The 55,343-nt window shown below is 70.4% G+C and carries 56 protein-coding genes (1 of these 56 running past the window's edge); 30 read left to right on the top strand and 26 right to left on the bottom strand.

Annotation, left to right across the window (positions count from 1 at the left end):
• Positions 1-508: the 3' portion of a DMT family transporter gene (locus H9622_RS07100; protein ID WP_191765711.1), read on the top strand. The gene continues 452 nt to the left of window position 1, outside the view; the window shows 508 of its 960 coding nt (coding positions 453-960); its start codon lies off the left edge, out of view; the stop codon is at positions 506-508.
• A gap of 47 nt (positions 509-555) precedes the next feature.
• On the opposite strand, the gene H9622_RS07095 is transcribed toward H9622_RS07100, so the two are convergent.
• Together H9622_RS07095 and msrB are read right to left on the bottom strand one after the other, a co-directional pair.
• On the bottom strand, positions 556-1,113 hold the full coding sequence (locus H9622_RS07095) for a nitroreductase family protein (RefSeq protein ID WP_191766117.1): 558 nt from the start codon (positions 1,111-1,113) through the stop codon (positions 556-558).
• Positions 1,114-1,115: 2 nt separating this feature from the next.
• The gene (msrB, locus tag H9622_RS07090; RefSeq protein ID WP_191765710.1) at positions 1,116-1,526 is read right to left on the bottom strand and encodes a peptide-methionine (R)-S-oxide reductase MsrB; all 411 of its coding nucleotides are present in this window, start codon (positions 1,524-1,526) and stop codon (positions 1,116-1,118) included.
• Between the two features lie 98 nt (positions 1,527-1,624).
• Here msrB and H9622_RS07085 point away from each other — a divergent pair, with 98 nt between their 5' ends.
• The 5 genes from H9622_RS07085 to groL all read left to right on the top strand — a co-directional run bounded on the left by H9622_RS07085 (position 1,625) and on the right by groL (position 5,639).
• Entirely contained in the window at positions 1,625-2,614 is a 990-nt protein-coding gene (locus H9622_RS07085; RefSeq protein ID WP_191765709.1) for a DUF2332 family protein, read from the top strand.
• A gap of 9 nt (positions 2,615-2,623) precedes the next feature.
• Positions 2,624-2,875: a DUF3263 domain-containing protein gene (locus tag H9622_RS07080; protein ID WP_191765708.1), complete on the top strand. Its 252-nt coding sequence runs from the start codon at positions 2,624-2,626 to the stop codon at positions 2,873-2,875.
• Positions 2,876-2,932: 57 nt separating this feature from the next.
• A complete protein-coding gene (locus H9622_RS07075) occupies positions 2,933-3,502 on the top strand; it encodes a LytR C-terminal domain-containing protein (RefSeq protein ID WP_191765707.1) in 570 nt (189 codons plus the stop codon).
• Between the two features lie 147 nt (positions 3,503-3,649).
• Positions 3,650-3,847, top strand: a complete 198-nt coding sequence (locus tag H9622_RS07070; RefSeq protein ID WP_191765706.1) for a cold-shock protein — start codon at positions 3,650-3,652, stop codon at positions 3,845-3,847.
• A gap of 172 nt (positions 3,848-4,019) precedes the next feature.
• A complete protein-coding gene (gene groL / locus H9622_RS07065) occupies positions 4,020-5,639 on the top strand; it encodes a chaperonin GroEL (RefSeq protein ID WP_191765705.1) in 1,620 nt (539 codons plus the stop codon).
• Between the two features lie 65 nt (positions 5,640-5,704).
• Here groL and H9622_RS07060 read toward each other — a convergent pair whose 3' ends face one another.
• The 4 genes from H9622_RS07060 to H9622_RS07045 form a co-directional block, all read right to left on the bottom strand.
• Positions 5,705-5,992 (bottom strand): WXG100 family type VII secretion target, encoded by a 288-nt coding sequence (locus H9622_RS07060; RefSeq protein WP_191765704.1) that lies wholly within the window; start codon positions 5,990-5,992, stop codon positions 5,705-5,707.
• Between the two features lie 140 nt (positions 5,993-6,132).
• Entirely contained in the window at positions 6,133-7,812 is a 1,680-nt protein-coding gene (locus H9622_RS07055; RefSeq protein WP_318247055.1) for a sensor histidine kinase, read from the bottom strand.
• A gap of 93 nt (positions 7,813-7,905) precedes the next feature.
• Entirely contained in the window at positions 7,906-8,598 is a 693-nt protein-coding gene (locus H9622_RS07050) for a response regulator transcription factor (protein WP_191765703.1), read from the bottom strand.
• A gap of 64 nt (positions 8,599-8,662) precedes the next feature.
• Positions 8,663-9,319 carry a helix-turn-helix transcriptional regulator gene (locus H9622_RS07045; RefSeq protein ID WP_191765702.1) on the bottom strand — a complete coding sequence of 219 codons (657 nt, stop codon included), beginning with the start codon at positions 9,317-9,319 and terminating at the stop codon, positions 8,663-8,665.
• A gap of 104 nt (positions 9,320-9,423) precedes the next feature.
• On the opposite strand from H9622_RS07045, the gene folE reads away from it, so the two are divergent.
• From folE to H9622_RS07025, 4 genes are read left to right on the top strand one after another with little or no spacing between them, the layout of a single operon-like run.
• Complete coding sequence (folE, locus tag H9622_RS07040; protein ID WP_191765701.1) at positions 9,424-10,023, top strand: GTP cyclohydrolase I; 600 nt, start codon at positions 9,424-9,426, stop codon at positions 10,021-10,023.
• A 27-nt stretch (positions 10,024-10,050) separates the two neighbouring features.
• Positions 10,051-11,271, top strand: a complete 1,221-nt coding sequence (locus tag H9622_RS07035) for an NAD(P)/FAD-dependent oxidoreductase (RefSeq protein WP_191765700.1) — start codon at positions 10,051-10,053, stop codon at positions 11,269-11,271.
• Positions 11,268-12,182, top strand: coding sequence for a dihydropteroate synthase (folP, locus tag H9622_RS07030; protein WP_191765699.1), 915 nt, complete (start codon positions 11,268-11,270; stop codon positions 12,180-12,182). The genes H9622_RS07035 and folP overlap by 4 nt, the downstream gene beginning before the upstream one ends.
• The gene (locus H9622_RS07025) at positions 12,182-12,901 is read left to right on the top strand and encodes a pyrimidine reductase family protein (protein WP_191765698.1); all 720 of its coding nucleotides are present in this window, start codon (positions 12,182-12,184) and stop codon (positions 12,899-12,901) included. The genes folP and H9622_RS07025 overlap by 1 nt, the downstream gene beginning before the upstream one ends.
• Positions 12,902-12,961: 60 nt before the next feature.
• Here H9622_RS07025 and H9622_RS07020 read toward each other — a convergent pair whose 3' ends face one another.
• Positions 12,962-13,513 (bottom strand): TetR/AcrR family transcriptional regulator, encoded by a 552-nt coding sequence (locus tag H9622_RS07020; RefSeq protein ID WP_191765697.1) that lies wholly within the window; start codon positions 13,511-13,513, stop codon positions 12,962-12,964.
• A 72-nt stretch (positions 13,514-13,585) separates the two neighbouring features.
• Between H9622_RS07020 and H9622_RS07015 the strand changes: the two genes are divergently transcribed.
• Together H9622_RS07015 and H9622_RS07010 are read left to right on the top strand one after the other, a co-directional pair.
• The gene (locus tag H9622_RS07015) at positions 13,586-14,458 is read left to right on the top strand and encodes an alpha/beta fold hydrolase (protein WP_191765696.1); all 873 of its coding nucleotides are present in this window, start codon (positions 13,586-13,588) and stop codon (positions 14,456-14,458) included.
• Positions 14,459-14,515: 57 nt separating this feature from the next.
• Positions 14,516-15,001, top strand: coding sequence for an SRPBCC family protein (locus H9622_RS07010; protein WP_191765695.1), 486 nt, complete (start codon positions 14,516-14,518; stop codon positions 14,999-15,001).
• A gap of 89 nt (positions 15,002-15,090) precedes the next feature.
• Here the strand turns inward: H9622_RS07010 and H9622_RS07005 are convergent, their stop codons facing one another.
• The 3 genes from H9622_RS07005 to H9622_RS06995 all read right to left on the bottom strand — a co-directional run bounded on the left by H9622_RS07005 (position 15,091) and on the right by H9622_RS06995 (position 18,810).
• Positions 15,091-16,749: a DNA repair helicase XPB gene (locus H9622_RS07005; RefSeq protein WP_191765694.1), complete on the bottom strand. Its 1,659-nt coding sequence runs from the start codon at positions 16,747-16,749 to the stop codon at positions 15,091-15,093.
• Positions 16,750-16,830: 81 nt separating this feature from the next.
• Positions 16,831-18,543, bottom strand: coding sequence for a helicase-associated domain-containing protein (locus H9622_RS07000; RefSeq protein WP_191765693.1), 1,713 nt, complete (start codon positions 18,541-18,543; stop codon positions 16,831-16,833).
• Positions 18,544-18,810 (bottom strand): multidrug ABC transporter ATPase, encoded by a 267-nt coding sequence (locus tag H9622_RS06995; RefSeq protein WP_191765692.1) that lies wholly within the window; start codon positions 18,808-18,810, stop codon positions 18,544-18,546.
• 135 nt (positions 18,811-18,945) lie between these two features.
• On the opposite strand from H9622_RS06995, the gene H9622_RS06990 reads away from it, so the two are divergent.
• Both H9622_RS06990 and H9622_RS06985 read left to right on the top strand, forming a co-directional pair.
• The gene (locus tag H9622_RS06990) at positions 18,946-19,329 is read left to right on the top strand and encodes a cold-shock protein (protein ID WP_191765691.1); all 384 of its coding nucleotides are present in this window, start codon (positions 18,946-18,948) and stop codon (positions 19,327-19,329) included.
• Positions 19,313-20,194, top strand: a complete 882-nt coding sequence (locus tag H9622_RS06985; protein ID WP_191765690.1) for a DUF3027 domain-containing protein — start codon at positions 19,313-19,315, stop codon at positions 20,192-20,194. The genes H9622_RS06990 and H9622_RS06985 overlap by 17 nt, the downstream gene beginning before the upstream one ends.
• A gap of 25 nt (positions 20,195-20,219) precedes the next feature.
• Here the strand turns inward: H9622_RS06985 and H9622_RS06980 are convergent, their stop codons facing one another.
• The 6 genes from H9622_RS06980 to H9622_RS06955 all read right to left on the bottom strand — a co-directional run bounded on the left by H9622_RS06980 (position 20,220) and on the right by H9622_RS06955 (position 28,095).
• The gene (locus tag H9622_RS06980) at positions 20,220-22,520 is read right to left on the bottom strand and encodes an exo-beta-d-1,3/1,6-glucosidase (protein ID WP_318247054.1); all 2,301 of its coding nucleotides are present in this window, start codon (positions 22,518-22,520) and stop codon (positions 20,220-20,222) included.
• Positions 22,517-23,584 (bottom strand): ABC transporter permease, encoded by a 1,068-nt coding sequence (locus tag H9622_RS06975; protein ID WP_191765689.1) that lies wholly within the window; start codon positions 23,582-23,584, stop codon positions 22,517-22,519. The genes H9622_RS06980 and H9622_RS06975 overlap by 4 nt, the downstream gene beginning before the upstream one ends.
• A 2-nt stretch (positions 23,585-23,586) precedes the next feature.
• Positions 23,587-24,666, bottom strand: coding sequence for an ABC transporter permease (locus H9622_RS06970; RefSeq protein WP_191765688.1), 1,080 nt, complete (start codon positions 24,664-24,666; stop codon positions 23,587-23,589).
• A complete protein-coding gene (locus H9622_RS06965) occupies positions 24,663-25,472 on the bottom strand; it encodes an ABC transporter ATP-binding protein (protein WP_191765687.1) in 810 nt (269 codons plus the stop codon). Before H9622_RS06965 ends, H9622_RS06970 begins: the two co-directional genes overlap by 4 nt.
• A complete protein-coding gene (locus tag H9622_RS06960; protein ID WP_191765686.1) occupies positions 25,469-26,293 on the bottom strand; it encodes an ABC transporter ATP-binding protein in 825 nt (274 codons plus the stop codon). Before H9622_RS06960 ends, H9622_RS06965 begins: the two co-directional genes overlap by 4 nt.
• 146 nt (positions 26,294-26,439) lie before the next feature.
• Positions 26,440-28,095 carry an ABC transporter substrate-binding protein gene (locus H9622_RS06955; protein ID WP_191765685.1) on the bottom strand — a complete coding sequence of 552 codons (1,656 nt, stop codon included), beginning with the start codon at positions 28,093-28,095 and terminating at the stop codon, positions 26,440-26,442.
• A 176-nt stretch (positions 28,096-28,271) separates the two neighbouring features.
• On the opposite strand from H9622_RS06955, the gene H9622_RS06950 reads away from it, so the two are divergent.
• Positions 28,272-28,904, top strand: a complete 633-nt coding sequence (locus H9622_RS06950; RefSeq protein ID WP_191765684.1) for a TetR/AcrR family transcriptional regulator — start codon at positions 28,272-28,274, stop codon at positions 28,902-28,904.
• 8 nt (positions 28,905-28,912) lie between these two features.
• On the opposite strand, the gene serC is transcribed toward H9622_RS06950, so the two are convergent.
• Complete coding sequence (gene serC / locus H9622_RS06945; protein ID WP_191765683.1) at positions 28,913-30,025, bottom strand: phosphoserine transaminase; 1,113 nt, start codon at positions 30,023-30,025, stop codon at positions 28,913-28,915.
• A gap of 138 nt (positions 30,026-30,163) precedes the next feature.
• On the opposite strand from serC, the gene H9622_RS06940 reads away from it, so the two are divergent.
• The 7 genes from H9622_RS06940 to H9622_RS06910 all read left to right on the top strand — a co-directional run bounded on the left by H9622_RS06940 (position 30,164) and on the right by H9622_RS06910 (position 39,571).
• Positions 30,164-30,865, top strand: coding sequence for a metal-dependent transcriptional regulator (locus H9622_RS06940; RefSeq protein WP_191765682.1), 702 nt, complete (start codon positions 30,164-30,166; stop codon positions 30,863-30,865).
• Between the two features lie 292 nt (positions 30,866-31,157).
• Complete coding sequence (locus H9622_RS06935) at positions 31,158-32,054, top strand: M23 family metallopeptidase (protein WP_191765681.1); 897 nt, start codon at positions 31,158-31,160, stop codon at positions 32,052-32,054.
• 362 nt (positions 32,055-32,416) lie between these two features.
• On the top strand, positions 32,417-32,914 hold the full coding sequence (locus H9622_RS06930; protein WP_191765680.1) for an HNH endonuclease: 498 nt from the start codon (positions 32,417-32,419) through the stop codon (positions 32,912-32,914).
• 137 nt (positions 32,915-33,051) lie between these two features.
• Positions 33,052-33,825 (top strand): hypothetical protein, encoded by a 774-nt coding sequence (locus H9622_RS06925; protein WP_225221819.1) that lies wholly within the window; start codon positions 33,052-33,054, stop codon positions 33,823-33,825.
• A gap of 1 nt (position 33,826) precedes the next feature.
• Positions 33,827-35,482 (top strand): DNA polymerase Y family protein, encoded by a 1,656-nt coding sequence (locus H9622_RS06920; protein ID WP_191765679.1) that lies wholly within the window; start codon positions 33,827-33,829, stop codon positions 35,480-35,482.
• Positions 35,483-35,551: 69 nt separating this feature from the next.
• On the top strand, positions 35,552-39,064 hold the full coding sequence (locus tag H9622_RS06915; RefSeq protein ID WP_191765678.1) for an error-prone DNA polymerase: 3,513 nt from the start codon (positions 35,552-35,554) through the stop codon (positions 39,062-39,064).
• A gap of 120 nt (positions 39,065-39,184) precedes the next feature.
• Positions 39,185-39,571: a glucose-6-phosphate dehydrogenase gene (locus H9622_RS06910; protein WP_191765677.1), complete on the top strand. Its 387-nt coding sequence runs from the start codon at positions 39,185-39,187 to the stop codon at positions 39,569-39,571.
• 126 nt (positions 39,572-39,697) lie between these two features.
• Here the strand turns inward: H9622_RS06910 and H9622_RS06905 are convergent, their stop codons facing one another.
• Positions 39,698-40,291, bottom strand: coding sequence for a fasciclin domain-containing protein (locus H9622_RS06905; protein ID WP_191765676.1), 594 nt, complete (start codon positions 40,289-40,291; stop codon positions 39,698-39,700).
• A gap of 254 nt (positions 40,292-40,545) precedes the next feature.
• Here H9622_RS06905 and H9622_RS06900 point away from each other — a divergent pair, with 254 nt between their 5' ends.
• From H9622_RS06900 to H9622_RS06890, 3 genes are read left to right on the top strand one after another with little or no spacing between them, the layout of a single operon-like run.
• Positions 40,546-41,109, top strand: coding sequence for an RNA polymerase sigma factor (locus H9622_RS06900; RefSeq protein ID WP_191765675.1), 564 nt, complete (start codon positions 40,546-40,548; stop codon positions 41,107-41,109).
• Entirely contained in the window at positions 41,090-41,911 is an 822-nt protein-coding gene (locus H9622_RS06895; RefSeq protein ID WP_191765674.1) for an anti-sigma factor, read from the top strand. The genes H9622_RS06900 and H9622_RS06895 overlap by 20 nt, the downstream gene beginning before the upstream one ends.
• A gap of 12 nt (positions 41,912-41,923) precedes the next feature.
• Positions 41,924-42,352 (top strand): DUF6855 family protein, encoded by a 429-nt coding sequence (locus tag H9622_RS06890; RefSeq protein ID WP_191765673.1) that lies wholly within the window; start codon positions 41,924-41,926, stop codon positions 42,350-42,352.
• Positions 42,353-42,404: 52 nt separating this feature from the next.
• On the opposite strand, the gene H9622_RS06885 is transcribed toward H9622_RS06890, so the two are convergent.
• The 4 genes from H9622_RS06885 to H9622_RS06870 are packed head-to-tail and all read right to left on the bottom strand — an operon-like array spanning position 42,405 to position 47,488.
• Positions 42,405-42,575 carry a hypothetical protein gene (locus H9622_RS06885; RefSeq protein ID WP_191765672.1) on the bottom strand — a complete coding sequence of 57 codons (171 nt, stop codon included), beginning with the start codon at positions 42,573-42,575 and terminating at the stop codon, positions 42,405-42,407.
• 50 nt (positions 42,576-42,625) lie between these two features.
• Positions 42,626-44,113 (bottom strand): aminotransferase class I/II-fold pyridoxal phosphate-dependent enzyme, encoded by a 1,488-nt coding sequence (locus H9622_RS06880; protein WP_191765671.1) that lies wholly within the window; start codon positions 44,111-44,113, stop codon positions 42,626-42,628.
• Entirely contained in the window at positions 44,110-45,303 is a 1,194-nt protein-coding gene (locus H9622_RS06875) for a M20/M25/M40 family metallo-hydrolase (protein ID WP_191765670.1), read from the bottom strand. The genes H9622_RS06880 and H9622_RS06875 overlap by 4 nt, the downstream gene beginning before the upstream one ends.
• A 34-nt stretch (positions 45,304-45,337) precedes the next feature.
• Positions 45,338-47,488, bottom strand: coding sequence for a heavy metal translocating P-type ATPase (locus tag H9622_RS06870; protein ID WP_191765669.1), 2,151 nt, complete (start codon positions 47,486-47,488; stop codon positions 45,338-45,340).
• A gap of 193 nt (positions 47,489-47,681) precedes the next feature.
• On the opposite strand from H9622_RS06870, the gene H9622_RS06865 reads away from it, so the two are divergent.
• Positions 47,682-49,715 carry a cell wall-binding repeat-containing protein gene (locus H9622_RS06865; protein ID WP_191765668.1) on the top strand — a complete coding sequence of 678 codons (2,034 nt, stop codon included), beginning with the start codon at positions 47,682-47,684 and terminating at the stop codon, positions 49,713-49,715.
• A gap of 127 nt (positions 49,716-49,842) precedes the next feature.
• Here H9622_RS06865 and H9622_RS06860 read toward each other — a convergent pair whose 3' ends face one another.
• The gene (locus H9622_RS06860) at positions 49,843-50,322 is read right to left on the bottom strand and encodes an AAA family ATPase (RefSeq protein ID WP_191765667.1); all 480 of its coding nucleotides are present in this window, start codon (positions 50,320-50,322) and stop codon (positions 49,843-49,845) included.
• Positions 50,323-50,496: 174 nt separating this feature from the next.
• Here H9622_RS06860 and H9622_RS06855 point away from each other — a divergent pair, with 174 nt between their 5' ends.
• Positions 50,497-50,859 carry a spore germination protein GerW family protein gene (locus tag H9622_RS06855; protein WP_191765666.1) on the top strand — a complete coding sequence of 121 codons (363 nt, stop codon included), beginning with the start codon at positions 50,497-50,499 and terminating at the stop codon, positions 50,857-50,859.
• 202 nt (positions 50,860-51,061) lie between these two features.
• The gene (locus H9622_RS06850; protein ID WP_191765665.1) at positions 51,062-51,787 is read left to right on the top strand and encodes an alpha/beta fold hydrolase; all 726 of its coding nucleotides are present in this window, start codon (positions 51,062-51,064) and stop codon (positions 51,785-51,787) included.
• A gap of 10 nt (positions 51,788-51,797) precedes the next feature.
• Here the strand turns inward: H9622_RS06850 and H9622_RS06845 are convergent, their stop codons facing one another.
• Entirely contained in the window at positions 51,798-52,277 is a 480-nt protein-coding gene (locus tag H9622_RS06845; protein ID WP_225221818.1) for an AAA family ATPase, read from the bottom strand.
• Positions 52,278-52,606: 329 nt separating this feature from the next.
• On the opposite strand from H9622_RS06845, the gene H9622_RS06840 reads away from it, so the two are divergent.
• Entirely contained in the window at positions 52,607-53,506 is a 900-nt protein-coding gene (locus tag H9622_RS06840; protein ID WP_225221817.1) for a DUF308 domain-containing protein, read from the top strand.
• A gap of 389 nt (positions 53,507-53,895) precedes the next feature.
• On the opposite strand, the gene H9622_RS06835 is transcribed toward H9622_RS06840, so the two are convergent.
• On the bottom strand, positions 53,896-54,510 hold the full coding sequence (locus H9622_RS06835) for a hypothetical protein (RefSeq protein WP_191765664.1): 615 nt from the start codon (positions 54,508-54,510) through the stop codon (positions 53,896-53,898).
• A 112-nt stretch (positions 54,511-54,622) separates the two neighbouring features.
• Between H9622_RS06835 and H9622_RS06830 the strand changes: the two genes are divergently transcribed.
• On the top strand, positions 54,623-54,802 hold the full coding sequence (locus tag H9622_RS06830) for a helix-turn-helix domain-containing protein (protein ID WP_318247053.1): 180 nt from the start codon (positions 54,623-54,625) through the stop codon (positions 54,800-54,802).
• A gap of 189 nt (positions 54,803-54,991) precedes the next feature.
• Here H9622_RS06830 and H9622_RS15805 read toward each other — a convergent pair.
• On the bottom strand, positions 54,992-55,343 hold a 352-nt coding region (locus H9622_RS15805), incomplete at its 5' end, for a hypothetical protein (RefSeq protein ID WP_225221816.1).

Below are 55,343 nucleotides of genomic sequence, written 5' to 3'. Positions count from 1 at the left end.
GGTGCTCGCACTCGCAGCCGTCGCCCTCGCCCTCGTGGGCGACGGACTCGCCGGCGTGCCGGTGTGGATGCTGGTGCTCCCGTTCCTCGCCGGCATCGCGATCGCGTGGCAGCAGGCGACGAACGGCCGGCTCCGGCAGCGAGTCGGAACGCCGCTCACGGCCACCCTCGTGAACTTCACCGGCGGAACGCTGATCCTCGTGGTCGCAGCCGCGGTGCACGTCGCGCTCGTCGGCCCGCCGCGGGCTCTGCCGACGGACGCATGGCTCTACATCGGCGGCGCGCTGGGCGTGGTCTACATCTTCATGTCGGCCGCGATCGTGCAGTACACCGGCGTGCTGCTGCTCGGGCTGGGCGCCGTCGTCGGTCAGCTCGTGACGTCGTTCGTGCTCGACATGGCGTGGCCGGCGCCGGCGAGCCCCGGCCTCATGCAGCAGCTCGCGATGGTCGTCGTCGCACTGGCCTCGGTGGTGGTCGCAGCCATGCCGTGGCGCCGTCGGCGGCGCTGACCCGGACCTTGATCACCCGCACCTCGATCAGCGAGGCGCCCGCCGCGTCAGTCCTTCTTCGACGCCGGCATGCGCGACACGAGCTTGCGCGCCTCGACGGCCTTACGGCGCCCGAGGCGCTCACGCGGCGGCTTGCCTCCGACGTAGAGCCACCCGAGGAGCTGCTCGTTCTTGTCGAGTCCGTGCGCCTTGGCCACCGCCTTCGCGCGCGTGTACCCGCCGGTGCGCCAGATCACGCCCCACCCGGCTTCGTCGAGCAGCAGGCTCAGCACGTGGGCGACACCTGAGGCCACGGCCTCCTGCTCCCAGCGCGGCACCTTGTCGCTCTTCTTGTAGCTGGCGACGACCGCGATGAGCAGCGGTGCGCGCAGCGGCTTCGTGGACGGGCTCTTGTCGCCCTGCACCTTGGCGATCGCACGCCCGAGCCGCTCGCGGTCGGATCCGCGCAGCTCGATCAATCGCCAGGGGCGCAGCGACGAGTGGTCGGCGACCCGACCCGCCGCCGTGACGAGCGTGAGGAGTTCGGCGTGCGTCGGTGCCTCGTCGGTGACCTTCGACCAGGACCGCCGAGCACGCACCGCCTCGAGCGCGGAGCCCGATGGCATGCTCACTCGGAGGATCCCTCCGGCGCGAACGCGAGCGAGATCGAGTTCATGCAGTACCGGTCGCCGGTCGGGGTGCCGAACCCGTCGGGGAAGACATGCCCCAGGTGCGATCCGCACGCCGCGCAGCGCACCTCGGTGCGCACCATGCCGTGGCTGGTGTCCTCGATGAGCTCGACCGCCTCGGGACGGATGGACTCGTAGAAGCTCGGCCAGCCGCAGTGCGAGTCGAACTTGGTGCCGCTCCGGAACAGCTCGGCGCCGCAGGCTGCGCACGTGTACAGGCCGGCGCGGCTCTCGTCGAGCAGCTCTCCGGTCCACGCCCGCTCGGTGCCCGCCTCGCGGAGCACGGCGTACTGCTGCGGAGTGAGCTCCTCGCGCCACTGGTCGTCGCTCTTGTCGACGGTGTAGGTCATGACTCCTCCGGGCTTCGTACGTGTGGAACCCCTCCATTCAACCCCAGTCTCGGCGCGACGGCTCCGCGCTTCCTGCAGCGGGCGGTGAGAATGGGGGAGTGGAATCGGATGCCGCCGCCGTCGCCGAGCGCTACGACCGCTTCGCCCGCGTCGAGGCCCCGGGGCGCTCCACGCTCTACGCCGAGTGGGCGGCCGGTGTGGCCTCCGATCCCGAGACCGCGGCCATCCTCGGCAGGATCGCGCCGACCCGTCGCCAGCCGCCGCTCGTCTTCGCGGTGACACGCATGCTGGGCGCCCCCGAAGCCGGCTACCGGGCGTGGGCGGCGTGGCTCGGCGAGCATGCCGACGCGGTCGTGGCCGAGGCATCCCGTCGCCGCCTTCAGACCAATGAGCCGCAGCGCTGTGCAGCGCTCCTGCCCGCTCTGAGCACGATCGACGGCCCTCTCGCCCTGCTCGAGCTGGGGGCGAGCGCCGGGATGTGCCTCTACCCGGACCGCTACTCCTACCGCTACCGGGGCGGACCGTCGCTCGACCCCGCGGCCGGGCCGTCGCGCGTCGTGCTCGAGTGCGATGTGAGCGGCGACCCCCCGCTGCGGCTCCCCGACGTGGTGTGGCGCGCCGGGGTCGATCTCTCCCCGCTCGACGCCGCCGACTCCGGCGACCGCGCGTTCCTGACCTCGCTCGTGTGGCCGGGGGAGAGCGGACGGGTCGAGCGCATCCAGGCGGCACTCGACATCGTCGCCGCCGACCCGCCGGCCATGATCGCGGGCGACGCCTCCGACCCCGGGGTGCTGCGGGATGCGGCGGCGCGGGCGCCGCGCGGCGCGACGCTTGTGATCACGACGCCCGGCGTGCTGCCGCACATCCCGCGCGCGGGGAGGGAGCGGCTGCTGGCCGCGCTGGGCGAACTGGACGCCGTGTGGATCTCGATCGACCCTCCCGGCCTGCACGACGCGTGGCGCACGCCGGTGTCGGCGGAGTCGTGGGGCGGGTTCGTGCTCGGGCGCGACGGCGTTCCGCTGGCTGCGGTCGATCCGCTCGGCGCTTCCGTGGAGTGGCGCGGCAGCGAAGCAGCAGCCGGCGGTTAGCGTGAGATCGTGCCCCTCTCCGATCGCGACCGCGCCATCCTCGGCTTTGAGGCGGAGTGGCGGCGGCATGCGGGCGCGAAGGAGGAGGCGATCCGCGCGGAGCTCGGCCTCTCGCCGGCCCGCTACTACCAGCTGCTCGGCCGCCTCATCGACACTGCCGACGCGCAGGCGCATGACCCGATGCTCGTGAAGCGTCTGCGCCGTCTGCGCGACGCCCGCGCGCAGGCACGGGTCGGCCGCGCCGCCGGCGACTCGGGGTAGACCCGCCCGGCGGACAGCCTGGACGGGCGGAAGGGCGGACCCTTGTAACATCGTGGAGTGCCGAAAAAGACCTACCCCCGGGATCGCTTCGACGATCTTCCGGAAAAGGGCCGGGTCGGCGCACACCGAGCGGAGAATCCGCGGCTGCGCGGCTGGGTTGTGCTGCTCTGGGCGGCCCTCGCGACGATCGTCCTCGTGATCGTGGGCATCTTCGGCACTCTGCTCGCCGCCGGCCGTATCGAGCTCTTCCCCACGCCTCAGCCGACGGTCGAGCCGACCGTGCAGGTGACGCCGGTGCTCGACACGAGCTACCAGGTGACGATCCTCAACGCGACCCCCGAGAAGGGCCTCGCGACGCAGATGAAGGATGTCGTGGTCGCGGCGGGCTGGCCCGACGGACAGGTGCTGCCGAGCGACGCGAGCGCCGACGACTTCCCCGAGACGACGGTGTTCTACCTCGCCCCCGAGGACCAGGCCGCTGCCGCCGGACTCGCCGACGTGATCGGCGGCGCGCGCATCGAGCAGAGCGAGGTCTATCAGCCCGCCGACCCCGACATCCGCCAGCTCACCGTGGTGATCGGACTCGACCGCACAGCCGCCGGTGAGAGCGCCACCCCGACCCCCTGAGGCACCGCGGACGCCCGGAGAGAAGGCCAGTGTTACGCGGGGGTAAACAGTTGTGTCTCCGCGTGTCAACAAGTCCTCGAGCGGCCTCCGAGCGGCGGTGCCGCGTGCATACGATGAACCCTGTCGTACCAGCAACAGGAGATTCGCATGACTCAGGGCACCGTCAAGTGGTTCAACGCCGAGAAGGGCTTCGGCTTCATCACGGCCGAAGGGCAGGACGTCTTCGTCCACTATTCGAACATCGACATGACGGGATTCCGCGTGCTGGAAGAGGGTCAGACCGTCGAGTTCACCGTCGGCACCGGTCAGAAGGGGCCGCAGGCGGAGTCGGTGCGCGTGGTCTGAGCGCGCGCAGCGCGAGATCCGACGGAACGGGATGCTGCGGCATCCCGTTTCTGCGTGTTGCGGCGCCCTCCGCCGCGGCTTGCACTCCCCAGGGGTGAGTGCCAGAATGGATTAGCACTCCGGATCGCTGAGTGCTAATCCATAAGCCCCGTCCTGGGAGGACGAAACACACATGGCAAAGATCATCGCTTTCGATGAGGAGGCCCGTCGCGGTCTCGAGCGCGGCCTCAACATCCTGGCCGACGCCGTCAAGGTGACCCTGGGCCCGCGCGGTCGCAACGTCGTTCTCGAGAAGAAGTGGGGCGCCCCCACGATCACGAACGACGGCGTCTCCATCGCCAAGGAGATCGAGCTCGACGACCCGTACGAGAAGATCGGCGCGGAGCTCGTCAAGGAGGTCGCCAAGAAGACCGATGACGTCGCCGGTGACGGCACGACCACCTCGGTCGTCCTCGCACAGGCTCTCGTCCGCGAGGGTCTGCGCAACGTCGCCGCCGGTGCCGACCCCATCTCGCTCAAGAAGGGCATCGAGAAGGCCGTCCAGGCCATCACGACCCAGCTGCTCGCCGACGCCAAGGAGGTCGAGACCAAGGAGGAGATCGCCGCCACCGCGTCCATCTCCGCCGGCGACCCCGAGATCGGCGCGCTCATCGCCGAGGCCATCGACAAGGTGGGCAAGGAGGGTGTCGTCACCGTCGAGGAGTCGCAGACCTTCGGCACCGAGCTCGAGCTCACCGAGGGCATGCGCTTCGACAAGGGCTACATCAACCCCTACTTCGTCACGGACCCGGAGCGCCAGGAGGCGGTCTTCGAGGACCCGTACATCCTCATCGCGAACCAGAAGATCTCGAACATCAAGGACCTTCTGCCGATCGTCGACAAGGTGATCCAGGACGGCAAGGAGCTCCTGATCATCGCCGAGGACGTCGAGGGCGAGGCGCTTGCGACTCTCGTGCTCAACAAGATCCGCGGCATCTTCAAGTCCGTCGCCGTCAAGGCTCCGGGCTTCGGCGACCGCCGCAAGGCTCAGCTGCAGGACATCGCGATCCTCACGGGTGGTCAGGTCATCACCGAGGAGGTCGGTCTCAAGCTCGAGAACGCCACCCTCGACCTGCTCGGCCGTGCGCGCAAGGTCATCATCACCAAGGACGAGACCACCATCGTCGAGGGTGCCGGTGAGGCGTCGCTGATCGAGGGTCGCGTGACCCAGATCCGCCGCGAGATCGAGAACACCGACAGCGACTACGACCGCGAGAAGCTCCAGGAGCGTCTGGCCAAGCTCGCCGGCGGCGTCGCCGTCATCAAGGCGGGCGCGGCCACCGAGGTCGAGCTCAAGGAGCGCAAGCACCGCATCGAGGACGCCGTCCGCAACGCGAAGGCAGCCGTCGAGGAGGGCATCGTCCCCGGTGGTGGCGTCGCGCTCATCCAGGCCGGCAAGGTCGCGTTCGAGAACCTCGAGCTCTCGGGTGACGAGTCGACCGGTGCGAACATCGTTCGCGTCGCGATCGAGGCTCCGCTCAAGCAGATCGCCCTCAACGCCGGCCTCGAGCCGGGCGTCGTCGCCAACAAGGTCGCGGAGCTCCCGACCGGCCAGGGCCTCAACGCCGCCACGGGCGAGTACGTCGACATGCTGGCCGCCGGCATCAACGACCCGGTGAAGGTGACCCGCTCGGCGCTGCAGAACGCCGCGTCGATCGCCGGTCTGTTCCTCACCACCGAGGCCGTCGTCGCCGACAAGCCCGAGAAGGTCGCGGCTCCGGCCGGCGACCCGACCGGTGGCATGGACTTCTGATCCAGTAGACCCGGTCCACAGCGAAGGGCCCCTCCTCCGGGAGGGGCCCTTCGTCGTCTCGCGGCTCAGCGGAACAGGCTCGTCGTGGCCTGCTCGGCCTCGGCGTACTGGCGGCCGGCGGCGGCCAGCGCCATGCTGATGCCCGACAGCGATTCCTCGACCTGTCGCTGCGTCGCGCGCCACTGATCGGCGACGGTGTGGAAGGCGAGCGAGGCCGAGCCCGTCCACGAGGACTGCAGCTGCGTGAGCTGGGTCATCATCGCGTTCGACTCGGCCTGCAGCCGCTCGATCGTGCCGCGGACGGATGCGGTGGTGGCGAGGACGGCGTCGCTGTCGACGGAGAAGACGGCCATGGGTGCTCCCTTCGTCGGGGCGACCGGATGCCGCGCCCTGGTGTGTCCGGCCACGCTAGAAGCATCAGCGCTCGGCCGGCCGCAGCCGCCGGCGTCTGGGGAACACTGCTCGCCGAAGGGCCGCTGGGGAGGAGTTCCGGTCAGGCCTCGTCGAGCTCGAGTCGCTCGAGCGGCTGTGTCTCGATGTGCAGGTGCTCCGCGGCATCCCGCTCCTCCGCCAAGGGGAACGAGACGCGGAACGTCGCACCTCCGCCGGGGGTGTCGGTGACGCCCACCGAGCCGTGCAGCGCCTCGACGATCGAGGCGACGATCGACAGGCCGAGCCCGGAGCCGCCGGTCTCGCGCGTGCGCGACGTGTCGGCCCGCCAGAACCTCTGGAAGATCTTGTCCTTGATCTGGTCGGGCACGCCCTCGCCGTGGTCGACGATCTCGATCCACCCCATGCGCGTGAGGCCGTCCGCTCCGATCCGCAGCTCGATGGGCGAGTCCTCGGCGGTGAACCGACGGGCGTTGCCGAGCAGATTCGTGACCACCTGCCGGATGCGGTTCTCGTCGCCGAGCACGACGGGCAGGACGGCGCCGGGCGTGGGCGCGGGGTCGTCGACCGGGGTGAGCGGCGGCATCTCGCGTGATGCGGTCGCGTTCGTCGCGGCGATCGGGCGCGGTTTGCGGCGCAGCAGCGAGAGCGTCGCACCGGCCCGGGTGAGGGCCGTGACGGGCGCGCGCCGCTTCTCAGGTGAGTCCGGGCCGTCGTCGGCCGGGGCGGGGACAGCCGGCGCAAGATGACTGTCGGTGGTCGTGTCGATCACGGTCACCGGTCGCTGCGGAGCGGCGGCGCGCAGGTCGAGCGCCGCATCGCGGGCGACGGGACGCAGATCGACCGGAGTGATCACGACGTCGCGACGCTCATCGAGGCGCGCGAGGGCGAGGAGGTCCTCGACCAGCACGCCCATCCGGATCGCCTCCTTCTCGATCCGCTCCATCGACTGGGCGATGTCCTCATCACCGCGGATCGCTCCCATGCGGTACAGCTCCGCGTAGCCGCGCACCGTCACGAGCGGGGTGCGCAGCTCGTGGCTGGCGTCGCCGACGAACCGGCGCATCTGCCTGACCGTCGAGTCGCGCTCCGAGAGCGCGGCGTCGACTCGGTCGAGCATCGCGTTGATGGCCGTCTTGAGCCGGCCCACCTCGGTCGACGTCGGCTCGATGTCGGTCATGCGCAGACTGAACTCGCCGCCCGCGATCGCGTCGGCCGTGGTCTCGACCTGACCGAGGCTGCGGAACGTGAGGGTGACCAGCCATCGCGTGGCGACGGCCCCGATGAGCAGCGTGATGATCGCCAGGATCGTGTAGATGCCGAGGAAGGTCGCGACCACCTGGTTCACGGGGGCGATGGGCATGGCGACGAGCTGGGGGAGGAGCACGCCGCCGGAGACCTCGAGCGGCGCGACGCTCGCCCGGAAGCGGGCGCCGGTCTCGGCATCCGTCAACTCGAAAGCCGACACCCCGGCGGTGACCGCCTTCTCGAGCGGGTAGCTGACCGGGAAGTCGGGCTGCGGGTCGTTCCCGCCGGCGGAGATGATGAACTCGCCGTCGGGCTGGTACAGGGCGACATGGTAGTCGCTGCGAGGGACGTCCTCCTTCTCGGCGGCTGTCACCACCCCGTTGATGATCACGATGTCGAACAGTCCGGCGCCGATCTCGGTCGCGGCGACCTGCTCGACCGTGCTGTTGAGGTTGGCGATCAGAGCGTTGCGCAGGAACAGCGTGGCGCCCGCGCCGGTGGCCACGAGGCCCATCGCGAGCACGGCGACGGTCACTCCGGTGACCTTCGCGCGCAGGCTGGTGCCGCGCCACCACCGGGTGATCGCGTCTGTCTTCTGCGCCAGGGTGGCCCCCTCGTTGTGCCGCCGTTACGCGGTCTTGCCCGCCTTGAGCATGTAGCCGAAGCCGCGCTTGGTCTGGATGAGCGGTTCGGACGAGTGCGGGTCGATCTTGCGGCGAAGGTAGGAGATGTAGCTCTCGACGATGCCCGCATCGCCGTTGAAGTCGTACTCCCACACGTGGTCGAGGATCTGCGCCTTCGACAGCACGCGGTTGGGATTGAGCATCAGGTAGCGCAGCAGCTTGAACTCGGTCGGGCTGAGATCGATGCTGGCGTCGCCGACCTGCACGTCGTGGGTGTCCTGGTCCATCGTGAGCTCGCCGGCGCGGATGACGGACTCCTCATCGGCCTGCATCGTGCGGCGCAGGATGGCCTGGATGCGGGCGACGATCTCGTCGAGGCTGAAGGGCTTGGTGACGTAGTCGTCGCCGCCGGCGTTGAGCCCGGTGATCTTGTCTTCGGTCTCGTCCTTGGCGGTGAGGAACAGGATGGGCGCGGTGTAACCGGCGCCGCGCAGTCGCTTGGTGACGCTGAAGCCGTTCATGTCGGGGAGCATCACATCGAGGATGATGAGGTCGGGCTCCTCTTCGAGGACAGCCGAGATCGTCTGAGCCCCGTTGGACACGGCCCTCACCTGGAACCCCGCGAAGCGGAGGCTCGTGATGAGCAGGTCGCGGATGTTCGGCTCGTCGTCCACGACGAGGATGCGAGGTGCTGTCATGCCCCTCATTATGTCGGCGGAACCGGCGCCGTGGCGGGAAATCGGCGACGTGGGCGCGAATTGCTCATCGGTCCCCCGTGCGGATCTCGACGCAGCAGCGGCCGGCCGCGGGGGCGAGGACGGGCGTGCGCGCGTCGCCCGTCGCGGTTGCCGCGCCGCGCAGGAACTCGAGATTCGCGCCGCAGATGAGCGCCGTGTGCCGCGTGGCCAGCGCATGGAACGGGCAGTTCTCGAGGACGAGGTCTCCGGAGTCGGCGCCGGCCGGCGCATAGCCGCAGGCGACCAGCGCCTCCTCGAGGTTCTCGTGCGCGTCCCCGATGGCGGCTCCGGCGGCGAAGGCCTCGGCGGCCAGTGCGTCGCGCACGGCGATCCCCTGCTCGTCGGCCGTCTGGGCGGCGGTGGCGAGCAGGTCGCCGACGAGCTCGTAGTGCCGCTCCGGGATGCTCGCGGCCACCTCCGCCGACGCGGCACGATACAGCTTTGCGGGCCGCCCGGCGCCCGGTCCGCTCCGCCCGGACCGGCGGACGTGGGTGACCGCGAGCAAGCCCGCGTCCGCGAGCCGTTCGAGATGCATGGCCGCCGTGCTGCGCGGCATGCCGAGCGCCGCAGCGGCGTCGTCACGGCTGATCTCGTGCTCCCTCGCCAGGCGGTAGAGCTCGCGACGCTGCGGGTCGGCCAGCACGGCGACCGCCTCGGCGCGATTCGGATTCAGGGCGCTCACGGCGCGAGTCTACTCTCTAAAATCAGAATCCTTGACAAAAGAATGAGAGCGGCCTATGTTCGGCCGTAGACGCACCACACGCTGCTCGTGAAGGAGTGGGGATGATGTCGACCACCGTCGCTGCGACTGCGCTGCACGCCCTTCCCGTCGAGGCTCCGATCGACCGGGATGCGGCGATGGCGGCCGTCGCCGACCTGCTCGCCGCGCTCGGTCACGACCCCGACCACGGAGACCTGGCCGAGACGCCGCGTCGCGTCGCCGACGCCTTCCTCGAGCTGCTCACCCCCGAGCCCTTCGAGATGACGACGTTCCCCAACGAAGACGGCTACGACGAGCCGGTCGTGGTGCGCGGCATCCCGTTCGTCTCGCTCTGTCGTCACCACCTCCTGCCGTTCCGCGGCACCGCGACCGTCGGCTACCTGCCGGGGGAGCGCCTCGTCGGCCTCTCGAAGCTGGCGCGGGTCGTCGACCATCACGCCCGCGGGCTCCAGGTGCAGGAGGCGCTCACGGCGCAGATCGCGCGGACGCTCGACGCAGCGCTCGATCCCGACGGCGTGGGGGTCGTCATCGAGGCCGAGCACCTGTGCATGTCGGTGCGGGGCGTCCGCAGCGCGGGTGCGACGACCTCGACGACCGCATTCCGCGGCAGCTTCGCGCACGACCGGCGGCTGCAGCGACATCTCCTGGGCGCGGGCGACGTCTGAGGCCGGGCATCGACGAGAGGAGTCGTCATGGACCACATGCTGATCGTCGGAGGCGGGCTCGCCGGCGGCACGGCCGCCGAGGCACTGCGCGACGAGGGCTTCGAGGGTGACATCACGATCGTGGCAGCGGAGCCGCGCCCGCCGTACCAGCGACCACCGCTGTCGAAGGGCTATCTCGCCGGCAATGAGGGGACGGATGCCGTCTTCCTCCACCCATCCGAGTGGTACGACGAGCACGGCATCCGCGTGCGCGCGGGCGTCTCGGTGACGGCACTGGATCCGTCGGCTCATCGGGTGGAGCTCGACGACGGCACACTGGAGCGCTACGACGCCGTGCTGCTCGCGACGGGTGCGACGCCGCGCATGCTCCCGCTCCCGGGTCATGACCTCCCCGGGGTCGTGACGCTGCGCCGGATCGACGATTCCGACGCACTCGCCGCCCGGCTGCGCGAGGGGGGCACACGTCTCGTCGTGATCGGGGCGGGCTGGATCGGCATGGAGGTCGCCGCCACGGCCCGGGGCTTCGGCAACGAGGTGGCGATCGTCGAGCGCGACGCGGTGCCGCTCGCGCTGGCGCTCGGCACTGAGATGGGCGAGGTCTTCCGCGCATTGCATCTCGAGCACGGCGTCGACCTGCGCACCTCGGTGGGCGTCGAGCGCATCGTCGGAGACGAGCGTGCCGAAGGCGTCGTCGTCGACGGCGACACGCTCCCTGCCGACCTCGTGCTCGTCGGCGTCGGGGCGACCCCGAACACCGCGCTCGCCGAGGAAGCGGGCCTCGACATCCTGAACGGGATCCTGACCGACGCCGCGTTGCGCACGAGCGCACCCGATGTCTACGCGGCAGGTGACGTCGCCAACGCGTTCCACCCGGTGCTGCAGCGGCACCTGCGCAGCGAGCACTGGGCGAATGCGCTGAACGCGGGCAAGGTGGCCGCGCGGTCGATGCTGGGGAAACCGGCATCCTTCGACGACATCCCGTACTTCTACACCGACCAGTACGACCTGGGCATGGAGCTGTCGGGCTACGCGCCGCTCATGGCGGAGGCCGAGGTCGTCGTGCGCGGCGACGTCGGCGCACGCGAGTTCATCGCCTTCTGGGTCGACGGCGGGCGCGTGGTCGCCGGCATGAACGTGAACGTCTGGAAGGTGAACAAGAAGGTGCAGGCGCTCATCCGGTCGGGCGAACGGATCGACCTCGACCTCCTGCGCGATCCCGACGTGCCGCTGGACAGCCTGATTCCATGACCCTCGCGGCCGCCACGAGCCTCGCGCTCGACACCCCGGTGCAGGTGCTCGATCTGCCCGGTGGGCCTCTCGACCTCACCCGGCACCTCGCCGTCATGGCGATCGTCAATCGCACGCCCGATTCGTTCTACGACCGTGGCGCGACGTTCGCACTCGACGCGGCCGTCGCGGCCGGGGTCGCAGCCGTCGAGGCGGGCGCCGAGCTGGTCGACGTCGGGGGCGTGAAGTTCGCGCCCGGACCGTCGGTGCCCGTCGAGGAGGAGATCGCGCGCGTCGTGCCGGTCGTGCGCGAGCTCGCGCCGCTCACACGCGTGAGCGTCGACACCTTCCAGCCCGAGGTAGCGCGCGCGGCCATCGAGGCGGGCGCGGCCGTCATCAACGACACGACGGGCCTGCACGACCCTGCCATGGCCACGGTGGTCGCGCAGGGCGGTGCCGGACTGGTGATCGCCCACAGCCTCGCGGCGCCGCGGACGCAGCATCCGCTCCCGCACTATGCCGACGTGATCGGCGACGTCGCACGGTTCCTGACCGCCCGCCGCGACCTCGCGCTCGATCACGGGGTTCCGGCGGAGCGCATCGTGCTCGACCCCGGGCACGACCTCAACAAGAGCACCCGCCAGACCCTCGAGCTGACGCGTCGGCTGGGCAAGCTTGCGGCTCTCGGCTCGCCGATGCTGGTCGCGCTGTCCAACAAGGACTTCGTCGGAGAGGCGCTCGGGCGGGAGCGCGGGGAGCGGCTGCCCGGATCGCTCGCCGCGGCGGTGTACTGCGCGCTGCACGGCGCCCGTATCGTGCGCGTCCACAACGTGCGCGAGACGGTCGACGCGCTGCGCATGGTCGAGGCGATCCTCGGCTGGCGGGAGCCGGCGTACCAGCTGCACAACACGCGCCCGGAGGGGAACGTCTGATGCCCGCCTCGAGGCCCACAAGAGACGAATTGCTCGAGGCGTACGCGCTGCCCGATCGCGATGACGTCCGCGTGCGCATGAACTTCGTCTCGAGCGCCGACGGCGCGGTCACCCTCGACGGAACGAGCGGAGCGCTCGGTGGACCCACAGACCGTGCCCTGATGCAGGTGCTGCGCACGATGGCCGACGTCGTGGTCGTCGGGGCGGGGACGGTCCGCGCTGAGGGGTACGGCGGCATCCGCGTCGACGACCGGGATGTCGACTGGCGCCGCGCCCGGGGTATCGACGACCAGCCGGCGCTCGCCGTGGTCAGCGGCGGCCTGCGGCTCGAACCAGGCGATGCGGTGTTCGCCGAGGCCGTGCGGCGGCCGGTGATCGTGACGACGGATGCCGCGGCCGACGCCCGCGGAGACGCCTTCGACGCGGTGGCCGACGTGGTGCCATGCGGGGCGCTGGCCGTCGATCTGGCGGCGATGCTCGACGACTTCCGCCGTCGCGGATGGGCGCAGGTGCTCTGCGAAGGCGGACCGCACCTGTTCGGCGCGCTGCTCGACGCCGACCTCGTCGACGAGGTCTGTCTCACGCTCGCCCCCCGGTTCGTCGGAGGAGATGCGGGGCGCATCGCTCAGGGCGCGGCCGAGTCCGACCGCCGGTTCGCACTGGAGGGTGTCGTGACCGACGACGACGGGTTCCTCTTTCTGCGGTACGCCGCGCTCTGAGGGGCTGGTCGCGTCGGCGGAGCTTCCCTGCCCGTGCCCCCCCGCGTCCGGCCTGCGGACTCAGGCGACGAGACAGCCGCGCAGGGCGGCGTCGACGCTGGGGCGCACCGGCGCGTCGGGATCGACGGTGAGCCGGTGGAGGATAATGCCGTCACCGAAGGCCATGAACGCGTGAAGAGCGGTGTCGGGATGCTTCGCCCCCAGCGTCACCAGCAGGTTCCGTGACCATGCGGCCATGGCTTCCCGCTGTGCTCGGAGGGGCGCGAACAGCTCCGGATCGGAGGCGGCCTCGAGGAACAGAGCGTAGCGCGCGCGGGTGCGCACGGCATGGGGCCCGGTGAGAAGCTCGATCGCCGAGCTGAACACGTCGACGAATCCCTCGAGGTCGTCGAAGGTTCGGGTCAGGACGGCTGCCAGGTCGCCTCGTTCCTGCTCCGCGATCCACGTGGTCACGCCCGCGCGGAGGGCGTCGCGGGTGCGGAAGTGATTCGACGTCGACCCGCGGGGTAGGCCCGCCTGCGCGTCGACACGGGCGTGGGTCAGGGCGCGGATCCCCTGAGTGCCGACGAGGTGGACGGCCGCGTCGAGGCTGCGTTCGCGGGTGGTGGTCATCGGGAGAAGCCTAGGGGATGGGTTACTACATACATAGTGACAACGGCACTATGAACGTAGTACATTGTGCGCATGGCCGAGACCACCGGCATCCGCTCGCGAACGGTCACCGCGAACGGACTGCGCGTTCACGTGACCGAAGCCGGTGCCGGAGCGCCGGTGCTGATGCTCCACGGGTTCCCGCAGAGCTCTCGAGAGTGGGCGCCGGTCATGGCATCGCTCTCCGACCGCTTGCACCTCATCGCTCCCGACCTTCGCGGCGCAGGTCGGACGGACGCCCCCGCGTCCGGGTACGACTCGCCGACGGTGATGCGCGATCTCATCGCGCTCCTCGACGAACTCGGCCTCGGGCAGGTCGATCTGGTCGCCCATGACTGGGGCGCTCTCGTCGGCTTCGATCTGTGCCTCGCGCATCCGGACCGGATTCGCCGCTACGTCGCGATCGCGGTCCCGGCTCCCTACTTCCACATGAGCCGCGCACTCGCGGCGGGGCTCATGAAGGCGATGCCGCACCTCTGGTTCCAGTGGGTCATCGCCACACCGGGTCTCGGCCCGATGCTGCTCTCCCGCGGCCGGCAGCGGCTCGCGCACTGGCTGCTGGGCGGCTTCGAGGTGCGCCCCATGAACGACGCCGACGTCGCCGCGTACGTGGAGGCGCTGCGTGACCCGCGCCGTGCCCGCGCAGCATCGCAGCTGTACCGAGGGCTCATCCTGCCCGGGTTCATGAACGCCCTCCGCGGACGATACATCGGCCGGGTGCTGCGCACTCCGACATTGGTGCTGTTCGGTGCGGATGACGCCCTGCTGCCGAAGGACGCGCTCACCGTCAGACCTGAGGATGCGCCCCACACGACGGTCGAGTTCGTGCCGGGCGGCGGCCACTTCCTGGTCGACGACAACCCCGATGAAGTGGCGCGCCGCATCGGCGGCTTCCTGCTCGGATGAGTCCCGGCGTGGCCGCCGGGGACGCGACTGACGCGGCCGATATCGAGAGGAGCGACCATGTCGCACACGGTTCACGACCAAGCGATCAGCCTTCGGGTGACGCGAGAGATGCCCGCGACGCCGGAGGAGGTGTTCGCTGCCTATACCGAGCCGGAAGCGCAGCGCCTGTGGCTGACGCAGCTCGGTCCCGACGAAGGTGAGGTGCGCACGGCCGTCGACCTGCGGGTCGGCGGCGTGTGGGAGGCGACGTTCCACCCGAATCCGGCCGTGCTCGTCCACGACATCTTCACGTTCGTCGAGATCGATCGCCCGCACCGCGTGGTCACGCGCTACACCGGGGAGTCGACGGTGGAGGGGCGGGTCACCGCCTCACCTGAGACGCTCATCGTGCTGAGACTCGCGCCGACCGACGCAGGCACGCTGGTCACCGTCGAGCAGACCGGATTCCCCGACACCCCGACGCGCGACTTCTTCGAGACCGTCGCCTGGCCGGGAGCATTGGATCGCATCGCGGCCTACCTCGCCGGCCGGCGTTCTGTGTGACGCAGCCCCGGTCGTCTTCTTCAGTGCGCTCGCCGCCTGCATCCTCGAGACGGTGAGCTGACGCCCGCGGTCAGACGTGACGGCTGAGGTCAGGCCGCGATGCCGTCCGCATCGAGGATCGTGTATGCGTAGCCCTGCTCGGCGAGGAACCGCTGCCGGTTCTGCGCGAAGTCCTGGTCGACGGTGTCGCGTGCGATGAGCGTGTAGAAGCTGGCGGTGTTGCCCGACTCCTTGGGTCGCAGAAGGCGTCCGAGGCGCTGAGCCTCCTCCTGGCGCGAGCCGAACGATCCCGACACCTGGATGGCGACGGATGCCTCGGGCAGATCGATCGAGAAGTTCGCCACCTTCGACACGACGAGCAGAGAGATCTCGCCGACGCGGAACGCCTGATAGAGCTGCTCGCGCTCGTCGACCGGCGTCGCGCCCGTGATCTTCGGGGCGCCGAGCGACTCGGCGAGCAGATCGATCTGGTCGAGGTACTGCCCGATCACGAGGATACGCTCGCCCGCGTGCCGATCGACGAGCCGCCGCACGACGCCGATCTTGGCGGGCGCGGTCGCAGCGAGGCGGTAGCGCTCGTCGTCGGCGGCCGCGGCGTACTCGAGGCGGTCGCCGGCCGGAAGGTCGACGCGCACCTCGTAGCAGACGGCCGGCGAGATGAAGCCCTGGGCCTCGATCTCCTTCCACGGCGCGTCGAACCGCTTCGGGCCGATGAGGCTGAAGACGTCGCCCTCGCGGCCGTCCTCGCGCACGAGGGTGGCCGTGAGGCCGAGTCGCCGGCGCGCCTGCAGGTCGGCGGTGAGCTTGAACACCGGCGCCGGCAGCAGGTGCACCTCGTCGTAGACGATGAGGCCCCAATCGAGGGCATCCAGCAGCGCGAGGTGGGCGTACTGTCCCTTCCGCTTCGCGGTGAGGATCTGGTACGTCGCGATCGTGACCGGCTTGATCTCCTTGGACTGCCCGGAGTACTCGCCGATCTCCTCGGGCGTCAGCGAGGTGCGCTTGAGCAGCTCGTCGCGCCACTGGCGCGCGCTGACGGTGTTGGTCACGAGGATCAGCGTGGTCGTCTTAGTCGCGGCCATCGCACCGGCGCCGACGAGCGTCTTGCCGGCGCCGCAGGGGAGGACGACCACGCCCGACCCGCCGTCGGTGAAGATGTCGACCGCCTGGCGCTGGTAGGGACGCAGGTTCCAGCCGTCCTCTGCGAGGTCGATCGGATGCGGCGTCCCCGGCGTGTACCCGGCGAGGTCTTCGGCCGGCCAGCCGATCTTCAGCAGTTCCTGCTTGATGTGCCCGCGTGCCCACGCGTCGATCACGAACGAGTCGGGGGAGGGCCGGCCGATGAGCAGGGGCTGGATGCGCTTGTTCTTCGACACCTCGGTCAGGACCGCGGCATCCGTCGACCGGAGGATCAGCTCGCCGCCCGAGCCGTCTTCCGCGACCGGCGCGCGCTCGATGACGAGACGGCCGTACCGGCCGACCGTCTCGGCGATGTCGATCGACACCGACGGCGGCACCGGGAAGCGCGACCACCGCTCGAGCGTCGCGAGCATGTCCGCCGCATCGTGCCCGGCGGCGCGGGCGTTCCACAGGCCGAGCCGCGTGATGCGGTAGGTGTGGATGTGCTCGGGGGCGCGTTCGAGTTCGGCGAAGATGGCGAGCTCGTGCCGCGCGCTCTCCGCATCGGGATGGGCGACTTCGAGCAGCACCGTGCGGTCGCTCTGGACGATGAGTGGGCCGTCAGCCATAACGAGCCAGTCTACCGGGGGCGGCGACGACCCGGCGGTCGTGGGCGCGACCGCGTGACGCGACGCGCGGAGAGACGCGGATCAGACGGGCCGCACGCTCACGATGCTCGACACGGGCAGCGTGCGCTCGATGTCGGCGGCCCTGTCGCGTCCGCGCAGGCGGCCGCCGCCGAGTCCCGACGCCTCGAGCGTCAGCGTGCGCTCCGCACCGTCGGGCATCCGCACGACCACCACGATCTCGGAGCGCGCGCGCACCGCCTGCTCGAGCTCGCGGCCCAGCCAGCCCTCTTCGCCCTCCGTGCCGTGACCGCTGCGCAGCGCGGCCAGCAGCCGGGCGTACGTCTCGACGGGCGTCGATGCGGCGGACTCGCGGACGCCGGCGGCCCGACGGTGCACGGGCTCGGGCGCGCCGTCCTGGTCGAGCGCGACCACGGGATAGCGCGCATCGGCGAGCGACCAGTACACGGCGTCACGCGTCACGCGTGAGACGAGCGCGTCGCCTTCGGTCAGCAGGCCGAGGGGCCGCAGCGCCTGGTCGATGGCGATCGTCTCGCGCAGCGCGGCATCCGTACTCTCGATGCGCGTCCGCGCCGACGCCTCGTCGGCGCGCACCCGCACGAGGCCGTGGCGGGCGGCGGTGCTCTCGATCAGATACTCGAGCGGCTGCGGGATGCCGGTGAGCGACAGCTCCGTCAGGAAGGCGCGGATCGACCCGGCCGTCTCGCCCTCGGTCATGCCGGCGCCCAGCGACGTCGCTGTGAACCGGTACGTCGAGGCCTGGGCGCGGGACTCCCGCACGGCGATCCCGCGCAGTCGCAGATCGAGCGACGGCGCGAGAGGACCCGGGGCGATGGCGGTCAGGTCGGCCTGCAGGTACACCCGGTCGATCTCCGCGGGCAGCTGCTCCACGAGCGCGGAGGCATCGGCGTCTTCGCCGCGGCGCAGCGACGTCGTCCACTCGAACTCGGTGCCGTCCTTGCCGAGAAGGCCCCAGTTCTCGCCCACGCGGTGCAGGCGCGCCGCGCGCGCCGGCCAGTCCGGGTCGAGCGGATACGCGGCCGCCCACGTCTCGGGCGGGGTGAAACCGCCGTCGGGCGTGCGCACGCCGCCGGGAAGCGACGCGCGGAATCCGTTCGCGATCGTGGTCCAGCGCGCTGCGGTCGTCGTCTCGAGCCAGCGCTCGCCCTCGGTCGTGACCTCCCATTGGCGCTCCTGCGCGAGGGCGAGGCCGGCCATCGCGGCCGCCGCGAGGAGATCCTCGAGGTCGTCGGTCTCGCGGAGCGCGCCGGTGTCGAGCAGTCGCTTGCGCTCCGCCGCGCTCACCGAGCCCGCGCCCGTGCGGGCGAACGGAGCATGCAGACAGGCCAGCAGCACATCTGCCAGCGAGCCGGCCGTCGTGAACGCCCGCTCGGCGGCGGCCGCGGTGTGCCGCTCGTCGGCGGGAGCCGGTGCCGGGGAGACCGGAGCCGCGGTGAACGCGGCGGGCTGGCGCGACCGGAGGTCGGCGACGCGCTCCGAGACGGACGCGTAGGGAACGCCGGCGTCGTTCACGAGGGCGAGCTGCGCGAGCCGCGCGTCGGTCGCCGATGGAGCGGCGAGATCGGCGAGGGCCGAGCGGGGGAGCCGCACGAGAGCGCGATCGACGGATGCGGCATCCAGCAGCGCCTCGGCGGCGTCGAAGAAGTCGTGCCAGGCGGCCGACGCGGGCACGCCGCGCGCGGCGAGCGTCTCGGCGAGCGCATCGTCAGGACGACCCGCCAACCAGGTCGCCAGCGCCCGCTCGTCGGAGACCACTCAGCCGCCTCGGTTGGCCCGAGCCCTCCGCACGAAGCTCATGATGAGGACCGCGAGGATCATGGCGAAGGCGATGATCGGAGCGACGTAGACCAGCAGACCGACGGCGGGCCAGATGCCCGTGCTCATGTCGGCGCCCGACGACGAGGCGATCATGATCGCGAAGAAGCTGACGATCGAGAGCACGAGGAGGCCCAGCGACATGAACGCCAGAATGCGGTCGATCCGGCGGACGGGGACGTCTTCACCGGGCGTGTTCGTACTCATCCGCTTCAGCCTAGTGGCTGTGCCCCGCGACGCGGACGAGGCGACGGTGGTGCCGTAGGCTGGGGGGCAGGGATCTGCGTATCTCTATTCCGTCATGCCCGCCGTCCATCCGGCGCCGTACACAGCGAGGTTTCGATGCCCACCGGCAAGGTCAGGTTCTACGACGAGGAGAAGGGGTTCGGCTTCATCGCCACCGATGACGGCCAGGACGTCTTCCTACACGCCACCGCCCTTCCCACGGGCACCCCGGCGCCCAAGGCCGGCACGCGCCTCGAGTTCGGCGTCGCCGACGGCAAGCGCGGACTCCAGGCTCTGTCGGTGCGCGTGCTCGAGGCTCCGGTCAGCCTCGCTAAGCGCGCGCGCAAGCCCGCCGACGACATGGCGATCATCATCGAAGACCTCGTCAAGCTGCTCGACGGCACCGCCGACGACCTGCGCCGGGGGCGTTACCCCAGTGGCGCGCAGGCCAAGAAGGTGGCGGCCGTGCTGCGCAAGGTGGCGGATGAACTCGACGCCTGAGTCCGACCCGACGCCCGACGTCGACGCGTCGCCGGTCGGCGACGCGCCCTCGGACGCACCCCAGACCGACGGGAACGTCGCGACCGAGGCCTCGCCCGAGACGGATGCGGTGACGGATGCCGCGGCCGAGGTCGCTGCTGAGCCCGAGGTCGCCGCTGAGCCCGAGGCCGAGGAGCCTGAGGCCGATGTGGTCGAGACCGAGGCGGCTGAGGCGGTCGACGCCGAGGCGACCGAGGTCGTCATCCCGGATCCCGACCCGGCCCTGCTCGAGGCGCACGACCTGGCGCTCGCCGCCCTGCGCGAGATCACGCCGGCCACGACCATCGGCGACGCCGCGGACTACCGCGTGGAGCCCGACGGCGTCGTGTCGCTGCGCTTCCACAACCGGCTCGCGGGATACCCCGGGTGGTTGTGGACGGTGAGCCTCGCGCGGGTCGAGGACGCCGAGCCGACGGTGCTCGAGGTCGAGCTGCTTCCCGGTGACGGTGCGCTCCTCGCTCCGGACTGGGTGCCGTGGGCCGTGCGTCTCGCCGAGTACCAGGCGGCCCAGGTCGCGCTCGCGGAGGCACCGCACGCGGCCGACGAGTCGGCCCAGGATGCGGACGACGCCGACGACCTCGACGACGTCGACGACCTCGATGCGGCCGACTTCGACGACGACGGCTCGCCGATCCTGCACGCCGGCGACCTCGACGGCGTCGACATCGACGAGCTCGACGAGGATGCGGACGACGACTCGGACGACGAAGACGAGGACGACGAAGACGACTCGGACGAGGACGACGACACGGACGAGGACGACTCGGACGACGAAGACGAGTCCGACGAAGACGAGTCCGACGAGGACGACGACGCGAAGGAGTGACTCGGCGCGCCGCCGCCCCCGCGGGTCAAGGGGTGAGCGCCGCCGCGGTCAGCAGCTCGACTGCGCTCTCGGCGTCGCCGGCCGAGACCGTGAAGCTTGCGCTGAGCAGCGTCTCGTCGCGTGACGACGGGCCCACCAGCAGCTCGAACTCCCCGGCCTCGACGACCCGGTTGCCCTGGGCGTCGACGATCGTGCAGTCGGCGACCGCGATCGCGAGCTCGACCGTCGCCTGCGCGCCCTGCTCGACGTCGACGACGGTGAACCCCTTGAGCTCCTTGTCGGCCCAGCTGACCGACGTCACGCTGTCCCGAACGTAGGCCTGCACGACCTCGCGCGCGGGCCGCGACCCGGTGTTGCGCACCGTCACCGTCGCGCGCACCGTGTCGGCCTCACCCAGCACCGGCTCCGCGATCCGCAGGTCGGAGTACTCGACGCGCGTGTACGACAGGCCGTCGCCGAACGCGTGCGCAGGAGCCTGCGTCAGGTCGGCGTACCGCGATCCGTGCTGTCCGCGCACCTGGTTGTAGTACGTCGGCTGCTGGCCGACGTGGCGGGCGAACGAGATCGGCAGGCGGCCGGAGGGCTCGATGAGACCCAGCAGCAGCTCGGCGATCGCCCGACCGCCCTGCATGCCCGGATTGGCGGTCCACACCAGGGCCGCGGCATCCGTCACCGACTGCGGAAGCACGAGCGGCTTCGACGCGAGCAGCACCACGATCAGGGGCGTGCCGGTCGCCGCCAGCGCCTCGAGGAGCGCATTCTGGCCGCCGAGCAGCTCAAGGGTCGCCGTGGACCGCCCTTCGCCCACGAGCTCGACCCGGTCGCCCACGACGGCGACCACGTAGTCCGCGTCAGCGGCAGCGGCGACGGCCTCGGCGATGAGCGCGGCGTCGGGGGCGACGGGCACCACGATCTGCGGGCGCGGCTGGCCGTCGGGGAAGAAGGCGCCTTCCGGATCCTCCTCGAGGGTGAGGATGTCGGCGCCGCGCGCGTGCGCGATGTCCCAGGTCGACGGCGCATGCGCTCGCAGCCCGTCGAGCACCGTCGTGATGAGCTCGCGCGGCTGGCCGTCGGGCAACCAGTCGACCTGGCCCGACGATCCTGCCCAGTCGCCGAGCTGCGTCTGCGCGTCGTCGGCGAGCGGCCCGACCACCGCGATGCGGCGAGGCGTGCCATCGTCGCCCAACGGGAGCGTGCCGTCGTTCTGCAGCAGCACGAGCGAGCGCCGCGCGGTCTCGAGGTTGAGGGCGACGTGCTCGGGACGGCCGATCACGGTCTCGATGCGCTCGGCGTCGGGAAGCCGCGGGTTCTCGAACAGTCCGAACTCGAACTTCAGGCGCAGGATGCGCGACACCGCACGATCGAGGTCGCGCTCGGCCATCAGGCCGCGCTCGATCGCCAGCAGTGCACCGTGGAAGAAGCCCGGCGTGGTCATGACCATGTCGTTGCCGGCCTTGACCGCCGCGGCGGCGGCGTGCGCGTAGTCGGGCTGCACCTTCTGCTCCCACACCATGCGTCCGACGTTGTCCCAATCGGTGATGAGGGTGCCCGTGTAGCCCCACTCGCCGCGCAGCACGTCGTTGAGCAGCCAGTCGTTGACGGTGATCGGCACGCCGTCGGTCGTCTGATAGCCGAGCATGAAGGTGCGGCATCCCTCCTTCGCCACTCTCTCGAACGGCGGGAGGAACCACGACCGCAGCTTGCGCCGCGAGATGTCGGCCTCGCTCGCGTCGCGGCCGCCCTGGGTCTCGGAGTAGCCGGCGAAGTGCTTGGCCGTCGCGAGGATCGCGTCCGGGTCGCCGAGCCCGCCGCCCTGGTAACCGCGCACCATCGCCGAGGCGAGCTCGCCGATCAGGTACGGGTCCTCGCCGAACGTCTCGTCGATGCGGCCCCAGCGGAGGTCGCGCGCGATGCACAGCACGGGAGAGAAGGTCCAGTGGATGCCGGTGGCCGCCACCTCGGCGGCGGTCGCACGTGCGACCTGCTCGACGAGCGCGGCATCCCACGTCGCCGCCATGCCCAGCTGCGTCGGGAAGACGGTGCCGCCCTCCCAGAACGCGTGGCCGTGGATGCAGTCCTCGCCGACGAGCAGCGGGATCCGCAGGCGCGTCTGGAGCGTCAGGTCCCGCGCACGCAGCACCCGGGCGGGCGAGGCGTGCAGGATCGAGCCGGCGTGCATCCGCAGGATCTGGTCGTCGAGGTCCTCGCGGGCGTCGAGCTGCAGCATCTGCCCGACCTTCTCCTCGAGGGTCATGCGGCCCAGCAGGTCGGCGATCCGCTCCTCGACCGGGAGCTCGGGGTCGAGGTAGGGGGCGTCGTAGGTCACTGATTCTCCTGTCGGGATGTCTCGGGCGCGGTGCGGACGGCCGTGACGGTGTCGTTGACGTTCATGCCCTTCTTCTTGAGGGCGCGGGCGCGCTCGCCGGCCGACCGGAGACGCGGGTTGACGTACTCGTCGATGCCGAAGTTGATGAGCGAGAGCGCGACGCCGATGGCGGCGATGCACAGGCCCGGAGGCAGGAACCACCACCACTGGCCCTGGCGGAACGCGCCCTGAGCGCTCGCCCAGTTGAGGATCGTGCCCCAGTTGTACGTCGTCACCGGGATGATGCCGATGTACGACAGCGTGGTGAGGCCGATGATCGCGGCGGTCACCGTGCCCACGAAGCTCGCGGCGATGAGCGCCATGAGGTTCGGCAGCATCTCGACGGTGATGATGCGGCGCAGCGGCTCGCCGTTGGCGCGGGCAGCCTGCACGAAGTCGCGGCTGCGCAGCGACATCGTCTGCGCGCGGAGCACGCGGGCGCCCCACGCCCAGCCGATGAGACCCAGAACGGTCGCGATCAGGATCAGGGGCGGGTCTTCGACGATGGTCGCGACGATGATGATGAGCGGGATGCCGGGGATGACGAGGAACACGTTGGTCAGCGCCGACAGGCCCTCGCTGCGCCATCCCCGCAGGTAGCCCGACATCACGCCGATCACGATCGCGATGACGGTGGCGATGATCGCGGCGAGGAAGCCCACGACGATGACGCCGCGCGTGCCGTGGATGACCTGGCTCAGCACGTCCTCGCCGATGTGGGTCGTGCCCAGCCAGTGCGCGGCCGACGGTGGCTGGAAGCGCGCCGTGTTGTCCACCTTGGTCGGCGAGTACGGGGCGAGCACGTCGGCGAAGATCGCGACGAGTACGAAGAACCCGAGGATCGCGAGGCCGGTGACCGACTTCCGGTTGCGGAACATCGCGAAGGCCGACCCCAGCTTCGACCAGAAGGTCGGCTTCCTGCGCGCGGTGGCGCCGTTTCCGGGGGAGGGCGTGCGCACGGTGGCGGTCGCGGGCGTGTGCGCCGGGCGCCGTGCGGTGCTCTCGTCGACGATGGTCGTGTCCATGCTCAGGCCTCCGTCTGGCGCGTGCGCGGGTCGAGGAATGCGTAGGCGACGTCGGCCAGGAGGTTGGCCAGCAGCACCGAGATCGTCAGCACGAGGAACACTCCCTGCATGAGGGCGTAGTCCTTGGCGTTCGTGGCGTCGAGCAGCAGCTTCCCGACGCCGGGGTAGCTGAACACCACCTCCATCACGATGGTGCCGCCGACGATGAACCCGAGCGCGAGCGCGAAGCTCTGGATCTGCGGCAGCACCGCATTGCGCGCGGCGTAGCGCCAGAGCACTCGGTCGTTCGGCATGCCCTTGGCCTGCGCGACCATGACGTAGTCCTCGTCGAGGACCGTCAGCATCATATTGCGCATGCCGAGCATCCATCCGCCGATCGAGGCGATGATGATCGTCGCCGCCGGGAGGAAGCCGTGATGCACCACGTCGCCGATGAACTCCCACGACCATTCCGGCGTGACGCCGACGCCGTAGGCCTTGCCGATGGGGAACCAGCCGAGCGTCACCGAGAACACCGAGATCGCGACGAGTCCGAGCCAGAAGTAGGGGATCGTGCTCAGGAACGTCGTGATCGGGATGAGCGAGTCGAGCCGGCTGCCGCGGCGCCAGCCGACGATCGCGCCGCCGATGGTGCCGATCGCGAAGGCGATGAGGGTGGCGAAGCCGACGAGGCCGACGGTCCAGATGAGCGACTGGCCGACCACCTCGGTCACCGGGCGCATGCCGTGCAGCAGCGAGATGCCGAGGTCGCCGCGCAGCAGCAGACCCCAGTAGTCGACGTACTGCTGCCAGAGCGACGTGTCGGTGTCGAGACCGAGCAGCGAGCGCAGCGCCTCGGCGGCTTCGGGCGAGACGTTCCGGTTGCGGGCGAGATACGCGTCCACCGCGTCGCCCTTCATCAGGCGCGGCAGGAAGAAGTTGATCGTGATGGCCGCCCACAGCGTGAACAGATAGAACAGCGCGCGGTTGCCGAGGAACCGCCACGGGATGCGGGCGCGAGCCTTGACCGCGCCGGTCGCCGTGGTGCCGGCTTCGATCGCGTCGAAGCCCGGCGTCGGGAGCTGGGGAGCGACGGCGCTCACTTGTGACCTCCGAGGATGCCGGTTGCGTGCGCGAAGTAGGAGTCGGGATCGGGGGATGCCGCGCGCAGCTCTTGGGTGTACGGGTTCTGGGGGCGCAGGATCACGTCGTCGGCGGGGCCGCGCTCGACGACCCTGCCCTGGTTGAGCACGAGGATCTCGTCGCTGAAGTGCCGCGCGGTGGCGAGGTCGTGCGTGATGTACAGCACGCCCAGACCCTCCTCACGCTGCAGATCGGCCAGCAGGTTGAGCACGCCGAGGCGGATCGACACGTCGAGCATCGAGACGGGCTCGTCGGCGACGAGCAGCCGGGGACGGGATGCCAGCGCCCGGGCGATCGCGACGCGCTGGCGCTGACCTCCCGACAGCTCGTGGGGCCGGCGGTCGATGACCGCGTCGGCGTCGAGGCGCACGCGGCCGAGCAGCCGCCGCACCTCGTCGTCGAGCTGGTCGGTGGGCACGACCTCGTCGAGCTGGAGCGGACGCTGGATGGCGTAGCGGATCGAGTGGTACGGGTTGAGCGATGCGAACGGGTCCTGGAACACCATGCGCAGCTGCTGCCGGTAGGCGCGCAGCCCCTTGCCGCGGCGGGGGATCGGCTGACCGTCGAGCCGCACTTCGCCGCTCGTGGGTGTCTCGAGCTGCGTGAGGATCTTCGCGATCGTGGACTTGCCGCTGCCGGACTGGCCGACGAGGCCGATGGTCTGGCCCGAGCTCAGCGTGAAGCTCACGTCGTCGAGCGCCTTCATCTGACCGGCGCCGCGCACCGAGTACACCTTGGTGACGGAATCGAACTCGAGGACGGTCATCGCAGGACCACCCCCCTCTCTCCGGTGAGGCGCGGGAACGAGGCGAGCAGCGTGCGCGTGTAGTCGTCCTGCGGGTCGGTCCAGATGCGCTCGGCGGTGTCGAGCTCGATGATCTCGCCGTCGCGCATGATTGCGATGCGGTCGCTGATCTCGAGGAGCAGCGGAAGGTCGTGGGTGATGAAGATCACCGAGAACCCGAACTCGTGGCGCAGATGCGAGATCTGCCGCAGGATCTCGCGTTGGACGAGCACGTCGAGGGCGGTCGTGGGCTCGTCCATCACCATGAGCTGCGGCCGCAGCGCGAGCGCCATGGCGATCATGACGCGCTGGCGCATGCCGCCCGACAGCTCGTGCGGGTACGAGCGATAGCGCTGCGCGCCGACCTTGACGATCTCGAGCAGCTCGACGACGGCGGCGCGGCGCTCGCCGCGCGACAGGTCGGGGCGGTGGACCTCGAAGACGTCCTCGAGCTGCGCGCCGATGGTGGCGACGGGGTTCAGCGAGTTCATCGCCCCCTGGAAGACCATCGAGACCTTGTCCCACCGGAAGCGGCGCATCTGCTCGGGCTCGAGGCCGTTGATGTCGACGTCTTCGCCGGACGCGTCGTGGAAGACGACGGAGCCGCTCGTGATGACGGCCGGCGGCTTGAGCAGGCGCTGGATGCCGTAGGCGAGTGTGGTCTTGCCGCACCCGCTCTCGCCGGCGAGTCCGAGGATCTCCCCGCGCTCGAGCTCGAGGGTGACGTTCTTGACCGCGCGCACGGGGGGATCGACGTCGTAGACGACCGAGAAGTCGTCGACGGAGAGCAGCGAATCTCTCATGGGGCTGGTTCGCTTTCGTGAAGGCAGGCGTGGAGGGGCGGACGGATGCCGCGGGGCAGCAGTGCCCTTTCAGGGCGGACGGATGCCGCAGCAGCAGTGCTGTCTCAGGGCGGGACGGATGCCGCAGCATCCGTCCGCCCTGAGGATCAGCCGGCGGGCTGCAGCTGCGTCAGGATCTGCACGATCGCGGGCTGCGTCGGGTCGGCCGAGGCGTACTGGTCGTCCTCCGACGGCCAGCCGACGTAGTTGCGCGTGTTGAACTCGCCCAGGAGCGGGTGTGCGCCGAGCGGGATGGCCGGCACGTTCTCGACGAACGCCGTCTGCATCACCGCGAGAGCGGCCTCACGGTCGGCGTCCGACGCGGCGTTGGCGTACGTGTTGAGCGCCTCGGTGACCGTCGGGTCGTCGAAGCGGCCGAAGTTGAAGGCCGCCTTGCCGTCGACGATCCACTTCGGGTCCATGGTCGACGTGTAGAGGCCGTAGGCGTTGCCGGTGTCCTCGAGCCAGTGGATGATCGCCTGGAAAGTGCCCTCCTGGCGCGCAGCATCCCATCCGCCCCAATCGGGCTGGTCGACCTTGACCTCGATGCCGAGGCCCTCCTTGAGCTCCTCGGCGATGAGCGCCTGCTCGGTGTTCCAGTCGCTCCAGCCCGCGGGGACCGAGATCGAGAAGGTGACCGCTTCGCCGTCCGGGTCGATGAGCGTCTCGCCGTCCCACGTGTAGCCGGCGTCGGTGAGGATCTCGCGCGCCTTGTCGACGTCGACCGAGTAGTTCTGGCCCTGGTACTCGGGAATGACCTCGTCCTCGAGCAGTGCGCCGAGACCGGTGACGCTCCAGACCGCCTCGCTCGCCCCCTCACGGGCGATGTCGACGTACGCCTGACGGTCGATCGTCCAGGCGAGCGCCTGGCGCAGCGCCGGGTCGTTGAACGGCTTCGTCTGCAGGTTCATGAACAGCGTGCCCGCACCCGCGGTGGGGGAGACCAGGAACTTGTTGTCGGGGTCGGCCGACAGGTAGCTGTCCTGGATCTGGGGGATGAAGGCCTGCGCCCAGTCGGCCTCACCGGTCGCCAGCGCGGTGGTGAGCGCCGCATTGTCGCCGTACGAGACGTAGTGCAGCTCGGGCACCGCCAGCTCGCCGCCCCAGTAGTCGGGGTTCGCGGCGAGGGTGACCGACTCGGTCGTCCACGAGTCGAGCACGTACGGGCCGGTGCCGACCGCCTGGCCCTCGCCGGTGACGGGGTCGGTGTTCGGGTCTTCGATGTCCTTCCAGATGTGCTCGGGCACGATCTGGAAGTGGAGGACGCGGCCCTGCTGGGTGAACTTCGAGCTGTTGAAGTCGATGGTGACGGTGCTGCCGTCCACACTGACGCTCTTGAGGTCGAGGGCGTTGGTGTCGTTGAGCTTGCCCTCGAGCACCTGGTTGAAGGAGAACGCGATGTCGTCGGCGGTGAACTCCTCGCCGTCGCTCCAGGTCACTCCTTCGCGGGCCACCGCGGTCAGCTGCGTGTAGTCCTCGTTCCACTCGACCGATTCGGCGAGCCAGGGCGTCGTGCCGAGGTCGCCGGTCGGGTTGACGAGCGCGAGCGACTCGAAGATGACCTTGCCGTAGCCGTACTTCGAGGCGGACGAGTCGCCCAGATACGGGTTGTTCGACTCGGTGGTGATGGCGCCGTCGGGCTTGGCGATCGTGAGCGCCGCACCGGGTTCGTTGTCGCCGGAGTCCGTGCTGCCGGCCGCGCAGCCGGTCAGCACGAGCGCTGCTGCCATGCCGACGGCGACGAGGGAGGACTTAAGCCTCATTGCTTCTCCTTCGTGAGATGACGTCGGCGTGCTCACGAGGAGACCGCGACGTCGCGGGGGTGATTGCGCGACTAACTTACAATCAAGTAAGTAACTATTGCAACCGTGTCGGCAACCGAGCTCCCACGCCTCGTGCGTAGACTCTTGATCCGCCGGATGACGAGGGGCGGGAGCCAGTGACCGAGCAGCGCAGACAGCCGCGTTCGCGACCCGAGACCCTTGCGCGCCGGCGCGACATCCTCGACGCCGCGACCGAGATCTTCGGGGCGAAGGGCTTCACCGGCGGCACTCTTCAGGAGATCGCCGACCAGGTCGGCATGACCCACGCCGGCATCCTCCATCACTTCGGCTCGAAGGACGCCCTGCTCCTCCAGGTGCTGCAGCACCGTGACGAGACCGACGTCGCCGACCTCGAGGAGCAGCACATCCCCGACGGGATGGACCTGTTCCGCCACCTCGTGCGCACCGCGTTCGCGAACGCCGAGCGACCCGGCATCGTGCAGGCCTACGCCGTGCTGTCGGCCGAGTCCGTCACCGACGGTCACCCGGGCCGCGAGTTCTTCCAGAAGCGGTACCAGACCCTGCGGGGCGAAGTCGCGGCGGCGTTCGCCCTGGTGTGCGCCGAACGCGGCATCCGCGAACCCGAGACCGTCGCCTATGCGTCGACGGCCATCCTCGCCGTCATGGACGGCCTCCAGGTGCAGTGGCTGCTCGACCCGACAGCGCTCGACCTGGGCCGTGCGTCGGAGTTCGCGATCGAGGCGATCGTGGCCTCGGTGCTCGACCCCGTGCCCTCACCGCTCGCCTGACGCAGTCCTCAGAGGTGCTCGATCGTGTAGTCGATCGCCTTGATCAGCTGGCGCACGTCGTCGGGGTCGATCGCCACGAACGTCGCGACGCGCAGCTGGTTGCGGCCGAGCTTGCGGTACGGCTCGGTGTCGACGATGCCGTTGGCGCGCAGGCTCTTCGCGACGGCCGCGGCGTCGATGCTGTCGTCGAAGTCGATCGTAGCGACGACGGGGGAGCGGTCGGCGGGATCGGTCACGAACGGAGTCGCGACAGCGGATGCCTCGGCCCACGCGTACAGCTCGTTCGACGACTCGCGCGTGCGGGCGTCGGCCCACTGCAGTCCGCCGCTGTCGCGGATCCAGTCGAGCTGCTGGTCGAGCAGGAACAGCGTCGCGAGCGCCGGCGTGTTGAGCGTCTGGTTGAGGCGGGAGTTGTCGAGCGCGTTCTTGAGGCTCAGGAACTCGGGGATGTAGCGGCCCGACGCGGCGATGCGCTCGATGCGCTCGATCGCGGCCGGGGAGACGAGCGCGAACCACAGCCCGCCGTCCGATCCGAGGTTCTTCTGCGGGGCGAAGTAGTAGACGTCGGCCTGGGAGGCGGAGAAGTCGATGCCGCCCGCGGCGCTGGTGGCGTCGATCACAGTGAGCGCCCCGTCGTCGCCCGTCACCCGCTCGACCGGCGCCGAGACGCCGGTGGACGTCTCGTTGTGCGGCCACGCGTACACGTCGACTCCCTCGACCGCCTCGGCGGCGGTGCGGGTGCCGGCGGCGACCTCGCGCACGTCGGGGGCCTCCAGCCACGGGGCCTTCGCGGCCTTCGCGAACTTCCCGCCGAATTCGCCGAACACGAGGTTCTGGCTGCGCTTCTCGATGAGCCCGAAGGTCGCGGCATCCCAGAATGCCGTCGAACCGCCGTTGCCGAGGATCACCTCGTAGCCCGCGGGGAGCCGGAACAGCTCGGCGAGGCCGGCGCGCACCTGACCCACGAGGTTCTTCACGGGAGCCTGGCGGTGCGACGTGCCCATCAGGGCACCGCCCGGGCCGGCGAGGGCCGCGAGATGGGCCGGGTGGATCTTCGACGGACCGCAGCCGAAGCGTCCGTCGGCGGGCAGGATCTCACGGGGGAGCACGACGTGGGCCATGGGTCGATTCTAGGTCGGCGGCCTTCCCGGCCGTGGCCGCATGACAGGCCGTGACGGCCCCCGCCGAGCGCCCCGGTGTCCGGCCGCCAAGATAGGGTGGCCTTACCCGTCTTCTTCCGACTCGAGGACCCTCGCGACATGACAGATCTCATCGACACCACCGAGATGTACCTGCGCACGATCCTCGAACTCGAGGAGGAGAACATCGTTCCCCTGCGGGCCCGCATCTCCGAGCGGCTCGGCCACTCCGGGCCCACGGTGTCGCAGACGGTCGGTCGCATGGAGCGCGACGGTCTCGTCGTGGTCTCCGAAGACCGCAGCCTCGAGCTCACCGACGCCGGCCGGCAGAAGGCCGTTGACGTCATGCGCAAGCATCGCCTCGCCGAGCGCCTCCTCTCCGACGTCATCGGCCTCGACTGGGCCTACGTCCACGAAGAGGCGTGCCGGTGGGAGCACGTCATGAGCGAGCAGGTCGAGCGTCGCCTCGTCGAGCTGCTGGGTCACCCCACCGAGTCGCCGTACGGCAACCCGATCCCCGGCCTCGACCAGCTCGGCGACGTGCCCGCGACCGGGTTCGAGCAGGGCGTGGTGGGTCTCGTGCGCCGCCTCAACGATGCGGGCGCGCCCATCTCGGGCACGGTCCGGCGCCTCGCCGAGCCCGCCCAGGTCGACCCCGAGCTGCTCCAGCAGCTGAAGGCCGCCGGCGTGCTCCCGGGTGCCACCGGCGACTACCAGTACAGCGAGGGCTACGTGCTCGTGCAGATGCACGGCAGCGACGAGGGCCTCGAGCTCCCGGTCGAGGTCGCGTCGCACATCTTCCTCGTCGACGACCGCCGCTGAGTTCCCGGAGTTTCTGCGGGACGGGTCCCCGTAATTCCGCGGGAAGACGGAGAGCGGATGCCGCATCCCGGCGGTTGCTGACGGACCGGTCAGCGAACTGCCAGGCGCTGAGCGTGACAGATTCGTTACCTTCGGGTAGCCTCGAACGGTCCACTAGGCGAGAAGCCCGCCGACGGATCCCGCGTAGATTGCCTCTCTGGCTCGTCGTCCACGCGGTGTAGCCCGCATATCGTGCCCCGACATCGAATGCCGACGAGCCAGCGCCACCGGCGCGGAGGCGCCGGAGGACAGTTTGGCTGAACAGAACGATTCGCTCGCGAACGAGCCCGAGAACGACGCGACGAGTCTGACCCGTCGCACGCGCGCGCGCCGACCGGTCGGCCGTCGCCCTCAGGCCGTCGCGAAGGTCGCCCCGACCGCTGCCGCGGCCCGACCCGCGTCGGCGCCCAAGGGCCCGAACCGTGTGGCCAAGCCGCTGAAGAGCCTGGTGATCCTGAGCATGGTCGGTGGACTCATCGCCACCGTCGCGCTCCCGGCCTTCGGCGCCGCCCTTCCCGTGGAAGAGGCCAAGACGATCCAGCAGCTCGCGATCGACGACGCCCAGTCGCTCGTCATCGCGTCGGATGCGACATCCACCCAGATCAGCCGCGACAGCTACTCGGCCACCACCGCCGAGGAGATCGCCAAGAAGAAAGCCGAAGAGGCCGCCGCCGAGCGCGCCCGCCAGGCCGCCAAGGTCGCGGCGTCGCAGGCCCGGGTCCAGGTCGACCTCAGCATGGTCGCCGCCGGATCGGGCGCCGTCCGCTGGCCGCTCGCGAACTACACCCTCGGCCAGGGCTTCGGCACCCGTGGCGGCGCGCACATGGGCGTCGACATGCTCGCTCCCGCAGGCACTCCGATCTTCGCTGCCGCCGCCGGTGTCGTGAAGGTCTCGCAGGAGAGCTATGGCGGCTACGGCGTCGCGGTCACGATCGATCACGTCATCAACGGGCAGCGCGTCGGCACGCTCTACGGGCACATGATCTACGGCAGCCGCCAGGTCGTCCCCGGTCAGACCGTCCAGGCCGGCCAGGTCATCGGCCTCGTCGGCAGCACGGGCCGCTCGACCGCGAACCACCTGCACTTCGAGACCTACATCAACGGCTCGAACGTCGACCCGTACGCCTGGCTGCAGCAGAACGCCGGCTGACCGGCTCGCACGCGGACTCACCGATCCCCCCGGCGTCACGGCGCCGGGGGGATCGTCCGTTCGCCGACACGCCACGCGGCGTTCATCCCGCGACTCGGCCCCCGTCGTGCGTGCGTGCGTTAGCCTGAAACCCGACGCTGAGAGAAGCGGAGGGAGCCGATGGGCATCACACCACGCATTCGAACCACGGATGCGCTCGGACGCCTCGTCCTTCGGCATTGCACGAGCGGATGCCACGGCCAGACCGTGGCGCCATGGCGCTGTCTATAAGACAGCGCCTTTTTTCATGCCCCTGCGCCCCTCGATCGTCACCGGAAAGTCGAATACCGAGAAGCCGTCCCGGCCATTCGAGAGGATGATCAATGCGCACTCTGGTGCTGAACGCGGGCTATGAGCCGCTCGCCGTGGTGTCGTTCAAACGGGCCCTCGTGCTCGTGATGAACGAGAAGGCCACTGTCATCGAGCACACCGATGGGGATCCGGTGTGGGGGACCCGACGAGCGTACGACCGTCCGGCGGTGATCATCCTGACGAGATATGTCCGGGTGCCCGGCGGGCGGCGGGTGCCGGTGACGCGGCGGGGAGTGCTGCGCCGCGATTCGCACCGGTGCGCCTACTGCGGAGCATCGGCGTCGACGATCGACCACGTGCTGCCGCGGTCGCGCGGGGGAGGCGACTCCTGGGAGAACCTCGTCGCGTGCTGCCTGCGCTGCAACAACCTCAAAGGCGATCGCACGCCGCAGGAGATGCACTGGGAGCTGCGCTTCACACCCCACCCGCCGCGGGGCGGGCAGTGGACGGTCCGCGGCACGGAGCGCACTGATCCGCGGTGGGAGCCGTACCTCGCGCTCGCTGCGTGACCGCATCCCGGCGGCCCGGTGAGCTGGCGCACCGGCTGTGTGCCGTGCCTGCCTGAGTGATTGGCAGATGTCGGCGGTTAGAGTTATCTTCGATTCCTGAGATTGAGAACATAGAACATCTGTTCTAGTCTGTGGGAATGAGGGCGACCGTGCAACTCACGGCGGTGCACGCGCAAGAGCAGGCCCCAACGGGGCCGCAGAGCGAGGTGGCACGACTCCGCGCTCAGCTCGAGCGGGTGCAGGGGCGCAAGCTCGACGCTCCGGTGCTGCCGGTCCATCCCGCACTCGCCTCGCTGCTTCCCGGCGGGGGTCTGCGGCCGGGGTCGGCGTACTCGCTTCCACGGTCCACCTCGCTGCTGCTCGCGCTGCTGTCGCAGCCGTCGCAATCGGGGTCGTGGTGTGCGGCGGTGGGCATGCCGCGGCTCGGTGCCGAGGCCGCCGAGGGGCTCGGGGTCGATCTCTCGCGCCTCGTGCTCATCCCCGATCCCGGCGCCCGGTGGCTCACCGTCACGGCGACCATCGCCGAGGTCCTCCCCGTCGTGGCGGTGCGTCCGGCCGGCCGGGCCGCCGACGGCGAGATCGCGCGCCTGGCCGCCCGCCTGCGCGATCGAGGTGCCGTGCTGCTCGTGCAGGGGCCGTGGCCGCAGGCCGAGGCCGTGCTCGAGATCGCCGACCCCGCATGGACGGGGCTGGGTCGTGGCCACGGCTACCTCGCCACGCGCGAGCTGACCGTCACGTCGTCGAGCAGGCGGTGGCCGCGATCGCGCCGGGCGAGGGTGATGCTTCCGGATGCCTCGGGCCAGGTGTCCGTCGCACCCGAGACGATGCGCGGTGTCGAGCCGCTGCGGTCGGGCGACGAGCTGCGGTCCGATGAGCGGTTCGTCCCCCTCGAAGCGAGGGCGGTGGGCTGACATGGCGGTGTCGTCTCCCGTGCGCAGCCTCGTGCTGTGGTTCCCCGACTGGCCCGTCACCGCGCTGACCCGCGACGGCGGCGGCCTCGCCGGCGGCGTGCCCCTCGATCCCCGGCGCGCGGTCGCAGTGGTGGAGCGCAACCTCGTCGTGGCCTGCTCGGCGTCGGCGCGCGCCGAGGGGGTGCGCCGCGGGCAGCGCCGGCGCGACGCGCAGGCGCGGTGCCCGGGGCTCACCGTCGTGCCGGCCGATCCGACGCGCGACCACAGGGCCTTCGCGCCGCTTGTCTCGCGCATCGAGGAGCGCGCTCCGGGTGTGCAGCTGGTGCGTCCCGGACTGTGCGCGCTGCGTGCTCGTGGACCGGCGCGCTACTACGGCGGCGAGATCGAGGCGGCGCGCGTGCTGGTCGACGAGATGCACGGGCTCGGGCTCGGCGACGTCCGTGCGGGTATCGCCGATGGCCCGTTCACGGCCGAGCAGGCCGCGCAGGCGGGGGCGAGCGCGGCCGAGCCGATCTTCTCCGTGCCGGCAGGCGGTGCCGCCGGGTTCCTGGCGCCTTTGTCGGTGGCGGTGCTCGACGCCTCCTCGCTCGGGGCCGGTCCACCCGCGTCGTCGGCCGCGGCGTCGGCCGACCTGGTCGGGCTGCTGGCTCGCCTCGGAGTGCAGACGCTCGGTGAGTTCGCGGCGATGCCCCCCGATCGCGTGCGCGAGCGGTTCGGGGAACGCGGCATCCGTCTTCACTCTCTGTCGGGCGGTCTCGACTCGCGCCCCGTCGAACCCCGCACGCCGCCGCCCGAGCTCCACCGTGAGATCGCGTTCGAGCCGCCGCTCGAGATCGCCGACCAGGTCGCGTTCGGCATGCGCGTCACCGCCGACGACTTCATCGCCGGTCTCGGCGCGATCGACCTCGTGTGTACCGAGCTGCGGGTCGAGCTCGTCGGCGATCGGGGCGAGCGCAGTGATCGGGTCTGGCTGCATCCGGGGTCGTTCGACGCCGCGGCGGTGGTCGATCGCGTGCGGTGGCAGCTGGCCGAAGACGTCGGCAAGCCCGGCGAAGGCGGGACCGAGGGCGGACTCCTGCGCAGCGGCGTCGCGCTGGTGCGCATCTCGCCCGAGGCGGTGGATGCGGCATCCCATCACGCCCCCGCGATCTTCGGGGGCGGGCCCGAGGAGCGCGTGCACCACGCCCTGTCGCGCGTGCAGGCGATGCTCGGGCACCGGGGCGTGCTCACGCCCGAGATCGGCGGCGGTCGATGGCTGGTCGAGCGGCAGGTGCTCGTGCCCTGGGGTGACCGGCATGCCACCGGCAAGGACGGCATCGCGGCGCAGCGCGCCCGGCCGTGGCCGGGCAGTCTTCCCGACCCGCTGCCCACGACGGTGTTCGCCGAGCCGGTGCCGGTCGACGTGCGCGCGCTCGGCGGCGAGACGATCGACGTCGACGAGCGGGGCGCCGTGTCGGCTGTGCCGGCGGTGCTGGTCGAGAGCGGACGCCGCCGGGTGATCGAGGCGTGGGCGGGGCCGTGGCCGGTCGTCGAGCGCACGTGGGATCCGATGCGCGCCCGGCGGGCGCACCGGTTCCAGGTGGTCGACGCCGACGGCGCGGCCTGGCTGCTGGTGTGCGAGGGCGACGTCTGGACCGCGGAGGCCTCCTATGACTGAGCCCCGACCGTGGAGCGCGCGCCGGTCATCGAAACGCCCTACCCTGACGACGACGGCCGGTGATCCCTGATGGGCTTCAACAACCCTTCCGTCCCGTGGTCCGAGATCGAGCGCGTGCTCAGCGACCGTCGGCGCCCCACCGGACGCCCGGCGGGTGCCGACGGCGGCGACAGCCCGGCGTGGTCGCACAAGCGCGGACCCTACGTCGCCCCCGGCATCGAGCGTCCGGCCGAGGCCATCCCGTACGCCGAGCTGCACGCGCACTCGTCGTTCTCGTTCCTCGATGGGGCGTCGTCTCCCGAAGAGCTCGCCGAGGAGGCCGAGCGCCTGGGTCTGCATGCCCTAGCGATCACCGACCACGACGGGTTCTACGGCATCGTGCGCTTCGCCGAGGCGGCCGAGTCGCTGCAGCTGAAGACGGTGTTCGGCGCCGAACTGTCGCTCGAGCTGCCCAAGCCCCAGAACGGTGAGCCCGATCCCGTCGGATCGCATCTGCTTATACTCGCGCGGGGCGAGGAGGGCTATCACCGGCTCGCGGGCGCCATCACCCACGCGCAGCTTCAGGGGATGGAAAAAGGTAGACCGAGCTACGACCTCGACGAGCTCGCCGCGCAGGCGGGCGGCGAGTGGGCCGTGCTCACCGGTTGCCGCAAGGGTGCGGTGCGTCGCGCGCTCGCCGAGGGAGGAGCGGATGCCGCGAGCCGCGAGCTCGATCTGCTCGTGCGTCTCTTCGGGCGCGACGCCGTGCACGTCGAGCTGATCGACCACGGCAACCCGCTCGACACGCGCGACAACGACATCCTCGCCGGGCTCGCGCGCGAGCGCGGACTTCCGCTGCTCGCGACGAACAACGTGCACTACGCGGTGCCCCAGCGCCAGCTGCTCGCCGCCGCGGTCGCCGCAGTGCGCGCCAACCGCGGGCTCGACGAGCTCGACGGCTGGCTGCCCTCTCACGCCGGCGCGCATCTGCGCTCGGGCGCGGAGATGGTGGAGCGGTTCGTGCGGCATCCCGACGCCGTCGCCCGCACGGTGACGCTCGCCGACGAGCTCGCCTTCCCGCTGCGTCGCGCCAAGCCCGCGCTTCCCAAGCAGGAGGTCCCCGACGGGCACACCCCGATGTCGTGGCTGCGGCACCTGGTGTGGGAGGCGGTGCCCCGCAAGTATCCTGACCTGAGCGAGAAGGACCGGGCGCGCATCGAGAAAGAGCTCGGGGTCATCGAGTTGAAGGACTTCCCCGGCTACTTCCTGATCGTCCACGGCATCGTGCAGGAGGCGCGGCGGCGCGGCATCCTGTGTCAAGGCCGCGGCTCCGCCGCCAACAGCGCTATCTGCTACCTGCTCGACATCACCGCCGTCGACGCGATCGCCTACGACCTGCCGTTCGAGCGCTTCCTGTCGAGCCTGCGCGACGAAGAGCCCGACATCGACGTCGACTTCGACTCCGACCGCCGGGAGGAGATCATCCAGTGGGTCTACGGGCAGTACGGGCGCGAGCGGGCCGCGCAGGTCGCGAACGTGATCCAGTACCGGCCCAAGAACGCGGTGCGCGACATGGCGAAGGCGCTCGGGCATTCACCCGGCCAGCAGGATGCCTGGTCCAAGCAGGTCGAGGGATGGGGTGCGCACCTTGAGACGGGGCCGGGTCACGACATCCCGAATCGCGTGCTCGAGTTCGCGGGCGAGTTGCTCAAGGCGCCGCGGCATCTGGGCATCCATTCCGGCGGCATGGTGCTCACCGACCGTCCCGTCGGCGAGGTGGTGCCGATCGAGCACGCCCGCATGGAGAACCGCACCGTCATCCAGTGGGACAAAGACGACGCCGCGTGGATGGGGCTGGTGAAGTTCGACCTGCTCGGGCTCGGCATGCTCGCCGCCCTGCAGTACTGCTTCGACATGATCCGCGCCTCGACGGGGGAGGACTGGGAGCTCGCGACGCTGCCGAAGGAGGAGAAGGCGGTCTACGACATGCTGTGCCGCGCCGACTCGATCGGGGTGTTCCAGGTCGAGTCGCGGGCGCAGATGGGACTCCTGCCGCGCCTGCAGCCGCGCCGGTTCTACGACCTCGTGATCGAGATCGCGCTGATCCGGCCGGGGCCGATCCAGGGTGGCGCGGTGCACCCGTTCGTCAAGCGCAAGCTCGGGATGGAGAAAGTGACGTACGCCCATCCCAAGCTGAAGCCGGTGCTCGAGCGCACGCTCGGCATCCCGGTGTTCCAGGAGCAGCTCATGCAGATGGGCATGGCCGTCGGCGGCCTGAGCGGTGAAGACGCCGACCTGCTGCGGCGCGCGATGGGCTCCAAGCGCGGCGTCGAGCGGATCGAGTCGCTGAAAGAGAAGCTCTACGCCGGCATGGCCGAGAACGGGCTGGTCGGCGAGGAGGCCGACGCGATCTACGCCAAGATCCAGGCGTTCGCGAACTTCGGGTTCGCCGAGTCGCACTCACTGTCGTTCGGGCTGCTCGTCTACGCGAGTTCGTGGATCAAGCTGCACTATCCGGCGGCGTTCCTCGCCGGGCTGCTGCGCGCGCAGCCGATGGGGTTCTACTCGCCCGCATCGCTCGTGAACGACGCGCGCCGCCACGGCGTGGAGGTGCGTCGCCCCGACCTCCATCTGTCCGGGGTGGAGGCCCTGCTCGAACCCGTCGCGGGGGTGTCGCCGTCGGGGTCGCTGATCGAGGATGCCTCGCGAAGCGACGATGCTCCGGATGCTTCCGGTCCTCGCTTCGCGGAATCTCCTCGTTTCGCGACTCCCTCTCCGGACCCCGCCACCCTCGCCCCCACGGGCCTCGACTCGTGCGCGCAGCGCATCCAGCCGCCGGTCGGGCTCTTCGACATCCACGCACCCGACGAGTCGGCCGCCCACCGGCGCGACGGACGCTTCGCGGTGCGGCTCGGCCTGGCGGGGGTCAAGGGCATCGGCGCGAAGGTCGCCGAGCGCATCGTCGCCGCCCGCGACGCCGAAGGGCCGTTCCGCGACCTGCGCGACCTCGTGCGCCGCACCAGCCTCACCGCCGCCCAGCTCGAGGCGCTCGCGACGGCGGGCGCGTTCGACGGGCTCGGCCTCACCCGCCGCGCGGCGATCTGGCTCGCCGGCTCGGCGGCGCTCGATCGTCCCGAGTTCCTGCCCGACTCACTCGTCGCGGTGCAGCCGCCGCTGTTCGCCGACCCCACCAGCTACGAGCGGCTCGCCGCCGATCTGTGGGCCACGGGCGTCTCGACCGACGACCACCCGATGACCCACTACCGCTCCGGGCTCGATGCGCGGGGGGTGCTCACCTCGCGCGAGCTGCGCGACCACGAGACCGGCCGTCGCGTCGAGGTCGCCGGACTCGTGACCCACCGGCAGCGGCCGGCCACGGCATCCGGTGTCACCTTCATCAATCTCGAAGACGAGCACGGCCTCGTGAACATCATCTGCTCGGTGGGGGTCTGGAACCGCTACCGCCGGGTGGTGCGCGACTCGCCGGCGTTGATCGTGAGAGGGATGCTGGAGCGCTCGGTCGAGGGCGTCACGAACCTCCTCGCCGACGGGTTCGAAGACCTGCGCGTAGGCGTCCACCACCAGTCCCGGGACTTCCGATGAGGGCGGCCGCGGCATCCGCTCGTGCATCCCGTGCTCAGCCGCGGCGGGTACCCTCGATAGGTCGCTCCGTTCGAGCGGTGACGTCGTGTCATCGATCCGGAGCCCGTCGAAGGGAATGTCATGAAGGTCGTCGCGTCCTCCGACTGGCGAGACGACCTCGCATTCGAAACCCCGACGCTCGTGGCCGAGGTCTCGCCCGGCGAGCCCACGCGCTGCTCGGTCTGCGGCGGCTCGTCCGAGCCGTTGCCCCGCACCGAGCTGTGGGCCGTGAAGCACCGCCACCCCAAGCAGCACGGCGGGTTCGTGCGGTTCTACTGCCAGACGCACCTGCCCGTGATCCAGCGGGCTCCGGCCGCCGCCGCGCGCTCGACGGCCGCGAAGCCCGCGCGCCGCGCGGCTCCGCGCCGCAGCACCCCGGCCGAAGAGCGCCCCCGCGCGCTGTGCCCGAACTGCTTCGTGGAGGTGCCGCCCACCGGCGTCTGCGGCATGTGCGGCACGGAAGTCTGACCGCCGCACGCATACCGTCGGGCCACGCACGAAGGCGCCGGGGCCACACGAAAGCGTCTGCCCCCACACGAAAGCGTCCGGCCCCGCCGGAGAACGAGCGGGACCGGACGCGCGTCCTGGTTGGGGTCAGGACGCGGGGACGAGCACCCGATCGATGGTGTGGATGACCCCGTTCGATGCGGGGATGTTGATCTTCCACAGCACCAGCCGCGGGTCGGCCAATGCGGGCGTCTCGTCACGAAGGGCGATGCCTCGAGGCTTGACGAGGCCGCCGTTGGCCATCGTCAGCGACTTCGACGTGAGCACCTTGACGGCGCTGAGCTTCTTGCCTGACACCGCGTGATACAGCAGGATGTTCGCGATCTCGTCGGTCGTGAATGCGGTGGTGATGGTCGTCAGCGCCTCGCTCTCCGACGCCGGCCACGACCCCGTGAGGTCACGCACCAGACGCAGGAATGCGCGGTCGTTCGGCGCGAACACCGTGTAGGAGGTCGAGCGGTCGGCGAGGGCGGCGTCGAGTCCGGTCGCCAGGACGGCCTGCACGAGCAGGTCGTAGTCCCACGGGTTCTTGTCGGGCGTTCCGCCGCCCGATGCGGCGACCGCGACGTCGACGATCGATCCTCGCGGAGCCGACCCGCCGGTGGCGTGTGCGGGGACTGCGGCGAAGGTGAGGGCGGCTGCGGCCGCGACCGCGACGAGGGTGCGGATGTGCTTGTTCATCGTTCAGCTCCTTCGATGATGACGACGCGGCATCGGAAGATGGCGCTACGGGTTGTTCCCCTCGGCCGCTCGTTTCGGATGCAGCCGCCGCCGAATCCGTCGCGAACGAATCGGGTGCATCCGAATCGTGTGCATCCGCGGAATGAACTTTCGGAGGCCGAGTGAGATCGCCCTGCGCCACACCGCCCAGGCGGCAGGTCCAGGGGTAGCGTGATGCTGCGGGCCACCGAACACCGGTGACGAAGCGGAATGACATGGATCAGGACCAGGCGGCAGAGGCAGCCCTCAATGGGCGCTTCATCGCGGGCGACGAGGCCGCCCTCGCCGAGATCTATCGCCGTTGGTCGCCCGTCGTCTTCACGCTCGCCTTGCGATCTCTGGGCGATCGCACCGACGCCGAGGACGTCACTCAGCGCGTCTTCGTGTCGGCGTGGACCTCGCGCGCGTCGTTCTCACCCGCGAAGGGCAAGCTGTCGACCTGGCTGATCGCCATCACACGGCGGCGGATCGCCGACATGCACGAGTCGCGGGCGAAGATCCGTGCGCTTCACGAGGAGCTCACGCGCAACACACGCCCCGAAGACCTGGTGCGCGAACCCCCGGATGTGGCGGACGCCGTTCTGCTCGCCAACGAGATCGACCGCCTCGAGCCGGATGCCCGCCAGGTCGTGCGGCTCGCCTTCTATGACGACCTGACCCACGAGCAGATCTCCCGCAAGCTCGACATGCCACTGGGTACCGTGAAGAGCCACCTGAGACGAAGTCTCCTGCGAATGCGCGACAGATTGGAGGTCTCCCGTGTCGCACCTCGATCCTGATCAGCTCACGCTGCTCGCCCTCGGCGAGCCTGTCGCCAGCGATGCCGACACCGAGCACCTCACCGGCTGCGCCGCGTGCGCCGCCGAACTCGCCGAGCTCCGCCGAACGGCGATCATCGCCCGCGCCACGGTCGCCGACGGGCAGGTGCTCGAGGCGCCGCCGGCTCGCGTGTGGGCACGGATCGCGGAAGAGATCGGCCTGACGGATGCCGCGGCAACCGCGTCGGCGCCGGAGCCAGCGCTCGCCGGAGACATCGCCGCAACGGAGGCTGCTTCGGCTCCCGCTTCGGCTTCCGTTCAGGCTCCCGATTCCGCTCCGGCTCCCGCCCCGGCTCCCGCTCCGGCCTCCGCGTCCGCATCGCCGCCCCGCCGCCGCCGTGCCGCGGTGGCCTGGGTGCTCGCCGCGTCGCTGGTGCTGATCTCCGCGGTCGGCGCGGGCGCATGGCTCGTGAACTCGTCGCTGCGCCCGACCGTCGTCGCCGGGGCAGAACTCGAGCCGTTCCCGGCTCACCCCGGCGCCAGCGGCACCGCCGACGTCGAGGCGGGGCGTGACGGGTCTCGCACACTGACCGTGAATCTCGCCGCGGATGCGTCAGACGACGGCTACCGCGAGGTCTGGCTCATCCGCAACGACGCCGCCGCGCTCATCAGCCTCGGCGTGCTCGACGGCGACTCGGGGAGCTTCGTCATCCCCGACGGCGTCGACCTCGACGAGTACAGCATCGTCGACATCTCCGTCGAGCCGATCGACGGAGACCCCGCCCACTCGGGCGATTCGATCGTGCGCGGCCAGCTCACCTGAGCGGAGGAACCCATGAACGACGACTGGTCCGGAAGCGGGATGCCCGACGATCCGTGGCGGCTGAAGACGCCGCCGCTGACGTCGGAGTATACGATCCACCGTGATGACGACGCCGATCCGCCCCTGCTGATCTGCCAGGTCGGCTCGACGAAGCTCACCTACCTGTCGCGCGCGGTCGACGACCTGCACGAGATGCTGATCGCGCACGGCGACTGGATGCCGCTCGGCGCCGCCGACGAGCAGAAGGAGCCCGCGGCCGGCACCGTCGAGGCGTGGGGGCGGTCGCCCGACAACCCGGTCGGCGGCTGGTACGGCCAGCGCAAAGGCTACCGCGGGCGGTTCGCCATGTACCTGCCGCCGCTGCTCGAGGCGCTCGGTCTGGTCGAACTCGAGCACAACCCGCGCAACAACCGCGTGCGGGCGATCGTCCAGCCGGGGTAGCGCGAGCGCTCGACGTCCGGCGCCGCACCCGGCGCCGCCGAGGGCCGGCGGGTCAGTGCTGAACGCGTTGGAGCGCCCGGCCGGTGAAGTAGCCGACCTCGCCGCTGTCGTGTTCGACCCCGTAGACCCACCTTCCGGACGGGGTGGCGCGCACATCGATGATGGTGCCCGGCTCGCGCGGCGTGACGACGGTTTCGCCGGGCTTGAAGGCGGTTTCGGTCATGCGATCGATGCTACGACCGCAGGTGACGCGTTCGCCTCCATCGTGGGGGTCTACCGCTCCGCCACAACTTGCACGGTCGCGAGGGTCGCGTCGGCGGCGTACGCGATGCGACCGCCGTCGGCCCGCGTGGCGCGCAGTGCGTCGAGCGCCTCGACCGTGACGATCTCGCCCGGCGCCAGCACCGGAACGCCCGGGGGATAGGGGGCGATCAGCTCGGCGCAGACGCGGCCGGCCGCGGCATCCGCTCGCGCTGTCTCGTGTGGCGCGAAGAACGCATCGCGGGGCGGGATCGCCGTCTCGGCACGCACGCTCCATGCGGCCGATGCGGTGAGGCGCCGTGGTTGGCCGCGGTGCCGCTCGATCGCAGCCGTCAGCGCCTCGATCAGTCGGGCGACGGTCGATTCGTCGTCGGCGAGCGTGATGATCGGCACGAGTACATCGCGGTCGGCCATCTCGAGCGTCATGCCGTGGGCGAGCAGGTCGGCTTCGATCGCGTGCCCGTGCGCGCCCGTGCCGGCGAGCAGCACGACGAGCTTGGCGGGATCGACGGCGAGCGGTCCCTCCGGGTGCGACGCGGGGCGGTCGACGAGCACCTCGGCGCCCTCGATCGCCGACAGCGCCGAACGCGCCACGTCCACGAGCTGCACGAGCCGGCCGACGAGCTCAGCGCCGTCCCGCTGCAGCAGGGCGCGCGAGGCGTCGGCGCTCGCGAGGATCGCGCCTGCGGCGCTGGTGGTGGCGGATGCCTCGAACCCGCGCTCCAGCCGGTCGGGGTCGAGCAGTCCGCCCGCGCGGCTGGTGCGAGCGAGCAGCAGCGCGGACTGGCTCCACGCGGGGAGGGTCTTGTGCGCGCTCGTGATGAGCGCGTCGGCGCCGCGGGCGAGGGCGTGGTCGGGCACGCTGGGCGAGAAGCCGAAGTACGCGGCCCACGCAGCGTCGACGACGAGCGGCACGCCGGCCGCGTGCGCCACGTCGGCGAGGCCCGCGATGTCAGACATCGTGCCGACGTACGACGGGTCGCCGACGAGCACGCCGCACGCGTCGGGATTTGCGGCCAGCGCGGCCTCGACCGCCTCGACCGGCACAGCGCCGGGCAGGCCGGTCGCCGCGTCAATCGAAGGGTGCACCCACACCGGACGCAGCCCCGCGAGCACGAGGCCCAGCAGCACCGAGCGGTGCAGGGTGCGCGAGACGATCACGCTCTGCCCCGGCTGACCGAGCGCGAGCACCGAGGCCTGGTTCGCGTGGGTCGAGCCGCCCACCGAGAAGCGGCACCAGTCCACGCCCCACGCCTCGGCCGCGCGGGTCTCGGCGGTCGCGAGCAGCGCGTGATCCTGCTTCATCGTGTCGAGCCCGGCGAGCATCGGCACGTCGCCGGCGATCACGTCACCCACGAGGTCGCGGCGGTGCTTGTGCCCCGGGATGCTGAACGGCATCGACCGGCCGTCGCGCACATCGCCCGTGAACCGCAGCCACGCCTCGAGCAGCGGGGCGTCGGCGGCGTAGCCGCGAGGGTCGCGGGGATCGGTCGCGCTCATGCGGGCACCTCCAGGAATCGTCCGACGGCCTCGGTCACGGCGACGGCGTAGCGCTCGACCTGCGCGACCTCGACCCACTCGTCGATCGCGTGCAGTCCGCCGCCCGCCGGTCCGCACACCACGGTCGGCACGCCCGCCGCCTGCCAGAGCGCCGACTCCATCCAGTACGGCGCGCCGATGGACTCGGGATGCCGCGATCCGGCGCTCTCGAGCGCTTCGGCGAGCAGCGTGCTGAACGCGGCGGCGCTGCCTGCGGCATCCGCTTCCCATGCCTCCCGCGCGTGGGTGAGCCGGACGTCCGCGGTGAGTCCGGGTGAGCGCGATGTGATCGCGTCGACGAGCGCGCGCACGTCGTGCAGCGCGTCGGCGGCGGCTTCGCCGGGCAGGGTGCGCCGCTCGACCGTGACCTCCGCGGTCGCCGCGACGGTGAACGGCGCCGACCCCGCTCGCACGACGGTCGCCATGAGAGAGCCGGAGGGGAGGAGCGGATGCTGCGCCCGCCGCCGCAGGTCGGCATCGGCCGCGGCGATCGAGGTGAGCAGCTCGCCGGTCGCGCGGGCGGCATCGACGCCTTCGTCGGGCTGCGACGAGTGCGCGGCCCTGCCGTGGAACGCGACCTCGACGACCGCGTAGCCGCGGTGCGCGGCGGCGAAGTCGAGCCAGGTGGGCTCGCCGATGAGGCAGATGTCCATGTGCACATCGCGCTCGGCGAGATGCGCGAGTACGGCTTCGGCACCGACGCTGGCGTTCTCCTCGTCGGCGACGAGCGCGACGATCACCGTGCCGGGAGCGTCGAGCGCGGCCAGTCGCTCGGCGGCGACGACGAGCCCGGCGACGCCGCCCTTCATGTCGCTCGCGCCGCGGCCGGTGAGACGGCCATCGATGATCCGCGGTTCGAAGGGCTGCGGCATCCCGTCCACTCCCACCGTGTCGAGATGGCCGTTGAGCACCACGGTGCGGCCAGGACGCGCGCCGGTGCGCTGCGCCAGCACGCTGACACGGCGCGGGTCGGCCGCAGCCGCGATCAGCTCGACCGCATAGCCCGCAGCCCCGAGCCGCTCGGCGAGGACAGACGCGACGCGCCCTTCGCCCTCGGCCGAGGGAACGAGGCTGGGACTCACGCTGTCGATTGCGACCAGCGTGGCGGTGAGGTCGACGGCGGCGCCGCCGAGATCGGTGGGGGAGGGCACGGTCCGACGATAGCGCGGGGCCGCGGGCCGCCCGTCAGCGCTGCAGCAGGGTGTCGGGCCGGAGGTCGAGCCGGCGCAGCAGCTGGGCGTTGAGGGCGACGACGATGGTCGACAGCGACATCAGGATGGCGCCGACCGACATCGGCAGCACGAAGCCGATGGGCGCGAGGATGCCCGCGGCGAGGGGGACCGAGATGAGGTTGTAGCCGGCGGCCCACCACAGGTTCTGCTTCATCTTGCGGTAGCTCGCGCGCGACAGCTCGATCACCGAGAGCACCGAGCGGGGGTCGTCGCTGGCGAGGATCACGCCGGCCGAGGCGATGGCGACGTCGGTGCCGGCGCCGATCGCGATGCCGACGTCGGCCTGCGCCAGCGCGGGGGCGTCGTTGACGCCGTCGCCGACCATCGCGACCTTGCGTCCTTCGTGCTGCAGCTGCGCGACCTTCGACGCCTTGTCCTCGGGGCGCACGCCGGCGAAGTAGCGGTCGATGCCCAGCTCGGCGGCGACAGAGGCGGCCACGGCTTCGGCGTCGCCGGTGATCATGACGACCTGCACTCCGCGGTCCTGCAGCGCGCTCACCGCCTGGCGCGACTCGGGCCGGATCTCGTCGGCGAGCCGCAGCGCACCGGCCACCTCGCCGTCGACGAGCACGTGCAGGATGATCGCACCCTCGCCCCGCCACGCGTCGGCGACGGCGAGCTCGGTGGTGCCAGTCTCGTCGAGCAGGTGCGGGCCGCCGACCTGCACGCGGTGGCCGTCGACATGGGCCGAGACGCCGACCGCGGGCGCCGATGTGAAGCCGGTCGCGCGCCAAGTCGTGAGGTCGCGATCGCGTGCGGCGGTCACGATGGCGCGGGCGAGCGGATGCTCCGAATCAGCCTCCGCCGCGGCGGCCAGCGCCAGCACGCGGTCGGCGTCGCGACCGTCGGCGGGCTCGATCGCCGTCACCGCGGGGGCGCCCTTGGTGAGGGTGCCGGTCTTGTCGAAGAGCACCGAGTCGACCGTGCGCATGCTCTCGAGCGCAAGGCGGTCCTTGATCAGCACGCCGCTGCGGGCGGCGCGCTCGGTCGCGATCGACACGACGAGCGGGATCGCGAGGCCCAGCGCGTGGGGGCACGCGATCACGAGCACGGTGATCGTGCGGATGACGGCCTCGTCGGGGTAGCCGAGCAGCGACCACACGACCGCGGTGATCGCCGCCGCGCCGAGCGCGAACCAGAACAGCCAGCCCGCCGCGCGGTCGGCGAGACGCTGCGCACGCGACGACGAGTTCTGCGCCTCGGTGACGAGGCGACGGATGCCGGCGAGCGCGGTGTCTTCACCGACCGCGGTGATGCGCACGCGAAGGCCGGAGTCGGTGGCGACCGTTCCCGCGACGACCGGATCGCCGTCGCCGCGGCGGACCGGGCGGGACTCGCCGGTGATCATCGACTCGTCCATGCTGGCCGTACCCTGCACGACGGTGCCGTCGGCGGGCACGCGGCCGCCGGGGCGCACGACGACGACGTCGCCGAGCTCGAGGTCGGCCGGAGCGACCGTGACCGTCGAGTCGCCGACGACCTTCTCGGCCTCGTCGGGCAGCAGCGCCGCGAGGGAGTCGAGCGCGTTGGTGGTCTGCGCGAGCGAGCGCATCTCGATCCAGTGCCCGAGGAGCATGATCACGATGAGCAGGGCGAGCTCCCACCAGAAGTCGAGCTCGTGGTGCAGCATCGCGAGACTCGCTCCCCACGACGCGACGAACGCGACCGTGATCGCTAGCCCGATCAGCAGCATCATGCCGGGCTTGCGGGCGCGCAGTTCGCCGACGGCGCCGGTGAGGAACGGTGCGCCGCCCCAGACGTACATGACGGTGCCGAGCACGGGGGAGACCCACGGCACCCAGGCGGCGTCGGGCAGCGAGTAGCCGAGGATCATCGCGAACATCGCCGAGAACCCGACGACGGGGATGGCGAGCAGCAGATTCCACCAGAAGAGCGTGCGGAAGCGGGCGACGTGGTCGCCGTGGCCGGCGTGGCCGGCGTGGCCGGTGTGGTCTTGGTGGCCGGCGTGGTGGTGAGCGTGCTCGCTGTGACCGGAGGGGGAGTGGGATGCCGCGCCCGCCGCCTCAACGGCCGAGGCGGTGCGGTGGTGGGGGTTGTGCTCACCCGGTGCCGGGTGATGCGGGCGGTTCTGGTGCTCGTCCATGAGGCTCTCCTCCGTGCTGTCAACGTCTGGAGTCGACAACGAGGGTACCCCCCTAGGGTATTCCCCGTCGAGTCGGCGTACTGTCCGTGCGATACGCGAAGTCCTAGGGCAACCCTGAGGGTTCGCAGCCGCAACCCCCGCGGCGTCAACCCTAGAGTCGATCGGGTTGGCCAAGTCCTCGGGGGGAAAAGCAGTGAGAAGTATTCGCGCGCGCGTCGCGATCGTCATGGGTGCCGCGATGGTGGCTTCGGGGCTGGTGTTCGTGTCGCCGGCCGGCGCGTCGGCGGTGACGGCGGCGGAGCTTCCCGCGATGCTGACGACCGCGGCCGAGACCACGGTCCCGCAGTACAACCGTGATCGGTTCGAGCACTGGATCGATGCCGACGGCGACGGGTGCAACACCCGCTACGAAGTGCTCATCGAGGAGTCGACGAGCCCGGTCACCGTCGGAAGCGGCTGCTCGTTGACGGGTGGCACGTGGGTGTCGGCGCTCGACGGCGCCACGGCGACCACTCCCGCCGAGATCGAGATCGACCACCTCGTTGCGCTGGCCGAGGCATGGCGGTCGGGTGCGTCGGCGTGGACCGACGCGCAACGACGTGACTTCGCGAATGACCTTGGCGTCCCTTATGCGCTGAACGCCGCATCGTCGACGGCGAACCAGTCGAAGGCCGACCACGACCCGGCGGAGTGGATGCCGTCCAACGCGGCGTACCACTGCGAGTATGCGATCTCCTGGTCGCTGATGAAGTATCGGTGGGCGCTGGCGGTCGATGCCGCCGAGCTCGCCCAGCTGCAGACGCTCCTCTCCGGAGCGTGCGGAGCGACCGAGGTCACCCTCCCTACCGTCATGGCTGCGGAGGCGCCCACCCCGACGCCGACGACCGTGATCGACCCCTTCGCGGAGGGTGAGACGCGTCTCGCCGGTGCCGACCGCTACGCCACTGCCCTCAGCGTGGCCAGCCGGTATCAGCCCGGCGTGCCCGCGGTGTTCGTCGCGACGGGACTCAACTTCCCCGATGCGCTGTCGGCTGCGGCAGCCGCCGCGCTGGTCGGTGGGCCGCTGCTCTTGACCCCTTCCGCGACGCTGCCCGCTGCCGTGAAAGCCGAGATCCAGCGGCTGAATCCCACTGACATCTACGTCGTCGGCGGCACCGGAGCCGTGTCTGCGGGGGTGCTGAACAGCCTGTCCACCATCGCGCCTACGACGCGCCTCGGCGATGCCGATCGGTATCTGACGGGTCTCAAGATCGTCGGGGCGACGTTCGACGCCGCTGACACCGCGTTCATCGCCACCGGTCGTGGCTTCCCGGACGCCCTTGCCGCGACCGGCGCAGCCGGGGCTTTGAAGGCACCGGTGATCCTCGTCGACGGCACGAAGTCGTCAGTGCCGTCGAGCACGCTCGCCGAGCTGGCGCGCCTCGGTGTGCAGAACGTCGCGCTGGTCGGCTCCTCTTCTGCAGTGTCGAGCGGGATCCAGAGTCAGCTGGCCAGCGCCGGCTATTCCGTCGCTCGCTACGGCGGCGCGGACCGCTACGCGACCGCTGCGGCCATCAATGACTCGTTCTTCGGGTACGGCAGCACCGACACCCTCTTCCTCGCCACGGGTGGCAACTTCCCGGATGCTCTCGCCGGTGCCGCCATGGCCGGTCGTCTCGCCGCGCCCCTCTACATCACATCGCCAGGCTGTGTGCCGACGTCGGTTCGTGAATCGATCAGCCAGCTCGGTGCGACCAAGAACGTGATCCTTGGCTCCGCGTCCGTCGTCAGCAGCGCGGCGGCGTCCAACACCGGCTGCCTGACGTCATCCATTCCGACGATCTCCGGAACGGCGAAGGTGGGCTACACCCTCACCGCGAACGCAGGTTCGTGGACGCCGGGTGCGGCGCTTGCCTACCAGTGGTACGCCAACGGCTCGGCGCTCGGCGGGGGCACGTCCCTCAAGCTGACCGCCGCGCATCAGGGCAAGAAGATCACGGTGCGGGTGACCGGGTCTCTGAGCGGATACGTCACCGTCGCGCACACCTCGAGGGCGACGGCATCCGTCGCCGCGGCCGCCGTCGCTCCGCCTCCTGCGCCTGCGCCGCCGCGCTACCCGAACGCCGTGACGCCGGGAGCATTCTGCGCCAAGCAGTACGCGGGCTGGATCGCCTACACGGTGACGGGAGTGAAGATGATGTGCAAGACCTCGGCGACCGACACCCGCCTCCGCTGGCGAGCCGCTTAGGTCACGCCCTCACCCCAGCCTTTCGTCAAGGTCTTGAAGGGTCGCGCGCTGACGGCGAGACGGAACCCTGAATGCCGCCCGGATCACACGCGTCACGACACGTTGCATGGCAGGTGCCGCAGACCCGCTACACCGTCGATGAGCCCCGCTCGTGTTCGTCGGCGGTCGGCGGCTCGAAGACCAGCATCCATTCTCTGAGGCTGGCCTCCGGAATGTGGAATGTGCCGGCAGGCAGGTCTGCGTTCCTCGCTGTGATGCGTTCGAGGAGCTGCGCGGCCGAGGCATCCGCATAGTGGATACTGACTTCCGCCCCGAGATCGCGCGCCCGTTCGCGGAAGTCGTTCCGCTCCTGCCTGGTCCAGAAGCCGAAGTCGAGCACGACGTCCACACCGAGTGCCAGAACGCGCGCCGCGGTCTGCCAGAGAAGCGCCTCGATCGCCGTGTGCCGGGCGTCGTGCACCGCCCAGTCCGTCTCGGTGCTGTCGTCATGAACGTCGTTGCCGAACAGCTCGACGTGCCACTCATCGACCGTCAGGCGCAGCGCGGAATGCTGACGCTCGACGGTGCGGGCGAGCGTGGTCTTGCCGCTGCCGGGTAGGCCGACCATGAGGTGAAGCGTTGCCATGGCGCCTATCCAAGCAAGAACGGGGGTGCGCGGGGGAGCGGTAGAGTGCGTGCCCGGCCTTCGGTCTCGTGGGGGCCGGGCCATGGCGGGGGCGGGGTTCGATCCCTATCTTGGATGGCAGTGCGCCGCTCAGCGACGTCCGGAGGGAGTCACCTGATGGAGAAGCCGATCGAGAGCCTGGCGGCATCCGTGCCCTCGTGGGGCGCGAAGATGGCGTTCGGCGAAAGCGTCACGATCGACGGCCGCGAGGTCGTGCCGGCGGCGCTCGTCGTCTTCGGCTTCGGCGGTGGCGGCGGGTCGGGAAAGTGGCCGCAGCGGGGCGAGATGCCGGAGGGCCAGGGTGAGGGCACGGGCGGCGGAGGCGGTGGTTACGTACTGCCCATCGGAGCGTGGGTGAGCGGGCCGAACGGGCCCAGGTTCCTGCCCAACCCGGTGGCCATCATCATCGTGAGCGCGCCGCTCGTGTCGGCCGTCGGTTGGGCGCTCGCGCGCATCATCGGAGCGCTGCGCTGGCGGTGAGAACACGCTGCGCCTGCGGTAGGAAAGCGCTCCACCGCGGAACCCGCTCTCACGTGGGATTCGTTCGGCGAATTGCTGCACGATGTGCTCTAGCGGAGCGGCGGTGTGAGTCCTATCGTGCTGGGGCGTCGGGCCCCTGGGCGCATCCCTCATCGCCGGTAGCGTCGCCCGCCGCGGCGGCGCCATGTGATTGGAAGCCGCAATGCCTGAAACCCCCACGATCGTCCTCGTCCACGGCGCCTGGGCCGACTCATCGAGCTGGAACGCCGTGATCCCCACCCTCCAGTCGGAGGGCTACACCGTGCTCGCGCCGCCGAACGAGCTGCGCGGACTCACGAGCGACTCGGCGTATGTCGCATCCTTCCTCGCGCAGCGCACGTCGGGTCCGGTGGTGCTCGTCGGCCACTCGTACGGGGGAGCGGTCATCACCAACGCCGGCCTGTCGGGCGACGTGCGCGCGCTCGTCTACGTCGACGCGTTCATCCCCGACGAGGGCGAGACAGTCCTCGGCATCCTCGACGGCTCCGGCTCGGCGCTCGCCGTCGCCGATCCCACGACAGTGCTGGATCTTGCGGGCTACCCCGGTGCGCCGGAGGGAGCAGCGGATGCCTGGCTCAAGCCCGACGTCGTCCACAACTCGTTCGCGCAGGACCTGCCGGAGCAGGATCGCTGGCTCATCGCGGCGACGCAGCGGCCGGCATCCATCGTCGCGAATGTCACACCGTCGGGTCCTGCCGCGTGGAAGACGATCCCCAGCTGGGCCGTGCTCGGCACCGAGGACAAGGTGATCCCGATCGAGACGAAGCGCCGCATGGCGGCGCGGGCCGGGTCGACCGTGACCGAGGTCGATGCGTCGCATGTGTCGATGATCTCGCACCCGGATGTCACGCTGGCGGCGATCCGGGCGGCTGTGGCCTCGGTGGGGTGAGACTCGGTCGCTAGCCCAGCTCGCCGGGCGTGGGCGGTTCGAACATGAGCATCCACTCGTTCAGGGTGGCCTCGGGAATGTGGAAGGTGCCTGCGGTGAGGTCGGCGTTCCTGGCGCGGATCCGTTCGAGGAGCGCCTCGCTCGAGGCATCCGTGAAGTGAATCCTGAACCCGGCGCCGAGCGCCGCCGCTCGTGCTCTGAAGTCGTCGCGTTCGGCCCTGGTCCAGAAGCCAAAGTCGAGGATCACGTCCACGCCCAGTCCGAGCGATCGCGCGGCGATGTGCCACAGCAGCGCCTCGATGGTGGAATGCCGAGCGTTGTGGAGAGCCCACTCCGCCTCATCGCTGTCGTCACGGACGTCGTTGCCGAAGAGCTCGATGTGCCATTCGTCGACGGACAGGCGCAGTGCGGGGAGCTCCGTCTCGAGCTCGCGGGCGAGGGTGGTCTTGCCGCTGCCGGGGAGCCCGACCATGAGGTGAAGAGTTGCCATCGAGCCCGATCCAATGTGCGACGCGTGACGTCTGAGATCCGCGCGACGACTCTATCGCCGTGCCGAGTGGACCCGAAGAAGCATCGTTCGGACAGCGCTTGCTCAGGAATCGGTCAGCCTCCGCTCAAGCGACCGTGTCGAGCGCCAGCGCAACCATAGGTTCGAACTGGCGCGCACCAATGGCGGGGGATGTCTGGGCGAAGAGCTCATCGCCTTCGTCGTCGTGCGCCCGACCGGGGGGTCTGCCAACTCATGGATGTTCAGCGTCCGCGCGCAGTCGCTCGGTTTGTCACGCGGCCCCCAGAGCCGTCCCACACCGAAAGAGAACTATGACCGACGCGCAGCAGCCCACGTCCTACCCCACGCAGACCCAGCAGCCGCAGGCCTACCAGCCGCAGCCCCAGGGATACCAGCCTCAGCAGCCGGCGTTCGTGCCGCCCGCGGGCGGGCCCGCGAAGCCGAAGCCTGCGCGCAACGTGCTCGGCATCGTCGCCCTCGCAGTGTCTGTGGTCGGTTTCATCTTCGCCTGCATTCCTGGTGCGCTCATCGTCGGCTGGGTCCTGCTGCCGGTCGGCTTCATCCTCGGAATCATCTCGCTGTTCCTCAAGGACAAGGCGAAGTGGCAGGGGCTCACGGCGATCATCGTCTCGGTCGTCGGCACGATCGTCGGCTTCATCGTGTTCTTCGCCGTCGTCGCAACCTCGTTCAACAACGCGTTCCAGTCCGAGGTCAACATCAGCACCAATGACGACTCAGCTGTCGTCGAGGAGGATGCTGCGGCCGCCGAGGATGACGCACCCGCGGCAGGCACTCGCGAGAACCCCGCTCCGCTGGGTTCGGCCGTGGAGGGCGAGGACTGGACGGTCGTCATCAACTCGGTGACGACCGGCGCGACCGACCAGATCCTCGCGGAGAACCAGTTCAACGAGGCACCCGACGCGGGAACCGAGTACATCCTCATCAACTACACCGTGACCTACACCGGCGAAGACGCAGAGGGTGGGATGCCCGTGATGGTCGGCCTCGAGTACGTCACCGCTGCCGGCGTGACCGTCGACCCGCTGGACAAGATGCTCATGGGCCCCGACGAGATGGACTCGATGAGCACCCTCTACAACGGCGCCTCGGCGACCGGCAACGAGGCACTGCAGGTCCCGACGCCCGCGGACGGCGTTCTGGCCGTGCGCCCGGGCATGTTCGCCGACACGGTGTTCGTCGCGATCAAGTAGGGCACGGCGGTGGTGGCGGGCCGGGGGAGCAACTACCCCCGGCCCGCTTTCCTTCTGTGAGGGGCCAGCCAGACCCCTGGAGGGACTCGAACACGTTTTGAGCATTTTGCATAGCGCCATTGAACGACAACTTCCGCGGAACCACGCGGATTTTCCGAGCCGCGACGACATCAACCGACGTCCGAAAACAGCCAACGGCGAATGGAATGCGGCCAAAATGCGGGCAAGAGTTGCCAGTCCTAAAGCGAGCTCCAGGCTCATTCCAGAACTGGATGCGGCCAAACCGGTATTGGCCACAACCTGAAGCACCTGATTTTGGGCGGTCTGCTCGCAGGCGCTCGTCTTGCTTTGCAAAGTGCTCAAATGCGGCTCAACGTATCCCCATGGTGTCAGCGACCGATCGAGGGCCCCGATGAACCTGGGCGGACGACAGGTCCGCTGAACTGCTCGCGGAGCTGCTGCTCGCGAGCCTGAACAAGCACCTCGCGACCGGTGGCTTCGTCGACAAGACCCGCAACGCGGGCGCGATTCATCATGCGCGTCGCGGTGCTGACGCTGACGCCGAGCTCTTCCGAGACGAGCTTGAGCGGACCGTCGTTGATTACCGAGGCCAGCCGGTACAGCCTGACCGCCTCGCGCAGGTTCTGCTCCTCGGAGCGCGACGCGTCCGCCCGCAGTCGGGTCAGGTACTGTCCGTAGGTCTCGGGCTCGGACAGACCACCGTCGACGCGGACAACGCGAGCTGCAGCCCACTTGACGATGGCCTGCACTCGGAGGTCGCGCAGTAGCGTGGTGGTCACCTCATCGCCCTGGCCGCTCCGATCCACTCGAATCGACTCAGCCGCTGCCCGCCGCAGCGTCGGGTCGTACACGACGTGCGCACGCACGGCACCCGGAACGTCAGGAATGCCGGTAACCACGGCGACCCACGAGCGTGGGATGTGAATGCCGTCGCCGGCGTCGAGGATCTCGTCGTCGACCAGTTCGATCGAGAGTTCAGGCATGCTGCGAGTTTCCCAGTTTCGGGAAGCGCGAGCAAGTGATGACATCGAGCACTCACGGGTGTACAGTGCGTGAGCAAGTGATGACATCTACCATCCATCGAAGGAGAAAGTCGTGAACTCATCGCCGAATTCGCTTGCCCTGACGATGAAGGATGCCGCGAAGCTCGTCGGCGTCGACTACCGAACAATCAAGCTCGGGATCGAGAGCGGAACCATCCCCACGGTTCAACTCGGCCCGCGCCGGATGATCCCTCGCGCCGGTCTGCTGCGCGCCTTCGGCGTCGACGCCTGATTGCGGCGCGACGGGCGGTGCTGCCCATCGTCCAAGCAGCCGGCACGGACGGCATGATCCCCAATCGGGCAACGCGCGTAAGCGGGACGGCGCGAACGGCCTTCGGGCCGTTCGTTCGGCAGCCTCATACGGGGAACGCGCGGACGGGATCCCGGCAGCGTTCGATCGCATCCCCGGCTGTGAATGCCTTCAGCGAAAGAGGCTGAGCATGCCGACGGTGAGGGTGGCCAACATGGCAAGCGGGCTCAGCACAAGGGCGAGCGCCCAACTACGACGCCGGTTGCGCGCGGCCGTGACGGTGTTCCGAAGCTCAGCGAACGCGGCGAGGTCGGCTGCCGGGATGTTGGGATGACCCCAGGTGGCCGAGGCGGCTGCTATGCGGCTCAATTCGGCTACTTCGTCAGCTCTGAGCACCGCCACCCTGCTCTGCAGCCATCGGGGCAGTCGTGGGGCGGCGAGGACGACGGAGCCTGACCCGGTTTCCCGGACGGTTCTTGTGTGTTGATCATGCCGCGATTTCTGCGGCGGTGTGAAGTGCTTC

Origin of the sequence: Microbacterium gallinarum (genome assembly GCF_014837165.1) — a bacterium.
Taxonomy (GTDB): Bacteria; Actinomycetota; Actinomycetes; order Actinomycetales; family Microbacteriaceae; genus Microbacterium; species Microbacterium gallinarum.
This window is presented reverse-complemented; position numbering and strand designations above follow the sequence as displayed.

Excerpts from the sequence above, each read along its gene's own strand:
- H9622_RS06960 (WP_191765686.1), bottom strand. The coding sequence starts at position 26,293 with ATGAGAGATTCGCTGCTCTCCGTCGACGACTTCTCGGTCGTCTACGAC.
- serC (WP_191765683.1), bottom strand. The coding sequence starts at position 30,025 with ATGGCCCACGTCGTGCTCCCCCGTGAGATCCTGCCCGCCGACGGACGC.
- folE (WP_191765701.1), top strand. The coding sequence starts at position 9,424 with ATGTCGACCACCGTCGCTGCGACTGCGCTGCACGCCCTTCCCGTCGAG.
- msrB (WP_191765710.1), bottom strand. The coding sequence starts at position 1,526 with ATGACCTACACCGTCGACAAGAGCGACGACCAGTGGCGCGAGGAGCTC.
- H9622_RS06850 (WP_191765665.1), top strand. The coding sequence starts at position 51,062 with ATGCCTGAAACCCCCACGATCGTCCTCGTCCACGGCGCCTGGGCCGAC.
- H9622_RS06920 (WP_191765679.1), top strand. The coding sequence starts at position 33,827 with ATGGCGGTGTCGTCTCCCGTGCGCAGCCTCGTGCTGTGGTTCCCCGAC.
- H9622_RS06855 (WP_191765666.1), top strand. The coding sequence starts at position 50,497 with ATGGAGAAGCCGATCGAGAGCCTGGCGGCATCCGTGCCCTCGTGGGGC.
- H9622_RS06925 (WP_225221819.1), top strand. The coding sequence starts at position 33,052 with ATGAGGGCGACCGTGCAACTCACGGCGGTGCACGCGCAAGAGCAGGCC.
- H9622_RS06860 (WP_191765667.1), bottom strand. The coding sequence starts at position 50,322 with ATGGTCGGCCTACCCGGCAGCGGCAAGACCACGCTCGCCCGCACCGTC.
- H9622_RS06835 (WP_191765664.1), bottom strand. The coding sequence starts at position 54,510 with ATGCCTGAACTCTCGATCGAACTGGTCGACGACGAGATCCTCGACGCC.
- H9622_RS06965 (WP_191765687.1), bottom strand. The coding sequence starts at position 25,472 with ATGACCGTCCTCGAGTTCGATTCCGTCACCAAGGTGTACTCGGTGCGC.
- H9622_RS07060 (WP_191765704.1), bottom strand. The coding sequence starts at position 5,992 with ATGGCCGTCTTCTCCGTCGACAGCGACGCCGTCCTCGCCACCACCGCA.
- H9622_RS06910 (WP_191765677.1), top strand. The coding sequence starts at position 39,185 with ATGAAGGTCGTCGCGTCCTCCGACTGGCGAGACGACCTCGCATTCGAA.
- H9622_RS06885 (WP_191765672.1), bottom strand. The coding sequence starts at position 42,575 with ATGACCGAAACCGCCTTCAAGCCCGGCGAAACCGTCGTCACGCCGCGC.
- H9622_RS06955 (WP_191765685.1), bottom strand. The coding sequence starts at position 28,095 with ATGAGGCTTAAGTCCTCCCTCGTCGCCGTCGGCATGGCAGCAGCGCTC.
- H9622_RS06915 (WP_191765678.1), top strand. The coding sequence starts at position 35,552 with ATGGGCTTCAACAACCCTTCCGTCCCGTGGTCCGAGATCGAGCGCGTG.
- H9622_RS06990 (WP_191765691.1), top strand. The coding sequence starts at position 18,946 with ATGCCCACCGGCAAGGTCAGGTTCTACGACGAGGAGAAGGGGTTCGGC.
- H9622_RS06870 (WP_191765669.1), bottom strand. The coding sequence starts at position 47,488 with ATGGACGAGCACCAGAACCGCCCGCATCACCCGGCACCGGGTGAGCAC.
- H9622_RS06845 (WP_225221818.1), bottom strand. The coding sequence starts at position 52,277 with ATGGCAACTCTTCACCTCATGGTCGGGCTCCCCGGCAGCGGCAAGACC.
- H9622_RS06975 (WP_191765689.1), bottom strand. The coding sequence starts at position 23,584 with ATGGACACGACCATCGTCGACGAGAGCACCGCACGGCGCCCGGCGCAC.
- H9622_RS07095 (WP_191766117.1), bottom strand. The coding sequence starts at position 1,113 with ATGCCATCGGGCTCCGCGCTCGAGGCGGTGCGTGCTCGGCGGTCCTGG.
- H9622_RS07005 (WP_191765694.1), bottom strand. The coding sequence starts at position 16,749 with ATGGCTGACGGCCCACTCATCGTCCAGAGCGACCGCACGGTGCTGCTC.
- H9622_RS07010 (WP_191765695.1), top strand. The coding sequence starts at position 14,516 with ATGTCGCACACGGTTCACGACCAAGCGATCAGCCTTCGGGTGACGCGA.
- groL (WP_191765705.1), top strand. The coding sequence starts at position 4,020 with ATGGCAAAGATCATCGCTTTCGATGAGGAGGCCCGTCGCGGTCTCGAG.
- H9622_RS06900 (WP_191765675.1), top strand. The coding sequence starts at position 40,546 with ATGGATCAGGACCAGGCGGCAGAGGCAGCCCTCAATGGGCGCTTCATC.
- H9622_RS06940 (WP_191765682.1), top strand. The coding sequence starts at position 30,164 with ATGACAGATCTCATCGACACCACCGAGATGTACCTGCGCACGATCCTC.
- H9622_RS07015 (WP_191765696.1), top strand. The coding sequence starts at position 13,586 with ATGGCCGAGACCACCGGCATCCGCTCGCGAACGGTCACCGCGAACGGA.
- folP (WP_191765699.1), top strand. The coding sequence starts at position 11,268 with ATGACCCTCGCGGCCGCCACGAGCCTCGCGCTCGACACCCCGGTGCAG.
- H9622_RS06995 (WP_191765692.1), bottom strand. The coding sequence starts at position 18,810 with ATGAGTACGAACACGCCCGGTGAAGACGTCCCCGTCCGCCGGATCGAC.
- H9622_RS06985 (WP_191765690.1), top strand. The coding sequence starts at position 19,313 with ATGAACTCGACGCCTGAGTCCGACCCGACGCCCGACGTCGACGCGTCG.
- H9622_RS07025 (WP_191765698.1), top strand. The coding sequence starts at position 12,182 with ATGCCCGCCTCGAGGCCCACAAGAGACGAATTGCTCGAGGCGTACGCG.
- H9622_RS07020 (WP_191765697.1), bottom strand. The coding sequence starts at position 13,513 with ATGACCACCACCCGCGAACGCAGCCTCGACGCGGCCGTCCACCTCGTC.
- H9622_RS07035 (WP_191765700.1), top strand. The coding sequence starts at position 10,051 with ATGGACCACATGCTGATCGTCGGAGGCGGGCTCGCCGGCGGCACGGCC.
- H9622_RS07070 (WP_191765706.1), top strand. The coding sequence starts at position 3,650 with ATGACTCAGGGCACCGTCAAGTGGTTCAACGCCGAGAAGGGCTTCGGC.
- H9622_RS06840 (WP_225221817.1), top strand. The coding sequence starts at position 52,607 with ATGACCGACGCGCAGCAGCCCACGTCCTACCCCACGCAGACCCAGCAG.
- H9622_RS06905 (WP_191765676.1), bottom strand. The coding sequence starts at position 40,291 with ATGAACAAGCACATCCGCACCCTCGTCGCGGTCGCGGCCGCAGCCGCC.
- H9622_RS06890 (WP_191765673.1), top strand. The coding sequence starts at position 41,924 with ATGAACGACGACTGGTCCGGAAGCGGGATGCCCGACGATCCGTGGCGG.
- H9622_RS06880 (WP_191765671.1), bottom strand. The coding sequence starts at position 44,113 with ATGAGCGCGACCGATCCCCGCGACCCTCGCGGCTACGCCGCCGACGCC.
- H9622_RS06930 (WP_191765680.1), top strand. The coding sequence starts at position 32,417 with ATGCGCACTCTGGTGCTGAACGCGGGCTATGAGCCGCTCGCCGTGGTG.
- H9622_RS07050 (WP_191765703.1), bottom strand. The coding sequence starts at position 8,598 with ATGACAGCACCTCGCATCCTCGTCGTGGACGACGAGCCGAACATCCGC.